The 53,741-nt window shown below is 66.0% G+C and carries 63 protein-coding genes, 1 tRNA gene and 2 pseudogenes (2 of these 66 cut by a window edge); 30 read left to right on the top strand and 36 right to left on the bottom strand.

Features of this window, described 5'->3' with window-relative positions; genetic code table 11:
• Nucleotides 1–454, bottom strand: partial view of an esterase-like activity of phytase family protein gene (locus tag AC5Y4N_RS15345; protein ID WP_499911091.1) — the 5' end (the start) only. It extends 566 nt beyond the left edge of the window; only the first 454 of its 1,020 coding nucleotides appear in the window; the start codon lies at nt 452–454; its stop codon lies off the left edge, out of view.
• Between AC5Y4N_RS15345 and AC5Y4N_RS15340 the strand changes: the two genes are divergently transcribed.
• The 3 genes from AC5Y4N_RS15340 to AC5Y4N_RS15330 are packed head-to-tail and all read left to right on the top strand — an operon-like array spanning nt 453 to nt 3,407.
• Nucleotides 453–1,325, top strand: coding sequence for a carbohydrate ABC transporter permease (locus tag AC5Y4N_RS15340; RefSeq protein WP_499911092.1), 873 nt, complete (start codon nt 453–455; stop codon nt 1,323–1,325). The genes AC5Y4N_RS15345 and AC5Y4N_RS15340 overlap by 2 nt on opposite strands.
• A complete protein-coding gene (locus tag AC5Y4N_RS15335) occupies nt 1,312–2,130 on the top strand; it encodes a carbohydrate ABC transporter permease (RefSeq protein ID WP_499911093.1) in 819 nt (272 codons plus the stop codon). The genes AC5Y4N_RS15340 and AC5Y4N_RS15335 overlap by 14 nt, the downstream gene beginning before the upstream one ends.
• A gap of 50 nt (nt 2,131–2,180) precedes the next feature.
• The gene (locus AC5Y4N_RS15330) at nt 2,181–3,407 is read left to right on the top strand and encodes an ABC transporter substrate-binding protein (RefSeq protein ID WP_499911097.1); all 1,227 of its coding nucleotides are present in this window, start codon (nt 2,181–2,183) and stop codon (nt 3,405–3,407) included.
• Here the strand turns inward: AC5Y4N_RS15330 and vapC are convergent.
• The 4 genes from vapC to AC5Y4N_RS15310 all read right to left on the bottom strand — a co-directional run bounded on the left by vapC (nt 3,404) and on the right by AC5Y4N_RS15310 (nt 6,828).
• Complete coding sequence (gene vapC, locus AC5Y4N_RS15325; RefSeq protein WP_499914490.1) at nt 3,404–3,676, bottom strand: type II toxin-antitoxin system VapC family toxin; 273 nt, start codon at nt 3,674–3,676, stop codon at nt 3,404–3,406. The genes AC5Y4N_RS15330 and vapC overlap by 4 nt on opposite strands.
• Nucleotides 3,677–3,797: 121 nt before the next feature.
• Nucleotides 3,798–4,010, bottom strand: coding sequence for a type II toxin-antitoxin system VapB family antitoxin (locus AC5Y4N_RS15320; protein WP_499911102.1), 213 nt, complete (start codon nt 4,008–4,010; stop codon nt 3,798–3,800).
• Between the two features lie 29 nt (nt 4,011–4,039).
• Nucleotides 4,040–4,867, bottom strand: coding sequence for a CbiQ family ECF transporter T component (locus tag AC5Y4N_RS15315; RefSeq protein WP_499911104.1), 828 nt, complete (start codon nt 4,865–4,867; stop codon nt 4,040–4,042).
• On the bottom strand, nt 4,864–6,828 hold the full coding sequence (locus tag AC5Y4N_RS15310; protein WP_499911106.1) for an ABC transporter ATP-binding protein: 1,965 nt from the start codon (nt 6,826–6,828) through the stop codon (nt 4,864–4,866). Before AC5Y4N_RS15310 ends, AC5Y4N_RS15315 begins: the two co-directional genes overlap by 4 nt.
• Nucleotides 6,829–6,995: 167 nt before the next feature.
• On the opposite strand from AC5Y4N_RS15310, the gene AC5Y4N_RS15305 reads away from it, so the two are divergent.
• Both AC5Y4N_RS15305 and AC5Y4N_RS15300 read left to right on the top strand, forming a co-directional pair.
• The gene (locus AC5Y4N_RS15305; protein WP_499911108.1) at nt 6,996–7,454 is read left to right on the top strand and encodes a MarR family winged helix-turn-helix transcriptional regulator; all 459 of its coding nucleotides are present in this window, start codon (nt 6,996–6,998) and stop codon (nt 7,452–7,454) included.
• A gap of 26 nt (nt 7,455–7,480) precedes the next feature.
• The gene (locus tag AC5Y4N_RS15300) at nt 7,481–8,692 is read left to right on the top strand and encodes an MFS transporter (protein ID WP_499911110.1); all 1,212 of its coding nucleotides are present in this window, start codon (nt 7,481–7,483) and stop codon (nt 8,690–8,692) included.
• Nucleotides 8,693–8,713: 21 nt separating this feature from the next.
• Here AC5Y4N_RS15300 and AC5Y4N_RS15295 read toward each other — a convergent pair whose 3' ends face one another.
• Entirely contained in the window at nt 8,714–9,451 is a 738-nt protein-coding gene (locus tag AC5Y4N_RS15295) for a VIT1/CCC1 transporter family protein (protein ID WP_499911113.1), read from the bottom strand.
• A gap of 99 nt (nt 9,452–9,550) precedes the next feature.
• Between AC5Y4N_RS15295 and AC5Y4N_RS15290 the strand changes: the two genes are divergently transcribed.
• Nucleotides 9,551–11,512 carry an acyl-CoA dehydrogenase family protein gene (locus tag AC5Y4N_RS15290; RefSeq protein WP_499911114.1) on the top strand — a complete coding sequence of 654 codons (1,962 nt, stop codon included), beginning with the start codon at nt 9,551–9,553 and terminating at the stop codon, nt 11,510–11,512.
• 29 nt (nt 11,513–11,541) lie between these two features.
• Here the strand turns inward: AC5Y4N_RS15290 and AC5Y4N_RS15285 are convergent, their stop codons facing one another.
• Complete coding sequence (locus tag AC5Y4N_RS15285; protein WP_499911116.1) at nt 11,542–12,030, bottom strand: LppP/LprE family lipoprotein; 489 nt, start codon at nt 12,028–12,030, stop codon at nt 11,542–11,544.
• Nucleotides 12,031–12,279: 249 nt separating this feature from the next.
• Here AC5Y4N_RS15285 and AC5Y4N_RS15280 point away from each other — a divergent pair, with 249 nt between their 5' ends.
• Nucleotides 12,280–12,555 carry a hypothetical protein gene (locus AC5Y4N_RS15280; protein ID WP_499911117.1) on the top strand — a complete coding sequence of 92 codons (276 nt, stop codon included), beginning with the start codon at nt 12,280–12,282 and terminating at the stop codon, nt 12,553–12,555.
• 23 nt (nt 12,556–12,578) lie between these two features.
• Here the strand turns inward: AC5Y4N_RS15280 and AC5Y4N_RS15275 are convergent, their stop codons facing one another.
• The 3 genes and pseudogenes from AC5Y4N_RS15275 to AC5Y4N_RS15265 all read right to left on the bottom strand — a co-directional run.
• A complete protein-coding gene (locus AC5Y4N_RS15275) occupies nt 12,579–12,743 on the bottom strand; it encodes a hypothetical protein (RefSeq protein ID WP_499911118.1) in 165 nt (54 codons plus the stop codon).
• 31 nt (nt 12,744–12,774) lie between these two features.
• A complete protein-coding gene (locus tag AC5Y4N_RS15270; protein ID WP_499911258.1) occupies nt 12,775–13,101 on the bottom strand; it encodes an excalibur calcium-binding domain-containing protein in 327 nt (108 codons plus the stop codon).
• A pseudogene (locus AC5Y4N_RS15265) lies at nt 13,076–13,135 on the bottom strand (hypothetical protein); the annotation flags it as partial. The gene AC5Y4N_RS15270 and the pseudogene AC5Y4N_RS15265, both read right to left, overlap by 26 nt.
• Nucleotides 13,136–13,285: 150 nt before the next feature.
• Here AC5Y4N_RS15265 and AC5Y4N_RS15260 point away from each other — a divergent pair.
• Nucleotides 13,286–14,509 carry a tyrosine-type recombinase/integrase gene (locus AC5Y4N_RS15260; RefSeq protein ID WP_013470144.1) on the top strand — a complete coding sequence of 408 codons (1,224 nt, stop codon included), beginning with the start codon at nt 13,286–13,288 and terminating at the stop codon, nt 14,507–14,509.
• On the top strand, nt 14,509–16,887 hold the full coding sequence (locus tag AC5Y4N_RS15255) for a tyrosine-type recombinase/integrase (protein ID WP_499911119.1): 2,379 nt from the start codon (nt 14,509–14,511) through the stop codon (nt 16,885–16,887). The genes AC5Y4N_RS15260 and AC5Y4N_RS15255 overlap by 1 nt, the downstream gene beginning before the upstream one ends.
• A 31-nt stretch (nt 16,888–16,918) precedes the next feature.
• On the opposite strand, the gene AC5Y4N_RS15250 is transcribed toward AC5Y4N_RS15255, so the two are convergent.
• Complete coding sequence (locus AC5Y4N_RS15250; protein ID WP_003887760.1) at nt 16,919–17,278, bottom strand: Rv2640c family ArsR-like transcriptional regulator; 360 nt, start codon at nt 17,276–17,278, stop codon at nt 16,919–16,921.
• 101 nt (nt 17,279–17,379) lie between these two features.
• On the opposite strand from AC5Y4N_RS15250, the gene AC5Y4N_RS15245 reads away from it, so the two are divergent.
• The 6 genes and pseudogenes from AC5Y4N_RS15245 (at nt 17,380) to AC5Y4N_RS15220 (ending at nt 21,122) form a co-directional block, all read left to right on the top strand.
• Complete coding sequence (locus tag AC5Y4N_RS15245) at nt 17,380–17,856, top strand: ArsI/CadI family heavy metal resistance metalloenzyme (RefSeq protein WP_013470142.1); 477 nt, start codon at nt 17,380–17,382, stop codon at nt 17,854–17,856.
• A 57-nt stretch (nt 17,857–17,913) separates the two neighbouring features.
• Nucleotides 17,914–18,426, top strand: coding sequence for a DinB family protein (locus tag AC5Y4N_RS15240; protein WP_013470141.1), 513 nt, complete (start codon nt 17,914–17,916; stop codon nt 18,424–18,426).
• 43 nt (nt 18,427–18,469) lie between these two features.
• Nucleotides 18,470–18,844, top strand: coding sequence for an ArsR/SmtB family transcription factor (locus AC5Y4N_RS15235; protein ID WP_003887763.1), 375 nt, complete (start codon nt 18,470–18,472; stop codon nt 18,842–18,844).
• Nucleotides 18,841–19,914 (top strand): annotated as a pseudogene (arsB, locus tag AC5Y4N_RS15230) (ACR3 family arsenite efflux transporter); the annotation flags it as partial. The gene AC5Y4N_RS15235 and the pseudogene arsB, both read left to right, overlap by 4 nt.
• Nucleotides 19,915–19,955: 41 nt before the next feature.
• Nucleotides 19,956–20,624: an arsenate reductase ArsC gene (locus AC5Y4N_RS15225; RefSeq protein WP_013470140.1), complete on the top strand. Its 669-nt coding sequence runs from the start codon at nt 19,956–19,958 to the stop codon at nt 20,622–20,624.
• 30 nt (nt 20,625–20,654) lie between these two features.
• Nucleotides 20,655–21,122 (top strand): arsenate-mycothiol transferase ArsC, encoded by a 468-nt coding sequence (locus AC5Y4N_RS15220; protein WP_318996392.1) that lies wholly within the window; start codon nt 20,655–20,657, stop codon nt 21,120–21,122.
• Nucleotides 21,123–21,428: 306 nt separating this feature from the next.
• On the opposite strand, the gene AC5Y4N_RS15215 is transcribed toward AC5Y4N_RS15220, so the two are convergent.
• The gene (locus tag AC5Y4N_RS15215; protein ID WP_084032479.1) at nt 21,429–23,408 is read right to left on the bottom strand and encodes a heavy metal translocating P-type ATPase; all 1,980 of its coding nucleotides are present in this window, start codon (nt 23,406–23,408) and stop codon (nt 21,429–21,431) included.
• Nucleotides 23,405–23,776: an ArsR/SmtB family transcription factor gene (locus AC5Y4N_RS15210; RefSeq protein ID WP_050982640.1), complete on the bottom strand. Its 372-nt coding sequence runs from the start codon at nt 23,774–23,776 to the stop codon at nt 23,405–23,407. The genes AC5Y4N_RS15215 and AC5Y4N_RS15210 overlap by 4 nt, the downstream gene beginning before the upstream one ends.
• A 116-nt stretch (nt 23,777–23,892) precedes the next feature.
• On the opposite strand from AC5Y4N_RS15210, the gene AC5Y4N_RS15205 reads away from it, so the two are divergent.
• From AC5Y4N_RS15205 to AC5Y4N_RS15180, 6 genes are all read left to right on the top strand, one after another.
• Nucleotides 23,893–24,531, top strand: coding sequence for a methyltransferase family protein (locus AC5Y4N_RS15205; RefSeq protein ID WP_006246589.1), 639 nt, complete (start codon nt 23,893–23,895; stop codon nt 24,529–24,531).
• Complete coding sequence (locus AC5Y4N_RS15200; protein ID WP_003887771.1) at nt 24,509–25,210, top strand: adenylate/guanylate cyclase domain-containing protein; 702 nt, start codon at nt 24,509–24,511, stop codon at nt 25,208–25,210. The genes AC5Y4N_RS15205 and AC5Y4N_RS15200 overlap by 23 nt, the downstream gene beginning before the upstream one ends.
• Entirely contained in the window at nt 25,207–25,851 is a 645-nt protein-coding gene (locus AC5Y4N_RS15195; protein ID WP_006246591.1) for a class I SAM-dependent methyltransferase, read from the top strand. Before AC5Y4N_RS15200 ends, AC5Y4N_RS15195 begins: the two co-directional genes overlap by 4 nt.
• On the top strand, nt 25,852–26,514 hold the full coding sequence (locus AC5Y4N_RS15190; protein WP_006246592.1) for a DsbA family protein: 663 nt from the start codon (nt 25,852–25,854) through the stop codon (nt 26,512–26,514).
• Between the two features lie 79 nt (nt 26,515–26,593).
• Nucleotides 26,594–27,205: a methyltransferase family protein gene (locus AC5Y4N_RS15185; protein ID WP_006246593.1), complete on the top strand. Its 612-nt coding sequence runs from the start codon at nt 26,594–26,596 to the stop codon at nt 27,203–27,205.
• Between the two features lie 26 nt (nt 27,206–27,231).
• A complete protein-coding gene (locus AC5Y4N_RS15180) occupies nt 27,232–27,861 on the top strand; it encodes a class I SAM-dependent methyltransferase (RefSeq protein ID WP_067774115.1) in 630 nt (209 codons plus the stop codon).
• A 114-nt stretch (nt 27,862–27,975) separates the two neighbouring features.
• On the opposite strand, the gene AC5Y4N_RS15175 is transcribed toward AC5Y4N_RS15180, so the two are convergent.
• The 3 genes from AC5Y4N_RS15175 to AC5Y4N_RS15165 form a co-directional block, all read right to left on the bottom strand.
• Nucleotides 27,976–28,326: a thermonuclease family protein gene (locus AC5Y4N_RS15175; RefSeq protein WP_499911120.1), complete on the bottom strand. Its 351-nt coding sequence runs from the start codon at nt 28,324–28,326 to the stop codon at nt 27,976–27,978.
• Nucleotides 28,327–28,329: 3 nt separating this feature from the next.
• The gene (locus AC5Y4N_RS15170) at nt 28,330–28,545 is read right to left on the bottom strand and encodes an excalibur calcium-binding domain-containing protein (protein ID WP_499911121.1); all 216 of its coding nucleotides are present in this window, start codon (nt 28,543–28,545) and stop codon (nt 28,330–28,332) included.
• A gap of 230 nt (nt 28,546–28,775) precedes the next feature.
• Nucleotides 28,776–28,851: transfer RNA gene (locus tag AC5Y4N_RS15165), tRNA-Asn, on the bottom strand.
• A gap of 128 nt (nt 28,852–28,979) precedes the next feature.
• Here AC5Y4N_RS15165 and AC5Y4N_RS15160 point away from each other — a divergent pair.
• Entirely contained in the window at nt 28,980–29,228 is a 249-nt protein-coding gene (locus AC5Y4N_RS15160; RefSeq protein WP_499911261.1) for a hypothetical protein, read from the top strand.
• A gap of 3 nt (nt 29,229–29,231) precedes the next feature.
• Here the strand turns inward: AC5Y4N_RS15160 and dnaG are convergent, their stop codons facing one another.
• Nucleotides 29,232–31,133 (bottom strand): DNA primase, encoded by a 1,902-nt coding sequence (gene dnaG, locus AC5Y4N_RS15155; RefSeq protein WP_499911122.1) that lies wholly within the window; start codon nt 31,131–31,133, stop codon nt 29,232–29,234.
• Between the two features lie 5 nt (nt 31,134–31,138).
• Nucleotides 31,139–32,395: a deoxyguanosinetriphosphate triphosphohydrolase gene (locus tag AC5Y4N_RS15150; RefSeq protein WP_499911123.1), complete on the bottom strand. Its 1,257-nt coding sequence runs from the start codon at nt 32,393–32,395 to the stop codon at nt 31,139–31,141.
• Nucleotides 32,396–32,436: 41 nt separating this feature from the next.
• Here AC5Y4N_RS15150 and AC5Y4N_RS15145 point away from each other — a divergent pair, with 41 nt between their 5' ends.
• Nucleotides 32,437–34,434 carry a TPM domain-containing protein gene (locus AC5Y4N_RS15145; RefSeq protein ID WP_499911124.1) on the top strand — a complete coding sequence of 666 codons (1,998 nt, stop codon included), beginning with the start codon at nt 32,437–32,439 and terminating at the stop codon, nt 34,432–34,434.
• A gap of 88 nt (nt 34,435–34,522) precedes the next feature.
• Here the strand turns inward: AC5Y4N_RS15145 and AC5Y4N_RS15140 are convergent, their stop codons facing one another.
• Nucleotides 34,523–35,953, bottom strand: a complete 1,431-nt coding sequence (locus tag AC5Y4N_RS15140) for a glycine--tRNA ligase (protein ID WP_499911263.1) — start codon at nt 35,951–35,953, stop codon at nt 34,523–34,525.
• A gap of 42 nt (nt 35,954–35,995) precedes the next feature.
• Between AC5Y4N_RS15140 and AC5Y4N_RS15135 the strand changes: the two genes are divergently transcribed.
• On the top strand, nt 35,996–36,355 hold the full coding sequence (locus AC5Y4N_RS15135; protein ID WP_499911125.1) for an ArsR/SmtB family transcription factor: 360 nt from the start codon (nt 35,996–35,998) through the stop codon (nt 36,353–36,355).
• Nucleotides 36,352–36,747 carry a Fur family transcriptional regulator gene (locus AC5Y4N_RS15130; protein ID WP_499911126.1) on the top strand — a complete coding sequence of 132 codons (396 nt, stop codon included), beginning with the start codon at nt 36,352–36,354 and terminating at the stop codon, nt 36,745–36,747. Before AC5Y4N_RS15135 ends, AC5Y4N_RS15130 begins: the two co-directional genes overlap by 4 nt.
• Here AC5Y4N_RS15130 and AC5Y4N_RS15125 read toward each other — a convergent pair.
• Genes AC5Y4N_RS15125 through recO form a run of 3 tightly spaced genes read right to left on the bottom strand, consistent with a single transcriptional unit; the run spans nt 36,744 to nt 38,807 of the window.
• A complete protein-coding gene (locus AC5Y4N_RS15125) occupies nt 36,744–37,127 on the bottom strand; it encodes a hypothetical protein (protein ID WP_499911127.1) in 384 nt (127 codons plus the stop codon). The two genes, AC5Y4N_RS15130 and AC5Y4N_RS15125, sit on opposite strands and share 4 nt — an antisense overlap.
• Nucleotides 37,127–38,017 (bottom strand): decaprenyl diphosphate synthase, encoded by an 891-nt coding sequence (locus AC5Y4N_RS15120; RefSeq protein WP_499911128.1) that lies wholly within the window; start codon nt 38,015–38,017, stop codon nt 37,127–37,129. Before AC5Y4N_RS15120 ends, AC5Y4N_RS15125 begins: the two co-directional genes overlap by 1 nt.
• Entirely contained in the window at nt 38,001–38,807 is an 807-nt protein-coding gene (gene recO / locus AC5Y4N_RS15115; RefSeq protein WP_499911129.1) for a DNA repair protein RecO, read from the bottom strand. Before recO ends, AC5Y4N_RS15120 begins: the two co-directional genes overlap by 17 nt.
• Nucleotides 38,808–39,144: 337 nt before the next feature.
• Here recO and AC5Y4N_RS15110 point away from each other — a divergent pair, with 337 nt between their 5' ends.
• A complete protein-coding gene (locus AC5Y4N_RS15110) occupies nt 39,145–39,555 on the top strand; it encodes a CAP domain-containing protein (protein ID WP_499911265.1) in 411 nt (136 codons plus the stop codon).
• Here AC5Y4N_RS15110 and era read toward each other — a convergent pair.
• The 8 genes from era to hrcA all read right to left on the bottom strand — a co-directional run bounded on the left by era (nt 39,552) and on the right by hrcA (nt 46,765).
• Nucleotides 39,552–40,454 carry a GTPase Era gene (era, locus tag AC5Y4N_RS15105; RefSeq protein ID WP_499911130.1) on the bottom strand — a complete coding sequence of 301 codons (903 nt, stop codon included), beginning with the start codon at nt 40,452–40,454 and terminating at the stop codon, nt 39,552–39,554. The two genes, AC5Y4N_RS15110 and era, sit on opposite strands and share 4 nt — an antisense overlap.
• Nucleotides 40,455–40,526: 72 nt before the next feature.
• Nucleotides 40,527–40,838, bottom strand: a complete 312-nt coding sequence (locus AC5Y4N_RS15100) for a cytidine deaminase-like protein (protein WP_499914487.1) — start codon at nt 40,836–40,838, stop codon at nt 40,527–40,529.
• Nucleotides 40,832–42,121, bottom strand: a complete 1,290-nt coding sequence (locus AC5Y4N_RS15095; RefSeq protein ID WP_499911132.1) for a hemolysin family protein — start codon at nt 42,119–42,121, stop codon at nt 40,832–40,834. Before AC5Y4N_RS15095 ends, AC5Y4N_RS15100 begins: the two co-directional genes overlap by 7 nt.
• Nucleotides 42,118–42,654 carry an rRNA maturation RNase YbeY gene (gene ybeY, locus AC5Y4N_RS15090; protein ID WP_499911133.1) on the bottom strand — a complete coding sequence of 179 codons (537 nt, stop codon included), beginning with the start codon at nt 42,652–42,654 and terminating at the stop codon, nt 42,118–42,120. The genes AC5Y4N_RS15095 and ybeY overlap by 4 nt, the downstream gene beginning before the upstream one ends.
• A 31-nt stretch (nt 42,655–42,685) precedes the next feature.
• The gene (locus AC5Y4N_RS15085) at nt 42,686–43,723 is read right to left on the bottom strand and encodes a PhoH family protein (protein WP_499911134.1); all 1,038 of its coding nucleotides are present in this window, start codon (nt 43,721–43,723) and stop codon (nt 42,686–42,688) included.
• 96 nt (nt 43,724–43,819) lie between these two features.
• Nucleotides 43,820–44,563, bottom strand: coding sequence for a 16S rRNA (uracil(1498)-N(3))-methyltransferase (locus AC5Y4N_RS15080; protein ID WP_499911135.1), 744 nt, complete (start codon nt 44,561–44,563; stop codon nt 43,820–43,822).
• Nucleotides 44,564–45,703, bottom strand: a complete 1,140-nt coding sequence (gene dnaJ, locus AC5Y4N_RS15075; protein WP_499911136.1) for a molecular chaperone DnaJ — start codon at nt 45,701–45,703, stop codon at nt 44,564–44,566.
• Between the two features lie 30 nt (nt 45,704–45,733).
• Entirely contained in the window at nt 45,734–46,765 is a 1,032-nt protein-coding gene (hrcA, locus tag AC5Y4N_RS15070; protein ID WP_499911137.1) for a heat-inducible transcriptional repressor HrcA, read from the bottom strand.
• 122 nt (nt 46,766–46,887) lie between these two features.
• On the opposite strand from hrcA, the gene AC5Y4N_RS15065 reads away from it, so the two are divergent.
• Entirely contained in the window at nt 46,888–47,202 is a 315-nt protein-coding gene (locus AC5Y4N_RS15065; RefSeq protein WP_499911138.1) for a type II toxin-antitoxin system VapB family antitoxin, read from the top strand.
• 130 nt (nt 47,203–47,332) lie between these two features.
• Here the strand turns inward: AC5Y4N_RS15065 and hemW are convergent, their stop codons facing one another.
• Genes hemW through AC5Y4N_RS15035 form a run of 6 tightly spaced genes read right to left on the bottom strand, consistent with a single transcriptional unit; the run spans nt 47,333 to nt 51,291 of the window.
• Nucleotides 47,333–48,457, bottom strand: a complete 1,125-nt coding sequence (gene hemW, locus AC5Y4N_RS15060; RefSeq protein WP_499911139.1) for a radical SAM family heme chaperone HemW — start codon at nt 48,455–48,457, stop codon at nt 47,333–47,335.
• On the bottom strand, nt 48,454–48,792 hold the full coding sequence (locus AC5Y4N_RS15055; RefSeq protein WP_499911140.1) for a hypothetical protein: 339 nt from the start codon (nt 48,790–48,792) through the stop codon (nt 48,454–48,456). The genes hemW and AC5Y4N_RS15055 overlap by 4 nt, the downstream gene beginning before the upstream one ends.
• 1 nt (nt 48,793) lies before the next feature.
• Nucleotides 48,794–49,201: a hypothetical protein gene (locus tag AC5Y4N_RS15050; RefSeq protein ID WP_499911141.1), complete on the bottom strand. Its 408-nt coding sequence runs from the start codon at nt 49,199–49,201 to the stop codon at nt 48,794–48,796.
• The gene (locus AC5Y4N_RS15045; protein ID WP_499911142.1) at nt 49,198–49,629 is read right to left on the bottom strand and encodes a hypothetical protein; all 432 of its coding nucleotides are present in this window, start codon (nt 49,627–49,629) and stop codon (nt 49,198–49,200) included. The genes AC5Y4N_RS15050 and AC5Y4N_RS15045 overlap by 4 nt, the downstream gene beginning before the upstream one ends.
• Nucleotide 49,630: 1 nt before the next feature.
• Entirely contained in the window at nt 49,631–50,038 is a 408-nt protein-coding gene (locus tag AC5Y4N_RS15040; RefSeq protein ID WP_499911143.1) for a hypothetical protein, read from the bottom strand.
• Complete coding sequence (locus AC5Y4N_RS15035; RefSeq protein WP_499911144.1) at nt 50,035–51,291, bottom strand: CHAP domain-containing protein; 1,257 nt, start codon at nt 51,289–51,291, stop codon at nt 50,035–50,037. Before AC5Y4N_RS15035 ends, AC5Y4N_RS15040 begins: the two co-directional genes overlap by 4 nt.
• Nucleotides 51,292–51,439: 148 nt before the next feature.
• Here AC5Y4N_RS15035 and AC5Y4N_RS15030 point away from each other — a divergent pair, with 148 nt between their 5' ends.
• The 3 genes from AC5Y4N_RS15030 to AC5Y4N_RS15020 all read left to right on the top strand — a co-directional run.
• Nucleotides 51,440–51,541, top strand: coding sequence for an Ms4527A family Cys-rich leader peptide (locus AC5Y4N_RS15030; protein WP_499911145.1), 102 nt, complete (start codon nt 51,440–51,442; stop codon nt 51,539–51,541).
• A gap of 122 nt (nt 51,542–51,663) precedes the next feature.
• Nucleotides 51,664–53,367, top strand: a complete 1,704-nt coding sequence (locus tag AC5Y4N_RS15025; RefSeq protein ID WP_499911146.1) for a nitrite/sulfite reductase — start codon at nt 51,664–51,666, stop codon at nt 53,365–53,367.
• 124 nt (nt 53,368–53,491) lie between these two features.
• Nucleotides 53,492–53,741, top strand: partial view of a phosphoadenylyl-sulfate reductase gene (locus tag AC5Y4N_RS15020; RefSeq protein WP_499911147.1) — the 5' end (the start) only. It continues 452 nt past the right edge of the window; 250 of the gene's 702 nt are visible here — the first part of the coding sequence; it begins with the start codon at nt 53,492–53,494; its stop codon lies beyond the right edge, outside the window.

The following is a 53,741-nucleotide window of genomic DNA, read 5'->3' as shown; positions in this document are numbered from 1 at the left end:
CCGCGAACTTCCCGCGGTTGGTTCCGTCGAGCCCGGCGACCCGGATCGACGGCTCGTCCTCGTTTGACCAGAACAGCTGCTGATGCTGGCGGTCGAACGCGATGTCCTCCGCATCGGCTCGCCCCGGCACGCCCTGCAGGCCGACGACATCGACGATCGTCGCGTCAATAGCGTTGCCGCTGAATGTGATTCGCATTGTATAGAACCGGGCGTGGGACTTGTCGTTGCTGATGGCGTAGTACAGCTGGCGGTCAGGGTCGTAGCTGATGCCCGACAGCCCACCCACGGTCGTGTCGTGGAACTGCAAACCCGTCCTGAACGTCGCGCCGCCCACGAACTCGAGCAACGCGGGACGGTCGTGGACTTCTAGTGGCGCCGCCGCACACGCCGTCGCCACGAAAGCGAGGGCGATAATCGTCGGGCGCAGCATCGCTGCCAGGCTAATATCTGCCATGCCTCGTCGGCGCCTTCGCACTACCGCACTGCCGTACGCGCTGCTGGCGCCCAGCCTGTTCGGGGTCGCGGTGTTCTTGCTGCTGCCCATGTTCGTGGTGGCGTGGTTGAGTTTTCAGCGCTGGGATCTGCTCGGACCAATCCGCTTTGTCGGACTGGACAATTGGCGCTCGGTGCTCACCGACGGGACGTTCGGCAACTCGTTAGCGGTGACCGCGGCCTTCGTCGCATTGGTGGTGCCGGTCCAAAGCGTACTCGGACTGTTCGCGGCGTCGCTGCTTGCTCGCGGCCTGCCGGGCACCGCGTTCTTCCGCACGGTGTATGTGGTGCCGTGGATCTGCGCACCGATCGCGATTGCCGTGCTGTGGCGCTGGCTGTTGGCGCCCACCGACGGGGCCGTCAATACCCTGCTGGGCCGGCGGGTGGAGTGGCTCACCGATCCTGGGCTGGCACTTCCGGTGGTGTCGGCGGTGACGGTGTGGACCAACGTCGGCTATCTCACGCTGTTCTTTCTCGCTGGCATCCTGGCCATTCCCGAGCAGATTCACCACGCGGCCCGGCTTGACGGCGCCAACGCATGGCAGCGCTTCTGGAGAATCACCCTTCCTCTGCTGCGGCCGACCCTTTTCTTCGTGGTGGTGACCGGAATCATCAGCGCGGCACAGGTTTTCGACACTGTCTACGCACTCACCGGCGGTGGCCCTCAGAACCGCACCGACCTCGTCGCGCACCGAATCTACGTCGAGGCCTTCGGTGCCGCAGCTGTCGGCAGAGCCGCGGTGATGGCGCTGCTGCTGTTCGTGATTCTGGTCGGTGCGACGGTCGCGCAGCACTTCTATTTCCGACGGCGGATCAGCTATGACCTCGCGTAGCCGCGACGCCGCCGTCTACGTGTTCCTGGCCGTCGGTGCGGTGATCACGTTGGTCCCGTTCGTCTTCGCGCTACTGACCGCCTTCACGCCACCGCATCAGTTTGCAACGGGCACGCCGCTGGGCCTGCCACGACGGCCCACGCTGGCGAACTACACCGCTCTGGGCGACGCCGGATTCGGCCGCGCGACGGTAGTCACGGCGTTGATGACCGCCGTTGTCGCCTTGAGCCAATTGACCTTCTCGGTGCTGGCGGCTTACGCCTTCGCCAGACTCCCGTTTCGCGGTCGTGATGTCCTGTTCTGGATATATTTGGCCACACTGATGGTGCCGCCGACGGTGACAATCGTGCCGCTGTATCTGATGATGGCCCAGGCCGGCTTGCGCAACACATTCTGGGCGTTGGTACTGCCCTTCATGTTTGGTTCGCCGTACGCGATCTTCCTTCTGCGCGAGTACTTCCGGACGATCCCGGCCGATCTGATCAACGCAGCCCGCCTCGATGGTGCCACCACACTCGATGTCCTGGTGCACGTCGTGGTTCCGGCAAGCAAGCCGATCCTCGCCACACTGACACTGATTACGGTTGTCTCGCAATGGAATAGCTTCATGTGGCCGCTAGTGATCACCAGCGGACCGACGTGGCGGGTGCTGACCGTGGCCACCGCCGGATTGCAGACACAGTACAACGCGCAGTGGACCCTGGTAATGGCCGCGACCACCCTGGCGATTGTTCCGCTGATCGTGGCGTTCGTGGCAGTCCAGCGCCACATCGTCCGCTCGATCATCGTCACGGGCCTGAAGTGATTGTGGGCGTTAAGTTTTCGACGGCGGTCGCGCTGACGATGGTGGCCGTGATGGCAGCGCTTCTGGGTGTCGCACTGATCATCGGTCGCAACGACCAGCCGGCCGGACACACCGTGGTCACGGTGCGACTGTGGGATCAGCAGGTGGCGCAAGCGTATCGCCGCTCGTTCGACGAGTTCACCCGCCGCCACCCCGGCATCGAAGTCCGGCTCGACGTCGTGGCGTTTGCCACCTACTTCGACACATTGCGCACTGACATAGCGGGTGGCGGCGCCGACGACATCTTCTGGATCAACAACGCCTACTTCGCGCCGTACGCCGACAGCGGCCGGCTCGTGCCGATCACCGACTCGACCACCAAATGGGAACCATCGGTGGTCGAGCAGTTCACTCGCCGCGGCACGCTATGGGGCGTTCCGCAGCTGACCGACGCCGGAACCGCGTTGTACTACAACGCTGACCTGCTCGCCGCGGCCGGCGTCGACCCCGCCGCGCTGGACACCTTGCGGTGGAGTCCCGACGACACCGACGACACGCTGCGCCCGATGCTGCGGCGGCTTACCGTCGGCGCCCGCCAATGGGCGTACAACGCCGCCAACGACCTTCAGGGCATCTACCTCAACTACATCGGCTCGGCGGGTGGGGTGTTCTCGGTCGAAGACCGATTCGCGTTCGACAACCCCCAGGCCGCTGACGCCTTCCGCTACCTGGTGCGGCTGATCAACGTCGACAAGGTCGCCCCGCCGGCCTCCGACACCAACGACAACGGCGACTTTTCACGCAACATGTTCTTGCAGGGCCGCATGGCACTGTTCCAGTCCGGTACCTACAACCTCGCCCAGATCGCAGCCAATGCGCCGTTCCGTTGGGGAGTCGCAATGATGCCTGCGGGGCCGGTCGGCAGGGTGAGCGTCACCAATGGGATTGCGGCAGCGGGTAATGCGGCATCACCACATTCGGACGCCGTGGGCGCGGTACTGGCGTGGATGGGCAGCGCCGACGGCAACGCCTATCTCGGCGATACCGGTGCTGCGGTCCCGGCGGTGCTGACCGCACAGCACACCTACTTCGAGCACTGGGCCGCCGAAGGTGTCGACGTCGCACCGTTCTTCGACGTGCTGCGCGGACGGCGCATCCTTGCACCCGGCGGCGCGGGCTTTGCGGCCGGATTCGAGGCTCTCAAACCGTATTTCGACGAGATGTTTTTGGGACGGCTCGATGTCGACAGGGCGCTTGCACAGGCTCAAGCAGCAGCCAACGCCGCGGCCGACCGTTAGTAGCGCTTAGCCGAGAGCGGCGTGATCGATGCGATCACGTCAAAGTCTGCGTCACGGTGGACGAGCTGTGCCTCATGCCGGATTGCAACCGCCGCGACCAGACAATCATTGGGGCTGCGAACGGGCCGGCCTGCGTGACGCGCGGCCCGACAGATGGACGCAGCCGCTCGATAATCCACCGAGGGCTCCACCCTCAGCGAGGCTAGGCCATTGACCAGTCGTTCAAGCTGCTCGGCATTCGCGTCGGTGGCTCCGGCCAAGATCTCCATCGCCACCGGCTCGCACATCGCGACATCCCGTGCGCGCCGGGCCAGCAAATTCCGGACGTGAGCGCAGCATCCGAACCAGTCGCGCGAAAATACTCGATCCACGCTGACGTATCGATGAGGATCACGAAAGGTGTGCCGGCGGCTCGCTTCTCATATCAGCGAGGTCGCCTTCCCATCCGACGCCTTCCAAGCCGAGAAGGAACTCCTTCGTCAGCGGAATGCCGACCAGACGGCGCAACGCAAGATCGACGGCTTCCCGCTTGGTCGTCACCCCGAAGCGCCGCATCACTTCTTCAACCAAAGTGTCGTCGAGCTCGATATTTGTCCGCGACATACACCAATATCACACATGCCATACACCAGCTAGAACCTGGTGGAACCCAGGATCACATCGCTTGCGATCGTTGCGGCCGACACCGCCGCGACGGTCAACAGCGCCATTGCATCCGGCCAGCGTGGGCGCGATGGGGCAGCCGAGATCTGACCGGTGCCGCCGCGTGCCGCGATTGCATCGCCCATCTCGTCTGCCCGACGCAGTGCGACCGTGATAGCCGCGGTGATCATGTCGATCACCTCGTCGCGCCACCAGCGTCGTTTCGCCCGGCGGCTCGACAGCGTCGGACGTGGCCGAAGCCTGCGGGCCGCATACAGCGTGCGGAATTCGTCGATCAACATGGGAAAGGCCCGCAACGCCAGGCCGAGCGCGGCGGCCCACTCGTCGACCGGGATACGCAGCCAGCGCAGCGGCCGCCCGAGCGTGGCGACCGCCGGTGCCACGTCGGCGACGTTGGTGGTCCACGACACCATGCCGCCGATACCCAGCAACACAATCGACAACGCCGTGATCCGCAGGAAGTACAGCAGACCGCCGAATCCCACTGCCGCCGAACCGATGTGGATATCCGGCGACCCGCCGCCGAGCGCCGCGGTGACGCCGCCGATAGCGAGCAGGATCCACAGCCATCGCGGAATCGTCGGCAACGCCGTGCGAGGGATCCGGGCGATCCGCGCGGCGGCCAACACCAGCGCTGCCACGAGAAGTATCGGCACCCAGCCCGGATAGAACGTGAGCAGTACCGAAATACCGAATGCGGCAATCAATTTTGTGCCCGCCCACAACTCGTGTATGGCCGATGTGCCCGGAATCGGGCGCAGCAGTACCACGGGTCGGCGTTGCGTCGGCGTACTCATGCGGCGCCTCCGGCCGTCGTCGAGGCGGGATGAATCGAGCCGTCGTGCAGATGAACCGTGCGCGGACACAGGTCTTCCAGCCCGGCGAAGTCGTGCGAAATCACGATCACGGTCAGCCCCGTGCGGCGACGCAAGCCCTCGAGCAGCCGCAGCAGCCCACGCTGGCTTTCTGCATCCACCCCGGCCAGTGGCTCGTCGAGGATCAAGGCGCGCGGTGACCGCGCGAGCAATCCGGCCAACACCACACGACGCATCTGCCCGCCGCTGAGCTGGTCGATGTGTCTGCCTGCCAGCGACGCGTCCAACCCCACGTCCGCCAGCGCGGCCACCACCCGGTCGGTGTCATCGAGTGCGAAACCCGCCGCCGATGCCACCTCGTGGTCGACACGGCCGCGCATCAACTGCAGCCGCGCGGCCTGAAACGACATCGCCACCGCACCCACCTGGTCGCTGACGGGCCTGCCGTCGAGCAGACAGCTCCCCGACGTCGGCATGGTCAGCCCCGCCATGATCCACGCGAGCGTCGACTTGCCCGACCCATTGCCACCGTGGATAAGCAGACCATCGCCCTCGTGGACGTCGAACGTCACATCGCGCAAAGCTGTTGTGGCCCAAGGCGTTCCACTAGCGTATTCGTGACCCACGCCGTCCACTTCGATCACCGCGGCACCCGACCGCGCGTCGGGCGGCGGTGACGCTCCCGGCGCGGCCGCCAGTTCCACCATCTCGGTGTTGTCGCTACTTCCTGCAGCGAGATTGACGACGCGCTCGGCGGAGTCGGCTTCGTTGTTGTAGTGGGTGATGTGCACTAGCGCCATCCGATGACGTTCCCGCAGCCCCGCGAGAAGCCGAAGCAGTGCGTCGCGGCCGGGCTGGTCGACCATGCTGGTCACCTCGTCGGCGATCAGCAGTGACGGCTCCCGTGCGAGCGCGGCCGCCAGCGCCAACCGCTGCAGCTCACCACCTGAGAGCCCGCCGGTGTCGCGCTCGGCCAGCCCGTCCAGCCCTACCTCGGCGAGCAACTTGTCCACGTCGATGTGCTGACCGGGCGGCAAGCCCCACACGACGTCGTCGGCGACGCGGGTGCCGAGCACCTGGCTTTCCGGATGCTGCATCACCACGGCGGTGCCGCCCACCTTGCCAAGCCCGACGGCGCCGGCCCGCTCGACGGTGCCCGATGTCGGCGGCTGGCCGGCCAACACCAGCATCAGTGTGGTCTTGCCCGAACCGTTCACACCGGTGACCGCGATGTGTTCGCCCGGTTCGACGGTCAGCGTCACGGGGCCCAGCGCGTCGTGATCGGTGTCGGGATAGCGGAACGTGACGTCGTGCAGCCGCACCGGCAGGGGCGCGACCGGGCCCGGATCGTCGGGGAGGTCCAGTTTCTGGATTTCGGAGACACCGGCGAGCCGGGTCAGCACGTGCGACAGCGCCCACCAGCCGATCAGCGTGACGACCACGATGGCGAGCACCGAGGAGCCGCCGAACACCCACGGCCAGTACGCCAGCACCGTGGCGAACGCCTGCCGAAGCCAGTTCGCGACAGGATCCATGTACGGCACGTGGGACAGGAACCGGGCCAGCCCGTTGACGTTGGCGGTCATCGACTCGAAGACCAGAGTCCGCAGCCGCGACAGCACCAGCAGCCCACCGACGCTCACCGCGCCAGCCAGCAGGCCGGCGCACAGCGCCACGACGACGACCGTCGGGGTGCCTCTGCCCTTGCGTTTGACCAGCCCTATCAGCGCACCGATGTAGGCGCACTGGACAACCGTCATCATCCCGCCCATTCCGGCGACGAGAAAAGCGATCAGCCCGCCGGCGATGGTGGCCGCGAACAGCACGCGGATGCGATACCGATAGGCGAGCAACCCCATCGGGACGGTGCCCAGCAGCGACAGCCCGGCCGCGAACGGCACGACGACGGCGATGATCGCCGTGGCCGCCGACAAGGCGGCCATGACGGATGCTTGAGCAAGCTCTCCAGGCCGGAGGCGCCCACGCCGCGGCCTGAGTCGCTCCGCCTGCGGCCCGATCCCTCGCACTTCTCGATTCTGCCAGTCGGGTTTGACGCGCTGTGAACAGCGACACCTTGATCCTGCATAGGCAACCTATGTAATTTGGTGGTATGTCTCGTTCGACGTCGACGCGGGAGTCGCTTGGCATCGACCTGCTGGGCGTGGTGGCGCGGCTGAACCGGCTCGCAACCCAGCGCACGCCGCTGCCCATCCCGTGGGCCCAAGCCCGGCTGCTGGGAACGATCGAAGACCAGGGTCCCACCCGCATCTCCGACCTGGCAGCCCTGGACCACTGCTCTCAGCCGACCATGACCATGCAGGTGCGGCGCCTCGAAGACGCCGGCCTGGTCACCCGGACGGCCGATCCGTCCGACGCGAGGGCCGTCCTGATCGAAATCACCCCCAAGGGCAGCGAGACATTACGCCAGGTACGGACTGCCCGTGCCGGCGTCATCGATCCGCACCTCGCCGCACTCGACGACGAGGACCGGCAGACGCTTGCCGACGCGGTCGACGTGCTGAGACGGCTGCTCGACAACGCGTCGTCGTCTGCGCAACCACCCAACTGACAACCACAAAGGAGAAGCCGCACCATATGTGGCGCCAACCCAAACCTGTTTGGGCCGTAGCCTTTGCGTCCGTCGTGGCGTTCATGGGCATCGGCCTGGTGGACCCCATCCTGAAACCGATTGCCGACAACCTCGACGCCACGCCATCGCAAGTGTCGCTGCTGTTCACGAGTTATATGGCGGTGATGGGTGTTTCGATGCTCGTCACCGGTGCATTGGCGAGCAGGATCGGACCCAAGCGCACGCTGCTGCTCGGCCTCGCCGTGATCGTTGCGGGGGCTGGGCTGGCCGGCTGCTCGGACACCGTCATGGGCATCGTCGGCTGGCGTGCGTTATGGGGCTTGGGCAATGCGCTTTTCATCGCCACCGCATTGGCCACCATCGTCAGCTCGGCGCGCGGATCGGTCGCCCAGGCGGTCATCCTCTACGAGGCAGCGTTGGGTCTGGGCATCGCCGTCGGACCACTGGTGGGTGGAGTGCTGGGCTCGGTGTCGTGGCGCGGGCCGTTCTTCGGTGTGTCCGTCTTGATGACGATCGCGCTGGCCGTCACCGCGGTACTGCTGCCCTCGACGCCGCGGCCCGAGCGTGCCACCACCGTCGTCGACCCGTTCCGCGCGCTGCGCCACCGCGGCTTGCTCGGCGTGGCGATCACCGCCCTGCTCTACAATTTCGGCTTCTTCACGTTGCTCGCATTCACCCCGTTCCCGCTCGACATGAGCGCCCATGAAATCGGCCTCATCTTCTTCGGCTGGGGCGTCGCCCTCGCGTTCACCTCGGTGGTGGCCGCCCCGCGACTGCAACACCGATTCGGCAGCGTCACAACGCTTTTGGCGAACCTCGCCTCGATCGCTGCGCTGCTGGTCGTGATGGCGGTGTTCACCGACAGCAAGGCGGCACTGGCAGCCTGCGTAGTCGCGGCCGGCGCGTTCTTCGGCATCAACAACACGTTGATCACCGAGACCGTGATGAAGGCAGCGCCGGTCGAACGCGGAGTCGCTTCGGCCGCATACAGTTTCGTGCGGTTCTCCGGTGGAGCGGTGGCGCCCTGGCTGGCCGGCACGCTCGGCGAGCAAGTCAATGTGCACCTGCCGTTCTGGGTGGCCGCGGCCGCGGTGCTGTCGGCCGTCGTCGTGCTGGCACGCACGCGGCCGCATCTCGCCGGCATCGACGTCGAAGAAAGCGAGCTCGAAGAGGTCACTGACCAGGCCACCGCGATCACCGTGGGAAGCGAGAGCTGAACCCCCCGTTGGGCCGCGGGTCTAGCCGGTCGGACCGATAAGCAGCCCAACGACATACGTAGCCGCGATCGCGACTCCCCCGAACGCGAGCTGGCGCACCGCTGCCCACCAGACCCGTTTTCCGGTGAATCGCGCGGCCACGCCTCCCGCGATCAGCAGCCCGGCTCCGCCGCACACCAATCCTGCGGCCAGCGAGGCGAATCCGAGCAGATACGGGATGAGCGGAATGATCGCGCCGATTGCGAACAGAAGGAACGACGAGGCCGCAGCCAGACGCGGCGACGGTTTCTCCCGCGGGTCGATGCCCAGCTCGGTGATCATGTGCAGGTTGAGCGCCTGGTTTTCGTCTCGATGGATTTCCTCGGCGGCCGCTCGCGCCGTCCGCTCCGTCATGCCCATCTGGATCAGCGTCAACACCAACTCGTCCATCTCGGCCTCAGGATGCGAGCGGAACGCGCGACGCTCCAGACGCACCTCCGAGTCGATCTGCTCGTTGGCTGTGGTCACCGATGTGTACTCGCCCAACGCCATCGAGAACGAGCCGGCGAGCAGACCCGCGATGCCGCTCAAGACCACGGTGTGACTGTCGGCGCTGGCTGCCACGCCCGCGACCAGTGCGGTGTTGCTCACGAGGCCGTCCATCGCGCCGAAGGTCGCCGCGCGCAGCCAGCCGCCCGACACGTCGCTGTGGGTGTGGTCGAACTCGTGCGGCAGCACCGTGCGACCGTCCGGTGGAGGGGCGGGGTCGGGCGATGTCATGGCGCCAATTGAACGCCAGCGCCGTATGTCACAGCGAATCAGGTAAACCTACGGTGCACCGGTCTGTTTACCAGGCGCTGACTCGGGTTACCGTCGGGTATGACGTCGACTGCGGTTCAAATCTCCCCCGACCTCGCGCGGCATCTTCGCAACACTCTGGACGGCCGATGGCACGTGGTGAAAAACCGGTGCCGCGAGCAGATGTCCGGCGAGGTGTTCCGTCCGCACTACACCCCCAACACGGTGATCGCGCGAACGAAGGCGTTGGAGCAGTTGAAGATCATCGCAGCGGCCGGCGGTGCCGAGGACGGGTTCCGCAAGGAGCACGGCGGCACCGGGGACGTGGGAGCGGCGGTCACCACAATCGAAATGCTGGCGATGTCGGACCTGTCGCTGATGGTCAAGGCAGGTGTGCAGTGGGGCCTGTTCGGCGGTGCGATCGAGAACCTGGGCACCGAACGCCACCACGAGGCGTACGTGCGCAAGATCATCGACCTGGAGCTGCTGGGCTGTTTTGCGATGACCGAGACCGGCCACGGCAGCGACGTGCAGTCGCTGGAGACGACGGCCACTTACGACCCCGAGACCGACGAGTTCGTCATCCACTCCCCCACCAAGACTTCGCGCAAGGACTACATCGGCGGCGCGGCCGAAACCGCCACGATGGCCGCCGTTTTCGCGCAGCTGGTCACCGCCGGCCCTGGCGAGGAGCCGGTAAGTCACGGCGTGCACTGCTTTCTGGTGCCGATCCGCGACGAGGAAGGCAACGACCTGCCGGGGGTCACCACCTCCGACTGTGACTACAAGGGCGGCCTGCCGGGTGTCGACAACGGCCGCATCATGTTCGACCACGTCCGCATCCCCCGAGACAACCTGCTCAACAAGTACGGCGACGTTTCCGCCGACGGCACCTACACCTCGCCGATCGACAACCCGAACCGCCGGTTCTTCACCATGCTGGGCACCCTTGTGCGCGGCCGCGTGACCGTCGGGGGAAGTGCCGCCGCGGCCGCACGGGTGGCACTGGACATCGCAACGCGATATGCGTTGCAGCGCAGGCAGTTCAAGTCGCCCGATGACGACAGAGAAGTGCTGCTGATGGACTATCTGGTGCACCAGCGTCGGCTGCTACCGCTGATCGCCGAGTCTTATGCGCTGCAGTTCGCGCAGAACGAGTTGGTGGGCAAGCTCGCCGAGATCCAGAGCACCGAGATTCCCGACCCGGAGGAGCAGCGCGAGCTGGAGTCACGCGCAGCCGGGCTCAAGGCCGCCAACACCTGGCATGCCAGCCGAGCGATCCAGGAGGCCCGCGAAGCATGCGGCGGCGCAGGCTATCTCGCGGAGAACCGGCTGATCGCGTTGCGGGGGGACACGGACGTGTTCACCACGTTCGAAGGTGACAACCATGTGCTTACGCAATTGGTGGCCAAGGAGTTGCTGACCGCCTACGCCGACGACATCAAGAGCATGAGCCCCGTCGAGTGGGTGCGGTTCGCGGCCAACACCGTCAGCGACCGGGTGATCAAACGCACAGCAGCGCAACCGATTATCCAAACGCTCATCGACACGCGGCAGGACAACGAAGAAGAGGGCAGCCTGTTCAACCGCGGCACTCAGTTGCAGATGTTCGAAGATCGCGAGCAGTACACGCTGTCGAGCGTGGCACGGCGGCTACAGCGCCGGTCCCGGGAGATGGACGCGTTCGATGCATTCAACGAGGTGCAGGACCACGTGCTACATGCGGCCCAGGCCCACATCGACCGGGTGATCCTGGAGGCTTTCGTGGCCGGCATAGAGGCGTGCGACGACGAAGAGGCGCGGCGGGTGCTGTCCATGGTGTGCGACCTGTACGCGCTGTCGGTGATCGAAAAAGACAAGGCGTGGTACATCGAGCACCGTTATCTGTCGTCGGAGCGGGCGAAGGCCGTGACCCGCGGCATCAACGAGCGCTGCCGCTCGCTGCGGCCGTACGCCGAGGCGCTGGTCGACGGTTTCGGTATTCCCGAGCAGCTGCGCGATGTTCCGATGCTGCACCCGGAGCGCATCGGCGAAGAAGACTGAGCCACTTCGCTTTTGGCTGCGCTGCTGGCCTACCGGCCGGGCAGCGGGTCTAGCACCTTGAGCTTCCCGTCGTCACCGAGCTGGAATCGCACCTGGGTGATGCCGGTCGGACGGTTCGGCGCGTCTCCGCTCTGCTCGAACTGGTATTGGACGGTCACAGTGTCTTCGCCCGAGCTCAGCACGACGGTGTACGGCTTGGGCTGAGGCGTCGCGGTGCCGATGGGGGTGTTGTGATCGAACAACAGCAGGTGCTGCGGAGCGGTCGCGTCGCTGCCAGCCTTCACCTGGACCCAGTACAGACGGCAGTTGCGGGTGTGGCCGCGCGCGGTTTCCTGCCACTGGCCGCCCGGTGCCGGAGCCAAGCCGTCGATGGCGGCGCTCACGGTGTCGGCGGTGGGCCCGTCGGCCGGGGTGCATCTGTCGGGTGAGGGCGGCGGCGCGCTGGAAGGCTTCCAGCCGCAGCCGGCGGCAACGACCCCAAACATCAGCAAGACGGCCGTCAGGCGGCGAAATCGCATGGCCTCACCCTAGTGGGCCGCCTGGTCGCATCGAGATTGCGAAACCTCCGCCAATCGAGCCGGCGAGACGGACAATCGGGACTAGCAGCAACCTCGGGAGCGACAATGAAGTCCTCTGTTCTATGTGCGGTCGCCTGTGGAACGTTCGCCGCCGCAGCCGGTTTCTGCCCTGTCGCGGCGGCGAGTCCCGCTCACCCGATCTGCGTCGACGTCCGCACGGGCAGAGTTTGTGAAGCGGATCCGCCTGGGATGCAACACGACGCCGAACTGGGGCTGCCATGTCGCGGCATCTATCCCTTCTATTTGTTCGGGCGCGGCAACGCCGGTGAACTGGTGTGCACCCAGCCCGGGGCGCGCTCCGGCGAATTCATCGACGGGACGTGGACGACGAGGCCGCAAACACTATTCGGGGTGCAAATGGCTGGTTTCGGATGCCCGTCCGGATTTCCGGGCGGCGCGATGGCGCAGACGGGCGACGGCCGCGCGCTGATATGCAAGGGCGACAGCTGGGTTTTGGTCGCCTGACGCTCTTTACAGCATGCCGGCGGTTAGATCACGCCGGCGAAGGCGAGGCCCAGATAGACGGCCATGCAGATGGCGAACACGGCCGCGAAGATCACGAACCCTTTCGCGAACTTCATGTTCGGCGGCGCGGGATTGGACTCCCGCCCGCGGGGTGTGGGCGACTCCCAGCCGCGGCCCCTGTCACTCATGGCATCACAGGTTACTCGTGATTGGCCCGCTTCATCGTTCGCAGGCGACACCATCGCCGTCGCCGTCGAGACCCGAGCGGTAGCCGGGCTGGCCGCTGAGCAGGGGCGCTGCGCCGGCCGCACGTGCTTCGGCGCAGCTGCGGTAAGACACATTTCCCGAGGGAGCCGTCGGCACGGATGCGGCTGGCGCCGGCGGTAGGGCCCGACGGAGACTGCGGTGCGGACTGCGCGCCCGTTCCCGTCGCCGCCGTGCTGCCGTAGCAGGGCGGTCCCCAAAGCCCGCGTCGGGCGTTTCGCGCTTCGGCCTCTGCTGCAGCGATGGCGTCGAAGTGGCTGGCCGGGTTGCCGTGGAAGACATACGAGCGTGCCGCGCCGGCGCGCGCCGCTTCCACCGAGTAATCCCAGCCGTCGGACTTCACCAGGTAAGCCAGGGTGCGGTTAACTGCAGTTGGATGATCCACGTGGTGCGGCTGTGCAGGCTCAACTTGTCGGCCGGTGCGTTTAGTCTCCACGCAGATTGAACTTCCGGACCAGGGGCTGTGATGGATGACGGGATCGAACCGAGACTTGTGGAGGTTCTCGATGTCCCGAGGCTTGGTGCGGTCGTTCGCGGCAATGCGGGCTCGTTGCCGTGGCGTTTGGTCGACGAGTCGGGTGCCGGCGTAAACCACGTCAATCTGTGGTTGGCCGACCTGTTCGCGTGCGACAACTCGCCTGCGACGCTGCGCGCCTATGCGTACGACCTACTGAGCTGGAGTCGTTTCCTCGGCGCACTGCAGGTTTCGTGGACTCAGGCAACGCGGGGCGAAGTCCGGGACTGGGTGAGGTGGTACCGGTGTCGCGCGAACCCGCAACGACGCCGCGGATCGAGTGCGGATACTCATCGGCCGACCCCAGGTTCTGTGAACGAGCGGACGGGCAAGGCCTACCTGGAGTCTTCCTACGCGCGGTCGTCGATGAATCGCAGACTGTCGTCGCTCAGTGGCTTCTACGAGTTCGCCCTGGAGTCGGATCTCGGGCCGCTCATCAACCCGGTACCGAAATCGCGCGACGATCTCACTCGACTCGACGTGCACCGCCAGCACTTCGATAACCCGCGCCCCCAAAAGCGCGCGCCTTATCGGCAGAAGCTAGTGGAACGTGCGCCGCGCGCGCTCAGCGACGACCTGTACGAGGAGGTATTTGCATCGCTGAGAACAAACCGCGACCGTGCCATTGTCGCTACGGCGATCTCCTCTGGTTTACGCGCCAGTGAACTGCTCAGCATGCGGCGGGGGATGCTCCATGCCGCCGACCAAACCGCCGATGTAATACCCAAGGGCGGGAATGGAAGTCGTGTCATGGTCCGTATCAGTCCCACTGCGTATCTCTGGATCGCCCGGTACCTTGCTGAGCGCCCCGTGGGTCCGCCTGAAGAGCCAGTCTGGCTGACATTGCGCGGCACACCGCGGCCGCTGAGCTATTGGGCAATGCGACAGATCCTTGAACGCAGCAACGCGCTGCTGGGCTCCAACGTCACGATGCATGACTTCCGGCACACCTTCTGCATGCGTCTCGCCCAGGACGAGAACATGACCATCGCGGAAATGCAGGAGCTGATGCGGCACGCGTCGATCGCCAGCACCACACGCTACCTGCGACCCACCGTAGCCGAACTCGTCGACAAACTTGATCAGCACTGGAATAGACCCCCGTCACCGCAGCCCACGCCGGCGAAAGGCTATGCGGCAGAAGATCTCCAAGTTCTTTTCGGTCGGGCATTCTGATGGCGCGGGTGCTCACGCGTGCCCAGTCGCTGGCGAGTTCGTCTGCGTTTGCCAACCATCCAGTCGAAGTACTGCCTTCGCTGTCCCCGACGCCCGAGGACCATCCGTGGTTCGGAAACACTGTCACCTGCGCCGAACGTGAACGCATCATCACTGCGGGACTTCCGCTCGTGATGGCACGGATGAGTGAGAAGTACCGCAGCGAGGCAGTAGCCCGCAGCGGTGCACGGCTCTGGCTGAGTCGCCTATTGGACTGGCTGGATGGCTTTGTCGGCGACAGTTATCAAGACCGTTGGATCGCCAGCGATTCCGATCGCCAGCCGAAGGCGTGGTGCCCAGCCTTATCAACCGGATCGCATACACGGCTTGGGGCAAGGCTGTCGATCAACGCACTCATAATGCTGGGGGTCATTCGTCCCGGCCATGACTGGTTGATCGAGAACAAGCAGGCGCGGTTCTACCGTGACTGGACGACCACGCACGAACCGAAGGCGTGGGATCGCTACTTCGCCGCCGCGGAGCACGAGGGCGCACCGGAAGTGAAGAAATGGCGAACCGCCACCCACCTGGTACGTATCAGCATCTGCAACGGGCTGCCAATCACCGAGCTGCACAGCCAGCATGTGTTGGCCTACCGAGACTTTCTCGTCTCGACCGGCAGGATGCCGGGGGATCTTCTCGCCATGTGGCACTACGGACGCCGCGGCGGACTGTTCGCCGGTGAAGCCGACGACCTGCGGCACTACCTCATCGCCAAACGTCTCAGTCCCACCGAACTGGTCGACCGCTTCAATGTGCGAGCTCCCAGCGTGCGAGGACTGTTGATCGCCTACCTCGCCGAGATCGCCGTCGGTCAGGACTACGCCAGCCTGGACGGAACCAGCCGAAACCTGGTGAAGCTGTTCTGGAAACCGATCGAAGACGCCAACCCCGGCATCGACACAATCAGTTTGACGAAGGCCCAGGCATCCGCCTGGAAAGAGTGGTTGCGCACCAAACCGGATGGGACTCCGCGCCGGCACGCCGAGAGCATTCTGGGAGCGGTCCGCAGCTTCTACCTCGACGTGGCTGCCTGGTCCCACGAGGATCCCTCGACGTGGGCCCATTGGGCTGTCTCATGCCCGGTCAGCATCCGCGACGTCCGAGGCCAGCAGAAGCGCCGGGCCCAGCGGGCACACCGCATGCATGCCCGCACCCGCACCCTCACCCCGCACGTCGATGCACTCGTCGCTGCAGCCCGGCGGGCGTACGTGCAAGCAGCAGAGCTGCAAGCGGTCGCGACGACAGCGCCGTTCGGTGAACCGTTCGCCGTGCACGGGAGCACCTACATCAAGCACACACCGGGCAAGCGGGCCGACCGAGTGCGCATCCATGTTCTGCAGGATGGATCGGAGAAGTGGGTTGACATCCACTACACCGTGACACGGGCCTTCATGACCTGGACGATCATCGAGGTGTTGCGCCACACCGGTATCCGGATCGAAGAGATGCTGGAGCTGACCCATCTGAGCATCAAGCAGTACCGCAAACCCGATGGCACCGTGATACCGCTCCTGCAGATCGCACCGAGCAAGACCGATCAGGAGCGGATATTTCCCTGCAGCCCGGAGTTGACCACCACCTTGGCGCGACTGGTCGAGTTCGTCAGCATCGATGGCCGCGTTCCGCTGTGCTGCCGAATCGACACACAGGAACGCCAGGTGTCGGCGCCGATGCCGCATCTGATCCAGATCCGAGAGGGTGGACGGTCGCGGGTAATCAACCAGTGCACGGTCCGAAAGTGGTTATCAGAGCTGGCCAACAGCATGGCCTTGAAGGACGCTGACGGTACTTCGCTGCATTTCACGCCACACGACTTTCGCCGGATCTTCATCACCGACATCGTCAACGCCGGGTTCCCGATCCATTTGGCCGCAAAGATGGTGGGCCACAACAATATCGAAGTCACGCGCGGCTACACCGCGGTGTATCAGAAAGATGTCTTCGAGGCATATGACCGGTTCATCGACAACCGTAGACAGGCACGGCCATCGGCCGAATACCGTGAGCCCACCCAAGCCGAATGGGACGAGTTCGTCGAACACTTCGGCCAGCGCCGGATCGCGCTCGGCAATTGCCACCGCCCCTATGGATCTGACTGTTCCCATGAACATGCCTGCATCCGGTGCGATTTCTGCGAGGTTGAACCGGCCCAGGCCGCAAGGCTCGATGAGATCCGTGACAACCTTCGCCTCCAGGTGGTCGAGGCCCAAAAGAACCGGTGGCTGGGCGACGTTAACCAATTACGCCTCACCATTGAGCACGCCGACCGCAAGGCGGCGAGGCTGGCAGCCCTCACCGAGGCGGCCCCGGTACTCCTTGCCGCGCACACGTCCTGACGCGAGCAGTAAGGGACCGTCCTTCTGACAGCTAGGTGCAGCAGTTGGGGTCGAGGACGACGCAGAGTGCCTGCAGGGCTTCGGGTTTGACGCGGTGAAAGACGTTCATGCCGCGCCGGTCGGAGATCACCAGCCCGGCTTTGCGGAGCTGGCCCAGGTGGTGGCTGACGGTGGATTCACTCAGGTCGAGCACCGCGGCCAGATCGCCGCTGGTCTCTTCGCCGGGGCGTGAGCTGAACAGCAGCGACATCATCTTGACCCGCACCGGGTCGGCGAGCGCCTTGAGCCGCATCGCGACCTGCAGGGCATCGGCGTCGCTGATCGGGCCCGCGGCGACCGGGGCGCAGCACACCGGGGCGGACATGTCGATCACGGGCAGCGCTTTGGGCATGACCCCATCCTGCCACCTGTCTTGACATATATCAAAAAGGTGGCATCCTGAGGTCGACGCGCCAGTTCGATATATGTCTCATCCCTAGTGGGAGGTCCATCATGTCCCGTATGCAACTCGCCCTCAACGTCGATGACCTCGACGAGGCGATCACGTTCTACACCAAACTGTTCGGCGTCGACCCCGCCAAGGTCAAGCCCGGCTATGCCAACTTCGCCGTCGCCGAGCCGCCGCTGAAGCTGGTGCTGCTGGAAAATCCCGGTAAGGGCGGCACCATCAACCACCTCGGCGTCGAGGTCCAATCCAGCGACAAGGTGCACGCCGAGATCGCCCGCCTGACCGGCGAGGGGCTGTTCACCGATGAGGAGATCGGCACCACGTGTTGCTTCGCCACCCAGGACAAGGTCTGGGTGACCGGGCCGGCCGGAGAGAAATGGGAGGTCTACACGGTGCTGGCCGACTCCGACACCTTCGGCACCAGCCCACAGCACCTCGACGATTCCGCCGACGGCGAGGGTGGGGTGTGTTGCGGCGGAGCCTCCAAGGAGGCTGACCCCGCCGCAGCGTCCTGTTGCTAGCCGATCGCACCTGCCGCGGCCGTGGTCACATGGCCGCGGCAGGCGCATGATCGGGGCATGGACCGCGATGCCATCGCTGCCGATCTGGAGCGCGCGCGTGTCACGTTCCACCAGCTACTGGCGGCCGCCGGCCCCGACGACTGGGATGCGCCGACGCGCGGAACCCGGTGGACCAACGAACAATTGCTGTTCCACATGGTGTTCGGCTACATGGTCGTGCAGCGGCTGCTGCCCCTGGTGCGGGTGATGGGCCGACTACCTGACCGCGTCAGCGGGGCATACGCCCGGTTGCTCAACGCCGCGACCACGCCGTTTCATCAAATCAACTACTACGGATCATGCGCCGCCGCCATGGTCTACAACCGGCGCAGGATGGGCGCCAAACTCGACCGGGTCATCGACTCACTGCAACACCGGCTCGCCCGCGAGACCGACGACACCCTGCGGCGCGGCATGCATTTCCCGCCGGGATGGGATCCGTTCTTCTCCGACTACATGACGCTGGAAGACGTCTACCGCTACCCCGGGCGCCACTTCGACTTCCACGCCGCCCAACTCACCTTCACCTGACGTTTCATTTGCCAACAACTTCGATATCCGTCAATATTGATGTATGTCGAAGTCGCAGGAGTCGTTGACCGACGGGGACGCGTGCTGCCCACCCGGGGCGCTGCTGCGCGAACCCCTTACCGCCGCGGACGCGGCGGACATGGCGGTCAAACTCAAAGCGCTGGCCGATCCGGTACGCCTGCAGCTGTTCTCCGCGATCGCCAGCCACGCCGGTGGTGAGGCCTGCGTCTGCGACATCTCCGCCGACATCGAGGTGTCACAACCGACCATCAGCCACCACCTCAAAGTGCTGCGCGACGCCGGGCTACTGACCTCACAGCGCCGGGCCTCCTGGGTGTACTACGCCGTGGTGCCCGACGCGCTGGCCAGCCTCGCCGTCCTGTTCGGCATTGACGCAGCCGCCGGGGTGTCGGCATGACCGACACCACCACCCCGGCCCCAGCGGTCGTGGGCAAGCTCTCCACCCTGGATCGGTTCCTGCCGCTGTGGATCGGCGCGGCGATGGTCGCCGGGTTGCTGCTGGGCCGCTGGGTTCCCGGCTTGAACACCGCGCTGGAAAGCGTTCAGCTGGACGGGATTTCACTACCCATCGCTCTTGGCCTGCTCATCATGATGTACCCGGTGCTGGCCAAGGTCCGCTACGACCGCCTCGACACCGTCACCGGCGACCGCAAGCTGCTGCTGTCCTCACTGGTCCTGAACTGGGTGCTCGGCCCCGCGCTGATGTTCGCGCTCGCGTGGCTGCTGCTGCCCGACCTGCCCGAATACCGGACCGGCCTGATCATCGTCGGCCTGGCCCGCTGCATCGCCATGGTCATCATCTGGAACGACCTGGCCTGCGGCGACCGGGAAGCCGCCGCCGTCCTCGTGGCGCTCAACTCGATCTTCCAGGTCATCATGTTCGCCCTGCTGGGCTGGTTCTATCTGTCGGTGCTGCCCGGCTGGCTCGGCCTGGAACAGACCACCATCGACACCTCCCCGTGGCAGATCGCCAAGTCCGTGCTCATATTTCTGGGCATCCCGCTGCTGGCCGGCTACCTGTCGCGCCGGCTCGGCGAGAAAACCAAGGGCCGTGACTGGTACGAGGCCAAGTTCCTGCCCCGGATCGGGCCGTGGGCGCTCTACGGGCTGCTGTTCACTATCGTGATTCTCTTTGCGCTGCAAGGCGACCAGATCACCCACCAACCGTTCGACGTCGCCCGCATCGCCCTGCCGCTACTAGCGTACTTCGCGATCATGTGGGGCGGAGGCTACCTGCTCGGCACCATGCTCGATCTCGGTTATGAGCGCACCACCACCCTGGCGTTCACCGCCGCGGGCAACAACTTCGAACTCGCCATCGCCGTCGCGATCGCCACCTACGGCGCCACCTCCGGCCAAGCCCTGGCCGGCGTCGTCGGCCCGTTGATCGAAGTCCCGGTCCTGGTCGGGTTGGTCTACGTGTCCTTGGCGTTGCGCAACCGGTTCCACCACCACACCTCCCAACACCTTCCTGCCGACGGCTCGACGACGAGAACGGAACCCAATCCATGACTGACAGCCCCGTCACCCACGAGCTTCGCCACGATCTGTCCATCGACCAGCAACTCGCCCTGAAAACCGCGGCGACCCGGCTGGGCGGTGAGTTCGATGGCACCTTCGGTACCGAAACCATCGAACGGTTCTTGCATTCGTCCTACGACCAGTTCGCCGGCCGGGCCACCATTCCGAACTTCCTGCCGCTGTTGGCCGAACGGTTCGCCCGCCAACGCCTGCACGCCCTGGCGAGAGTGGAAGGAAAGATCAGCGACGGCAAACCGACCGTGTTGTTCCTGTGCACCCACAACGCCGGCCGCTCGCAGATGGCGCTGGGCTACTTCACCCACCTGGCCGGTGACCGGGCCGTCGCCTGGTCCGGTGGATCCGAACCCGGCAACGAGATCAACCCCGCCGCGATCGCTGCCATGCACGAAGTCGGTATCGACATCACTGGCGAATACCCCAAACCCTGGACCGACGAAATTGTGCAGGCGGCCGACGTCGTCATCACCATGGGCTGCGGGGACGCCTGCCCGATCTTCCCCGGGAAACGCTACGAGAACTGGGAACTGCCCGACCCCGCCGGCCAGGGCCTCGACGCCGTCCGCCCGATCCGCGACGACATCGAAGAACGCGTCCACCGTTTGTTGGCCGACCTGAACGTGCCCGTCACCCGGTAGCCGCGAAAACCTCAAGGGAACACACCGAATATGGCTGACACATCAGTGTTGTTCGTCTGCGTCAGTAACGCCGGAAAATCGGTCATGGCCGCCGGGCTCATGCGCCAGATCGCCGGACCGACCATCCACGTCAGCTCGGCGGGCACCCGCGCCAAGACCGCCGTCAACGACCTCTCGGTACAAGCCTTGGCAGAAGTCGGCGTCGACATCAGCGACCATCAGCCCGCCCAACTCACCGCGCAGATGCTCGACGACGCCGACCTGGTCGTCATCGTCGGCAGCCAAGCCCACCTCGACGAGTACTGTCCCGGCGTCACCATCCAGCGGTGGGATACCGACGAACCCTCCTTGCGCGGCATCGACGGAATCGACCGCATGCGAATCATCCGCGACGACATCACCACGCGCGTCCAGGCCTTGGCCGCCAACCTTTCCGCCGCGATCACACCACCCACCGGCCAGCCATCCCGATCCAACGCGCGTATTGAGCGAAGCTAGATGTATGCGTGTGGAACTTCTCACGAGCCCGGGATGTCCGAATGCAGCGGCGGCTCGGCGCTTGCTCGCCGAGTGTCTGTCTGAGGTTGATATCGCTGAAGATGTGGTGGTGGAAAGGGTCGGTGGATATCCATCGCCAACAGTGCTCGTTGATGGTATGGATGTCATGAAGCCGGGCACTGAGCTGGCAGCTGATGCGTGCCGATTGGACCTTCCGACCAGGGATCGCGTGCTGGCGGCGCTTCGGAGTGCGACGCCGTTGACGTGATCGATCCGGGGTCTTACCCCGATGTTGCGGCCCCGAGTTCAGCTGGCTGCCGTGGTCTTCTGGTTGCGGGTGTGGGCCAGCCGGTGGGAGTCGGTTCCGGTTTCGATGATGGTGCCCCCGAGGGGCTTGGTGCGTCCGGCGCGCACGCCGTTGGCGATGACGACGATTTCGGCGAGTTCGTGCACCGCGACGACCGCGGCCAGCCCGAGGACACCGGTGAGGGCGAGCGGAATGAGCACCGTAATCAATGCCAGTGAGAGGCCGACGTTTTGCAGCATGATCCGCCTCGCGCGCCGCGCGTGGGCCAGTGCTTGGGTGAGGTGGCGCAGGTCTTCACCCATCAGCGCGACGTCGGCGGTTTCGATGGCCACGTCGGTGCCCATCGCGCCCATGGCGATACCCAAATCGGCAGTGGCCAGGGCCGGGGCGTCGTTGACGCCGTCACCGACCATGGCCGTCGAGGAACGTTGGCGCATTTGACCAATTAGCGCGGCTTTGTCTTCGGGCCGCAGATCGGCATGCACGACCTCGATGCCCACCTGCTTGGCCAATGCGTGGGCGGTCGCTTGGTTGTCACCGGTGAGCATGGCCACCTGATACCCGCCGCGGCGCAGCTGGGCGACGACGTGGGCGGCTTCGGGCCGCAGCTCATCGCGCACCGCGACTGCCCCGATGATCTGGTCGTTGTCTTCGATGAGCACGGCGGTGGCGCCGGCGGCCTGCATGGCCGCGACCTGGCCGGCCAGCGGGCCGGGGTCAAGCCAGCCGGGGCGGCCCAGCCGCAATCGACGGCCATCCCGCGCGCCGGTCAACCCGGCACCGGTGACCGCCTGCACGTCATCAGCCGGTTGCACGGGGCCCTGCGCGGCGGCGAGAATCGCTGCCGCGAGGGGGTGTTCGCTGCGGGCCTCCAACGCCGCCGCCACATCCAGCACGTGCTCGCGGGTGGCGCCGTTGGTGGTGGCGACGTCGATGACGGTGGGTGCGTTGGCGGTCAGGGTGCCTGTCTTGTCCAGCGCGATCGTGCGGACCGCGCCCAGGGCTTCCAGCGCCGCCCCGCCCTTGACCAAGACACCGAGCTTGCTAGCCGCGCCGATCGCGGCGACCACCGTGACCGGCACCGAGATCGCCAGCGCGCAAGGAGAGGCCGCCACCAACACCACCAGGGCACGTTCGATCCACACCAGCGGATCGCCCAACACGCTGCCGATGGCGGCGATGAGGACCGCGGCGATCATGATCGCGGGGACCAGGGGTTTGGCGATGCGGTCGGCCAGGCGCTGGGCTTCGCCCTTGCGGGACTGCTCGGCCTCCACGATCGCCACGATGCGGGCCAACGAGTTGTCAGCAGCAGTGGACGTGACCTCAACCTCCAGCACGCTGGTGCCGTTGATCGACCCGGCGAACACCTCATCACCGGGCCCGGCCTCTACCGGCACGGATTCGCCGGTGATGGCCGAAACATCCAGCGCCGTGCGCCCCGACACGATCGTGCCGTCGGTGGCGACGCGTTCGCCGGGCTTGACCAGCATCCGGTCACCCACCGCCAACTCTGCTGGGGCGATGGTGGTTTCGGTACCGTCGCGGAGCACGGTGGCCTCATCGGGCACCAGCGACAACAACGCCCGCAGACCTCGGCGGGTGCGGGCGAGGGAGTATTCTTCGAGGCCCTCGCTGATGGAGAACAGGAACGCCAGCATGGCGGCCTCGCCGACCTCGCCGAGGATCACCGCGCCGACCGCGGCGATCGTCATCAGCGTGCCGACCCCGATCTTGCCCTGCGCCAGCCGGCGCAGCGTCGAAGGCACGAACGTGTAGGCACCGATCACCAAGGCGAGCGCATACAGGCCGATTTCGACCGCATGGGGGCCGCCGGACCAGCCGACCACATAGCCGGCCAAAAGCACCACGCCCGCCACCGCGGCGGCGCGCAGTTCGGTGATCTCCCAAAGCCGTTCGGGTTCCTGCTCGTCCTCGCCGGGGCGGTCGTCGCTGCCGCAGCCGCACGCCTCACTCATCGCGCAACCTTCTTCCGCTCAGTCGGGTGGCCGTAGTTGGGGCACAACGCCACCGCGTTGCCGGTGGCCTCCAAGACAGCTTCGGCGGCCCGCAACATGTCCAGTAGTTCCGGGCGGGCCAGCCGATACACCGAGGCGCGGCCCTGCGGCCGGAAATCCACCAGCCCGCAGTCGCGCAGGCACGCCAGATGCGCCGACACCGTCGACTGCGCCAACCCCAACTCGCCGGTCAGATCCACCACCCGCGCCTCACCGACCGCCAGCCGGCGCAGGATCGCCAACCGGGTGCCATCCGAGAGGCTGTGAAACAACGCCGTCGCCGCATCCACATTCCCGCACATCGCGGGATCGACCGAACCACTTTTCATCGCCACACGACGATGATAGCGTCCAACACTATTGATCGGTCAACCCCGCCAACATCGATACAACCCGATGGATGAGGACGCAGGGCGGGGACGGGCCGACCGGGAAGGAGCAGGCGATGGCACTGACTGCACTGGGCCTGTTCGCGATGTTGATGCTGGTGATCGGGGCCTGTCGGCGCCGGATCCAGCTGGCCCGCATCGGCGACAGCGGCAACCGGCGGGGTTGGCGGCCCGACGGCACCCTGGAATGGTGGGCGCTCGCGCTCGCCGACGTGGGCTATCTGCTGGTCGGCGTCGGCGCCCCAGCGGCGGCCCTGGCCGGGCTCGCCCCACTGCGTTTCGCCGACCATCTGCTGGTTCATGCGACTGGGATCGCGGTTGCGGTGGTGGGCATCGGGCTGACCTTGCAGGCCCAGCTGGGGTTGGGGGCCTCGTGGCGGATCGGGGTTGATGAGACCGAACGCACCGAGCTGGTCACCGGCGGCCCGTTCGCGATTGTGCGCAACCCGATCTTCACCACACTGCTGCTCACCCTGACCGGCCTGACGCTGATGGTGCCCAACCCGATAGCGATCGCCGGCCTGCTGATCGCGATCGCCGGCATCCAGCTGCAGGTGCGCGAAGTGGAAGAGCCCTACCTGCGCCGCGTCCACGGCCACACCTACCGCGACTACACCACCCGAGTGGGGCGCTTCCTACCGTGGCTCGGCCGCACCAGAGATGAGACCAATGATGCTGCCCGACACTACACCTGACTTCGACACGGTCGAGGCGACGGCGGCGTTTGTCGACCTGGCCGGCTACAGCATCCTCACCGAAATCTGCGGCGACCACGAAGCCGCCCAGCTCGCCGCGCGGCTTGCCGACCTGGCACAGGCTGCACTACAACCGGGCGTGAGGCTGGTGAAGACGATCGGGGACGCGGTCATGTTGACCGCCGACACACCCACCCAGATGCTGGCCACCCTCACCGACCTGGCAGAGCAGGTCGCCGGCGAGGACGGGTTCCTGGCGCTGCGCGCCGGAATCCATCACGGACCCGTCATCGCCCGCGGCGGCGACGTGTTCGGCCACACCGTCAACATCGCCGCCCGCATCACCGCACTCGCCGGGGCCGGCCACGCCGTGATCACCGACCCGATCGCGGCTGCCGCTACCCGACAAGGCCTGTCCACCCCAGCGATCGGTGCTCCGCCGCTGCGCAGCATCACCACCCCGATTCCGCTACACACGCTGGCCCTGACCGAGGCCCGCTACCCCCGCGACCCGGTCTGCGGCATGCGGATCAACCCGGAAACCGCCCGGGCGCGACGCCGCTACCAGGACCGGGATTGGTGGTTCTGCTCGACCGACTGCGCCCACCAATTCACCACCACCCCAAGCACTTACACATCGACACTCCCGGTCACCGCCAGTGAACGGCAGCCGACATGAGCCGCCCCTGGGGCCGCAACCGGCTCAAATTCGCCCTGGCCGGACCGCTGTTCGAAGCCGGCAACCGGTTCATCCCCGGCCGACCCCATGACCGGCTCGCCCAGCTCGTCGCCGACCAGAAACCGAAACGAGTGCTCGAACTGTGCGGCGGCACCGGCTACGCCGCCCGCCTGCTCGCCCGCAAATCCCCGAGCACACGAGTGGATTGCCTCGACATCTCCCCGGAAATGCTGGCCGTCGGCCGCCGCTACCTCACCCGCGCCGGGATCGGTACCGTGGCGCTGCATGAAGGTGACGCCGCCGCACTGCCGTTCGGCAATGACACCTTCGACGTGGTGATGAGCGTGTTCGGCTGGCACGAACTGCCCACCGACATCCGCCACCGCGCCATCGACGAAGCCATCCGCGTTCTACGTCTCGCCGGCCAGGTCATCGCCATCGACCTCGACCCACCACCCACCGCCCGCACCATCTTCGAGACCTACATGCGGCTCGCCGAACGACCCCACGCCCGCGACGTCCTGGGCACCGGCCTGGCCGACGCATTCACCGCACACGGACTGGCCGTCACCACCCATCTGCCCGCGCGCAGCTGGGCCGCCCCGTTCCAGATCGTCCACGCCCACAAAAGAGGTATCTGAATGGCGCGCACCAGCCGCATCCTGCTCACCGCGTTCGTCATCGCCGCCATGGCGATCGGGGCGCTGGTCTACCTGTCAGTGCGCGACCGCGACTCGACCACCACGGCACAGCCCGATACCGGCGAGGCCGGGCAGGTGGTGCGCGAGAACAGCCACCGACTCAACACGGTGCCCGACAGCACGGTGACGTTCGTGGAGTTTCTCGACTTCGAATGCGAGGGCTGCCGCGCGGTCTACCCAGAGATCGAAAAAGCGCGGGCCGAATACGGCGACCGGGTGAATTTCGTGATCCGCTACTTCCCGCTGCAAGCCCACGTCAACGCCGAGCGGGCCGCCCGCGCGGTGGAAGCCGCCGCCCAGCAAGGCCAACTGGAGGCGATGTATCGCAAAATGTATGACACCCAAGCCCAGTGGGGTGAAAAGCAAACCCCAGCCGATGACGTATTCCGCGGATTCGCAACAGAACTCGGCCTGGACATGGCCGAGTTCGACGCGGCCTACGCCAATCCCGCCACCCTCGAACGCATCCAACTCGACATGGCCGACGGCCGCGCCTTGGGCGTGCAGGGCACCCCGACCTTCTTCCTCAACGACACCCGCATCCAGCCACACAGCTATGAAGACCTAGCCCAGGCCTTCGATCAAGCGCTCGCCGAGAACTAGGCGCGGCCTGCCGCATCCATCGGCTTGACCGCCCCTCTCCACATCGACACTCATCTCAGTCCGGCCAGGAGGTTCACCCATGCCCGCCACCGCGCTCGTTCTCTACCTGGTCTTTGCCGTCTTAGGGTTCGGCTGGCGCAGCTGGACCCAGCACCGCCGCACCGGCTCGACCGGGTTTCGCGGCATCCACGGCCGGCCTGGCTCGCTGGAATGGTTCGCCGGCGCCGGATTCATCGCTGCCATCCTCGCCGGGGCGGCCGCACCGCTGCTGCAACTGCTCGGCATCCTCACCCCGATCGCGCTCCTGCAGGCGCCGTGGATTCAGGTGGGCGGGACGGTGCTGGCGGTGGCGGGTATCGCGGCCACCCTCTACGCCCAGCGCGACATGGGCGAGTCCTGGCGGATTGGCGTCGACCCCAGTGAGACCACCACATTGGTGCTCCGTGGTGTGTTCGGGCTGGTGCGCAACCCCATCTTCACCGCGATGCTGATCTTCGCCGCCGGCATCACCCTGATGACCCCCAACCCGCTCGCCCTGGTCGCGTTCGTCGTGCTGCTGGCCACCATCGAGCTGCAGGTCCGCGTCGTCGAAGAGCCCTATCTCAACGCTATCCACGGCCAGGCCTACCGGGACTACTGTGAGACGGTCGGCCGGTTTGTTCCCCACATCGGACGCACCCGAATCGTCTGACTGGCCGACTCGAATCGAGGTGAACCATGGCCACCGGTGATCGCACCGCCCGATGGAACCGATACTGGGACAAGAAATCCCGTACCTACGACCGCGAAATCGGATTCTTTGACCGCCACCTGTTCGGCGACTCCCGCCAATGGGTCTGCAGCCAAGCGGCCGGCACCACCCTGGAAGTCGCCGTCGGCACCGGCCTCAACCTCGAGTTCTACCCCGACACCGTCACGCTGACCGGGATCGACTGGAGCGAACAGATGCTCGACCTGGCTCGTCAACGTGCCGCCGACCTCGGCCACCCCGCCACGCTGCAACAAGCCGACGCCCACCACCTACCGTTCGACGACGCCACCTTCGACACCGTCGTCTGCACCTTCGGGCTCTGCGCCATCCCCGACCACACCAAAGCCCTCAACGAAATGACCCGCGTCCTGCGCCCCGGCGGACAACTCATCCTGGTCGATCACATCCGCAGCAGCGTCGCCCCCGCCCGAGCCGTGCAACGCTTCCTCGAACTGTTCACCGTTCCCCTCGGCGGCGAACACTTCCTGCGCCGCCCCCTCAACCACATCCGCAACGACCCCAACCTCGACATCGAACGCGTCGAACGCTTCAAACTCGGCCTCGTCGAACGCCTCACCGCCCGCAAACCCACGTAACCCGAGGCGAACTCACCGACCATCCAGCTAGAGCTGTCCCACATCAACAGCTCAGCCGCGCCCTCGAAGGCTCCAAAGACTCCGACTGATGACCGGCCCCGGTGAACGGATTGACTAGTGCAGATAAGTCCGGCCGTAGTTGTCGGTGCGGTCTTGAGTGGGATCGGCCACCACGGCAACGCGTTGGCCGAGCAGAGTGGCCTTCGCGAACTCGGTAGCCTCAGGCCCCCAGCACTCGACCGGAGATCCGGGCTTGGTCGTTTCCGGGGTATCGATTCCCAGAAGACGGACCCGCAGCCGCCCGCGGACGTCGTCGCGGACGTCGACGGTGTCACCGTCGACGACTTTCAAGACGACCGCGGTCGGAGTGACGGTGTCGGCCCTCGCGAAGGCCGGCTGCAGCGAAGCCAGCAGGGCGGCCGTTGTCGCCGCGACCGCCCATCCGGCCACTGACAGTCTGGGCATCAGCTAGTTGCGCTTGGGCTCGCAGGCGTAGCCGTCGCCGTCACGGTCGAGCTTCGGGTCGTAAGCGTCATCGCCCTTGGGAATGTTGTACCGGCCGTCGTTGTGGGCCTGCGTGCAGTTTGCGTACGGCCCGTCGGCGACGGCAGGCGACGCTGCGCCGATGCCAATACCAGCAACGGCGGCCGCAGTCGCGGCAGCGATGACTATCTTCCGAATCATGGTGTCTCCCCGTGGTGATGATGACCGACGATGACGCGCTGTTGCGCTATCAGCTAAGGACAATAGCTTGTGCGCATCAGTATATTGACGTTACCGATGATTCGCTGGAGGATCCCCGAGATTGCTCGGCGGTTGACATCGTGGGGGCGTTCAATTCGCGCGCCAAGCACATGTGAAGAGTTTGCGGGATTTCCCAAGCCCAGAACACGGACCGGAAACTCGGGCTGACCTGGCTCCCCCGGCTGGACTCGAACCAGCAACCCTTCGGTTAACAGCCGAATGCTCTGCCAATTGAGCTACAGGGGATCGCTCGCACACACGGACCTACCCGCGCAACGCTGGCTGACTCTAGCGTACGAGGGCAGTCCAGTGCCAAGACGCGCCAGTCCTCAGGCAGGATGGTCTGAACGCACAAGGTGATGGAGGGGACCACTGTGATCCGCTACGCCGTCGTACTGGCCGCGGGCTATGTGCTGGGCACCAAGGCCGGCCGCCGCCGCTACGAGCAGATCGTCGGCACCTATAAGGCCGTGACCGGCAGCCCCGCCGCGAAGACGATGATCGACGCGGGTCGCCGCAAGATCGCCGACCGACTCTCGCCCGACCCGCGCATGGTGACGCTGACGGAGATCGACGAGACCACGATCGTGTTGGAGCCGGAAGCCCAAGAGGCTCGCCGCTGACCTCTAAGCGGTCAGGTCGTTGCCGTCTCCGCTCGCCTGCTCGAGCAGGCTGCGCCGGTAGGCCTCCATCGCGACCAGCTCGCCGAACAACGCGTGGTACTGATCGCCCTGCTCGATCGGCGACATGCGCTGCAGCTTCGACTTCACCTCGGCGATCTGCCGACCGACCCACACCTCCTGCAGGCGCGCCAAAACCCCGCCGATGTAGCGCGGCAGCTTCTCGTCGTCGTGGACCCGAATCGTCTCAACCCCGAGTTCGTTGACCAGCGTGGCCGCGCCGTCGGCGTGCTGACGGACCGCGTCGATCCATGCCGCACCGGTCAGACCGGCCGACGTGCCACCCGCCCCAGAAATCGCCGCGCGCACTGCCGCATAGCCCGGATGCGTGAAGCTCTCGACCGGCAAGGTGTCGAACACCGGCCCGGCAAGGGCCGGATACTGCAGCGCACACTTGAGCGCCTCGCGTTGCGGCCACAGCGTGGGATCCCGCGGATTGGGGCGCTCGGCGGACGTCGACGGCGACGCCTTCGAGGCCGCTGTCCGCCGCGACTCGCGCCGTACCGCTCCGCCCCGCCGCTGCGCCTCTTCCCGCACCCGGCCGATCACCTGCGCCACGTCGTCCCAACCGACCCAGCCCGCGAGCTGGCGCGCGTACTCGTCTCGCAGCGTCGGGTCCTTGATCCGGGCCACCATGGGCACGCACCGGCGCAACGCGGCGACCCGCCCCTCGGCGCTGTCGAGGTCCATTTCGGCCAGCGCGGAGCGAATCGCGAACTCGAACAACGGTGTGCGGCGGGCGACCAGGTCGCGCAGCGCACCGTCACCGGCCTTGAGCCGAAGGTCGCACGGGTCCATGCCGTCGGCCGCGATTGCGACGAACGACTGCCCCGCCAGGTTCTGCTCACCGTCGAATGCCTTGAGCGCGGCCGCCTGACCAGCTTGGTCGCCGTCGAACACGTAGATGAGTTCGCCACGAAAGAAGCTGTCGTCCATCATGAGTCGGCGCAGCATCGCGAGGTGTTCGTCGCCGAAGGCGGTGCCGCACGACGCCACCGCGGTGGTGACGCCGGCCAGGTGCATCGCCATCACGTCGGTGTATCCCTCGACGACTACGGCCTGATGGCCTTTGGCGATATCGCGCTTGGCCAGGTCGATGCCGAACAGCGCCGCCGACTTCTTGTAGAGCACGGTCTCGGGGGTGTTGACGTACTTGGCCTCCATCGGATCGTCGTCGAAAATCCGGCGCGCCCCGAAGCCGATGACTTCGCCGCTGCTGGCGCGGATGGGCCACAGCAGCCTCCGGTGGAACCGGTCCATCGGCCCGCGGCGCCCCTCGCGCGACAATCCGGCCGCCTCGAGCTCCTTGAACTCAAAGCCCTTGCGCAGCAAGTGTTTTGTCAGCGTATCCCAGCCCGACGGGGCGAAGCCGCAGCCGAAGCGCTGGGCCGCGTCGGCGTCGAAATTGCGATCCAACAAATATTGCCGAGCAGGCGCGGCCTCGTCGGACTGCAGCGCCTGGGCGTAGAACTCCTGCGCTGCGGCGTTCGCGGCGATCAGCCGGCTGCGACTGCCCCGGTCCCGCTGCACGGCCGACGGGGCGCCGGTGTAGGTGATCGTGTAGCCGATCCGGTCAGCCAGCCGCTCGACCGCCTCCACGAACGTGACGTGCTCGACCTTCTGCACGAACGCATAGACGTCGCCACCCTCGCCGCAGCCGAAGCAGTGGAAGTGGCCGTGGTTGGGGCGGACATGAAACGACGGCGACTTCTCGTCGTGGAATGGGCACAGCCCCTTCAGCGAGTCTGCGCCGGCCCGGCGCAGCTGCACGTAGTCGGCAACGACCTCGTCGATGCGGTTGCGTTCGCGGATGGCGGCGATGTCGCGATCCGAGATGCGCCCTGCCACGGAGCTCAGTCTAAAGCCGCCTCGAGACGCTCAATGCGGCCTTCGGTGAACGACGCGATCTGGTCGACGACCACCCGCACGCGCCCGCCGTCGTCGGGCGCGGCATTGAACATCGGCGCGAACAGCGGGTCGAGGGTGGCCGGCGCGCCGGCGAGCAACCACTGCGCCACCCGATGGATGCGTTCTCGCTGCCGCTCCTGCAGTGCCAGATGGCGCGGATCCGACATGATGTATTGCAGCGCAAGGGTTTTAAGTACCGCGACCTCGGCCCGGACCAGGGCCGGCACAAGGAGGTCGGCTTCGTGGCGGCCCAGCGGCCCGTCGCCCGCGGACTTCCTGGTCTCGGCGATCGCCGCGGACGCGAACCTGCCCACCAACTCGCTGGTCAGCCGCTTGAGCGACGCTGACGACGCCAGGGTGGCGTCGTACTTGCCGACCGCAGCCACCACCGGCAGCCGCGACAGCCTGTCGGCCGCCGCGACCAGGTCGTCGGCCGACAGGCCCGCGAACTCGCCGGCGCCGAGCCGGCCGAGCGCAGCCGCCGCATCGTCGTCGGCGAGCACCCGCAAGTCGATCCGCCCGGAGATCACCCCGTCCTCGACGTCGTGCACCGAGTACGCGACGTCGTCGGCCCAGTCCATCACCTGCGCCTCCAAACACGGCCGGTCCGGCGGGGCGCCGTCGCGGACCCACGCGAGCACGTCGACGTCCTCGGCGTACGCACCGAACTTGCGTACGTCGGGCCGTCGCAGCCACGGATACTTGGTGACGGCATCCAGCGCGGCGCGCGTCAGATTCAGCCCGGCGCTGTTGCCTTGAGCGTCAAGAGCTTTGGGCTCGAGACACGACAGGATCCGCAAGTTCTGGGCATTGCCCTCGAAGCCGCCGTACTCGGCCGCGAAATCATCGAGCGCCTTCTCGCCGTTGTGGCCGTACGGCGGATGGCCGATGTCGTGGGCCAGGCCGGCCAGGTCGACCAAATCGGGATCGCAGCCCAGGCCAACCGCCATTCCGCGACCGATCTGGGCCACTTCGAGCGAATGCGTGAGGCGAGTGCGCGGTGTGTCACTCTCGCGCGGCCCGACCACCTGGGTCTTGTCGGCCAATCGGCGCAACGCAGCGCTATGCAGGACGCGGGCCCGGTCCCGGGCGAAGTCGGTGCGATGTTCGGCATGGGTGCCGGGCAGCGCAGCTTGTTTGGGCGCCTCGACCACCATCCGCTCGCGGTCGTGCGCGGTGTAGTTGTGCTCGTTCGCGGTCACCGAGCCACAGTCTGCCAGCACCGTTCATTAGATTGGCCACCATGCGCTCTGTCCGCCTCCCCGGCGTCGGTGCCCGTCTGCTCGGCGTCCTTTTCGCCGTTCTGGCCGCGATCGTGCTCGTCGCGCCTCACGCCGTCGCAGAGCCACCGTTCCGCCTGCCGGGCTACGTCACAGACCGCGCGGATGCGCTCACGACTACTCAGCGCGCGCAGGTGCAGGCCGCGATCGACAAGCTCTACAGCGACCGCAAAACTCGCCTGTGGGTGGTCTACGTCGACGACTTCGCCGGTCTTGGCGCCGAGAGCTGGGCCAAAAGCACCTATAGGACAAGCGATCTCGGTGATTTCGACGCGATCCTGGCGATCGCGACCGTCGACCGGGCCTACGCGTTCCTTGTGCCAGACAGCGTCAAGAATGTCAGCGCAAGCCGGGTGGACGACATCCGGCGCAATCAGATCGAACCGGCACTGCGCAACGACGACTGGGCAGGTGCCGCGGTGGCCGCAGCGAACGGCCTCGGCACGACGGGAAAGTCGTCGTTCTCCTGGCGAACGCTGATTGTGGTGGCAGGCCTCATTGTGGTCGCCTTGGCGGTGCTGATGGCATTGATGCGCTGGCGCCGGCGCCGCAGGCGTGCGGCCGAATTCGCCGCTGCGCGCCGAATCGACGCGACGAACCCGCAGCTACTCGGTTCGGTTTCGCTCGACGTGCTCGACGACCTCTCCAAAGAGAAGGTGGTCGACGTCGACAACGCTGTGCGCAGCAGTGAGAATGAGCTGGCTTTAGCGATCGAGGAATTCGGACCCGAGAGGACCGAGCCCTTCACGCGTGCTGTCAACAACGCGAAGTCGGCTCTGGCACAAGCGTTTGCGGTTCGCCAGCAGCTCGACGACGCCATTCCCGAAACGCCGGCGCAGCGCCGCGAACTGCTGACCCGGGTGATCGTCTCCGCCGCTCAAGCCGACCGTGAACTCGACGCACAGAAGGAAGCGTTCGAGCAGCTGCGCGACCTCGTGATCAATGCCCCAGACAAACTCGACACGTTGACCCAGCAGCTCGTCGAGCTCACGGCCAGAATCGCGCCGGCTGATCAGAAGATGGCCGCCCTGCGCACGGAATTCGATAGTGCCGCCTTGGCTTCGGTGTCCGGCAATGTGACCGCGGCTCAGGAGCGTCTGACGTTCGCCGAGCAGAACATCACGCGCGCGCGGGAGTTGGCGGCGCGTCCGGTCGCCGGCCAGCAGGCCGAGCTGGTCGACACGGTGCGTGCAGCCGAGTCGGCGCTGGCACAAGCCCGGTCGCTGCTCGACGCCGTGGACTCAGCAGAAAGTGACATCAAACGCGCCGCGGCGATGCTGCCGTCGGCGATCGCCGACATCCAAAACGGCATCACGCAAGCCGACGCGCAACTTCGCGAAGGCAACGTCCCTCATGCGACTGAACTCGCAGCCGCCCGCAGTGCCGCCGTCACCGCCGTCGAATCCGCACGAGACCGGGGCGCGGCCGACCCGCTTGGTGCGTTCACCCAACTCACCAAGGCCGACGCCGAGCTCGACCGGCTGCTGGCCAGCGTCGCCGAGGAGCGCGTTGCGGCCGAACGGCTCTCCCGCGCTTTCGACCAGGCACTTTTCACCGCGCAGTCGCGGGTGCGGGCGGTGTCGGACTACATCGACACCCGCCGCGGAAGCATCGGGCCGGAGGCCCGAACCCGGCTCTCTGAGGCTCTTCGGCAACTCGAGGCGGCCCAGGCCATTCGGGCGGCCGACCTGAATCAGGCAATGGCGTACGCCAACGGCGCCTCGATGCTGGCGGCGCAGGCGCAGTCGTTGGCCAACGCCGACGTGCAGAACGCCCAGCGGCTCTATTCCGGGCGGTTCGGCCGCGGCGGCTCGGACATGGGGGCGATGATCGGGGGCATCATCATCGGCAACATCCTCAGCGGGGCGCTGCGTGGCGGGTTCGGTGGCTGGAGCTCGACCGGATTCGGCGGGTCGACGAGCAACTCGGGCGATTTCTTCGGCGGCGGCGGCCGCTTCTGACCCCTTGCTGATCGACCGCGAGCGTGCGTGCCGGTACGGTTCTGGCCGGCGTGTCGCCGTGCAGACCCGCACGCTCGCGCCAAAAAAGTCAGCCGCGCAGCCGCTTGGCCAGATAGTCGGCGACCCCGTCGATCGGGATCCGGTCCTGCGTCATGTCGTCACGTTCGCGCACGGTCACGGCGTTGTCGTCGAGCGTGTCGAAATCGATTGTGACGCAATACGGTGTGCCGATCTCGTCCTGCCGGCGGTACCGCCGTCCGATCGCGCCGGCATCGTCGAACTCCACGTTCCAGTTCTTGCGTAGTTCGGCGGCGAGATCGCGCGCTTTCGGCGACAAGTCGGCGTGGCGCGACAGCGGCAGCACCGCCACCTTCACCGGCGCGAGCCGCGGGTCCAGCCGCAACACCGTGCGTTTCTCCATGACGCCCTTGGCATTTGGCGCCTCGTCCTCGGTGTAGGCGTCGATCAGGAATGCCATGAACGACCGCGTTAACCCCGCCGCCGGCTCGATGACGTAGGGGATGTAGCGCGTGTCGGTGGCCTGGTCGTAGTAGGACAGGTCGACGCCCGAGTGCTCGGCGTGCGTCTTCAAGTCGAAGTCGGTGCGATTGGCGATGCCTTCCAGCTCACCCCACGGGTTGCCTTGGAACCCGAACTTGTACTCGATGTCGACAGTGCGGTCCGAGTAATGCGACAGCTTGTCTTTGGGATGCTCGAACAGCCGCAGGTTGTCCCGCTTGATACCGAGGTCGACGTACCACTCCAGCCGGGTGTCGATCCAATACTGGTGCCACTGCGGCGCGGTGTGCGGCTCGACGAAGAATTCCATCTCCATCTGCTCGAACTCGCGGGTGCGGAAGATGAAGTTGCCCGGTGTGATCTCGTTGCGAAAGCTCTTGCCTATCTGACCGATTCCGAACGGTGGCTTCTTGCGCGACGTCGTCATCACATTCGCAAAGTTCACGAAAATGCCTTGGGCGGTCTCTGGCCGCAAATAGTGCAGGCCTTCCTCGGTTTCGATGGGCCCGAGGTAGGTCTTGAGCATCATGTTGAATTCACGCGGCTCGGTCCACTGGCCTTTGGTCCCGCAATCCGGGCACACGATTTCGGCCACCGGCACCGACTCGGGATCCGTCAACCCCTTCTTGGCGGCATACGCCTCCTGCAGATGATCCTGGCGATGCCGCTTGTGGCAGTTCAGGCATTCCACCAGCGGATCGTGGAAGACCTCGACGTGTCCCGAGGCCACCCAGACCGCGCGCGGCAGGATGATCGAGGTGTCGATGCCGACGACGTCGTCGCGGCCGGTGACCACCGCCTGCCACCACTGGCGCTTGATGTTCTCCTTGAGCTCGACACCGAGCGGGCCGTAGTCCCAGGCTGACCGCGTGCCGCCGTAGATTTCGCCGGACGGGTACACCAACCCGCGGCGCTTGGCCAGGTTGACGACGGTATCGATCACGGATGCCACGGGTAGCCAGCGTAATCGGCCGCGCGCTGCGCCAAGCGGGCCGCCCAACCCGCTGTCGCATGCGTGGTCACGCATGTAATCTGGCCACTAATGGAAACGGTTTCCACTTTGGCGCAAGCGCATCAGCAACACCGGCACGGACAAGCGCCGGGTCAGCTGCCCCCGCGCCATGTGCTCGACACCGCCGGCGACATCCTGCGGGCGTTGGCTGCCCCCGTGCGCATTGCGATCGTGTTGCAGCTGCTGGAGTCGCAGCGCTGCGTGCACGAGCTTGTCGACGCGCTCGGGGTACCGCAGCCGCTGGTCAGCCAGCACCTGAAGATCCTCAAGGCCGCGGGCGTGGTGCAAGGTGAACGATCCGGCCGCGAGGTGCTCTACCGGCTGGTCGACCAGCATCTGGCCCACATTGTCACCGCCGCGGTCACCCATGCCGCCGAGGAGACGACGTGACCGGGGCCGGTGTGCGCAGTACTCGACAACGCGCAGCGATCACCGCCCTACTGGACTCCCTCGACGACTTCCGCTCCGCCCAGGAGATTCACGACGAACTCCGCCGCCGTGGCGAAGGCATCGGACTGACCACCGTCTACCGCACACTGCAGTCGCTGTCGGCGGCCGGCGCCGTCGACACGTTGCGCACCGACACCGGCGAGTCCGTCTACCGCCGCTGCTCGACGCACCACCACCACCATCTGGTGTGCCGCGCCTGCGGATTCACGGTCGAGGTTCAAGGCGGCCAGGTCGAGGCGTGGGCAGCCGAAGTGGCTGCCGCACATGGTTTTTCGGAGGCAAGCCACACCATTGAGATCTTCGGGACCTGTGCCTCCTGCGCGCGAGGCTAATCGGTCAGCGCGCGACGCACGTCGGCGCCCGTGGACAGCACCATCAGGATCAACGTGCGCAGTGCCTCGTCGGTGAGACCGGTACCCGGAAAGTTGTAGCGCAGCAACACTTCTCCGATCCGCTTCTTCTCGATCAGCGTGACCGTGCCGAGCATGGTGTCGCGGGCATGTTCGGCGATCTTGGCCCGGACACCGCGGTCCAGCGGGATGTCCCACGCCAGGATCTGCGACAGCGACACCAACTCTAGACCCTCGGCAACGGTGACCACCCGCAGCGACGCCAACGTCCCGTCGTGCTGAACCGTCAACGCGCCGTCGTCTTCATCCCGCACCGACAGCACGCCGGACAGCACGTCACGCAACCGCTGTTGCAGCGTCATTACGCTCGACCGAATCTCCGGTTGCGGCGGACGTACTCCTCGCATGCCTCCCACAGATCCCGCCGGTCGTAGTCCGGCCACAGCTTGTCCTGGAACACGTACTCGGCGTAGGCCGCCTGCCACAACATGAAGTTGCTTGCCCGCTGCTCCCCCGATGTGCGGATGAACAGGTCGACGTCCGGAATGTCGGGCCGGTGAAGGTGTTTGGCCACCGTGGCCTCGGTGATCCGGTTGGGATTGATCCGCCCGGCCGCGGCCAGCCGAGCGATTTCCTTTGTGGCCTCGACGATTTCGGTGCGGCCACCGTAGTTGACGCAGTAATTGATGGTGATGACGTCGTTGTGCAGCGTCATCTGTTCGGCGATCTCGAACTCTTTGATCACGCTGCGCCACATGCGCGGGCGCGAACCGACCCAGCGCATTCGCACCCCCATCGCGTTGAGGTTCTCCCGCCGGCGCCGTACCACTTCGCGGTTGAAGCCCATGAGGAAGCGCACCTCTTCGGTGCTGCGCTTCCAATTCTCGGTGGAGAACGCGTAAACCGTGAGGTGCTTGATGCCGATCTCGATGGCTCCGCACGTTATGTCGATGAGCACCGCCTCACCCATCTTGTGCCCTTCGGTGCGGTGCAGGCCGCGCTGCGTGGCCCAGCGGCCGTTGCCGTCCATGACGACCGCGACGTGACGCGGCAGCTGGTCGGCGGGGATCTGCGGTGCTGCGGCTTTGGACGTGTGCTGTGGCGGACGTCTCGGTCCACCGCCTGGCGCAGGCGGCAGCTCGGGGAACGGCACCGGCCATACCGATTTGTCGGGGAAGGTCGGATAGTCGTCAGGCGCCGGCGGCAGTTGCGGGAATTTGGCCTTGCGCCTGCGCTCAGCTCCCCGAATCACGCGCCATATCCTGCCCGAACAGCGCCACCCCGTGGTCGCCGACTGCGCGATCCACCCGATCGATGCGTTCCACCAGCGGCAACGTCCGTAGCTGGCGTTCCAGATGCCACTGCAAGTGCGCAGCCACCAGCCCGCTGGCGTGGCTGCGATGCGACGGCGGCGCCGCCTGCGCGTAGTCCCAGTCGCCGTCGTGCAATGCCGACATCAGATCCAGCACCCCGACTGGTGGCGTAGACGACCCCGCTGGCCGGCAGTGCACACACACGCTGCCGCCGGCCGCGACATGGAACGCCCGGTGCGGCCCGGGCGCTGCGCAGCGGGCGCACTCGGTGAGCGCCGGCGCCCAGCCCGCGATTCCCATGGCTCGCAGCAAATAGGCGTCCAGCACCAGTTCTCGCGGGCGCGCTCCGTCGGCCACCGCGCGCAGGGCTCCGACGGTGAGCCGGTGCAGCGCAGGGACGGGGACGCGCTCTTCTCCGGCCAGCCGTTCGGCGGTTTCCAGCACCGCACATGCGCAGGTATAGCGGCCATAGTCGCTGACGATGTCCGTGGCGAAGGCGTCGATGGAGACCACCTGCGTGACGATGTCGAGGTTGCGGCCGGGATGCAGCTGGACATCGATGTGGGCGAACGGCTCCAACCGCGCCCCGAACTTGCTGCGGGTGCGCCGCACCCCCTTGGCGACCGCACGCACCAGCCCGTGCTCACGGGTGAGCAGGGTGACGATCCGGTCAGCCTCGCCGAGCTTGTGCTGGCGCAGCACAACCGCCCGGTCCCGGTACAACCGCATTGATTCAGTTTCCCATCACAAGCCGACATACCCGGTATGCACCGCCGATTAATGTCGGGCCGCGTCGAAACCGGCGCTTGCCGACGCCGTAGTCGACAACGCCGAGAGCCGCTGCTGGTCTCCACTGGCCACCGAGCTCGAGGGTATCCACGGCTGGGCCGTTGCGGCGTCGGCGTAGCAGCCGATTTCGGGTATTCCCACTTCACCGGGATCACCCGGTGGTTAGCATCTGGTTTGCTAGAGCAGTGCAGCGAGCCGTTTGCGAGGCAGCGTGACGATCAAGCGCACGGTCGCCAGGGTCAGCTCGGTCTGTGCTGCGCTCGTCGTATTCGGTGGTGTGGCCCAATCACCAGCCGTCGCAGACGATTTCGGCACCGCCGTGTACAACGGCGTCAAGGTGCTGCGGCAGGCATGCCCCACGATGCGCACCGATGCCCGGTTGACCGCCGCCGCGCAGCGTCATGCCGACGACATGCTGCGGACTGGAGTCGACGGCCATGCCGGTTCGGACGGTTCGACACCGCAGAGCAGGATCGCCGATGCCGGCTACACCCAGGCCACGCGCACCGGTGAGATCGTTTATTGGGGCACAGGCGCTTTGGCCACAGTCGCGGCGGCGCTGGACGCATGGATGAACAGCCCGCCGCACCGGGCGATCATCACCGATTGCGCGTACAACGCGGGAGGGTTCGCAACGGCGTCGAACGGCGCCAAGATGGTTGCCGTCGTCGACTTCGCGGGAAGCTAAAAGCCAAGCCTGCCCAGCTGTTTCGGATCCCGCTGCCAGTTCTTGGCGACCTTGACCCGCAGATCCAGATACACCTTGGTCCCGAGCAGCTTCTCGATCTGCATGCGTGCCGCGGTGCCAACCTCACGCAACCGCGTGCCGCCTTTGCCGATGACGATGCCTTTTTGGCTGTCGCGTTCGACGTAGAGGATCGCGTGCACGTCGATCAGATCGTCACGATCGGGTCGTCGATTCACCTCGTCGATCACCACGGCCAGCGAATGCGGCAGCTCGTCGCCGAGGCCCTCGAGCGCGGCCTCCCGGATGAGCTCGGCCATCAACACCTCTTCGGGTTCGTCGGTGAGTTCGCCGTCGGGGTAGTACGGCGGGCCGGGGGGCAGCTTGGCCGCGAGCACATCGATCAACACGTCGATCTGGTCGCCGCGGGTTGCCGACACCGGCACGATATCCGCGGCCGCGTCGCCGACGAACTCCGCGACCGCCGCGAGTTGCTGCGCCACTTCGCCCTTGGTGACTTTGTCGATCTTGGTGACGACGACGATCAGCGTGGTGTGCGGCGCCATCGTCCGGATCTGCTCGAAGATCCACCGGTCCCCCGGCCCGATTGCCTCGTCGGCGGGGATGCACAGGCCGATGACGTCGACCTCGCTGTAGGTGTCACGCACCAGGTCGTTGAGCCGCTTGCCCAACAGAGTGCGGGGGCGGTGCAATCCCGGGGTGTCGACGATGACGATCTGGAAATCGTCGCGGTGCACGATGCCGCGGATCGTGTGGCGGGTGGTCTGCGGCCGTGACGACGTGATCGCCACCTTCGCGCCCACCAGCCGGTTCATCAGCGTCGACTTGCCGGTGTTCGGCCGGCCGACGAAACAGACAAAGCCGGAACGGAATTCAGCCATTACGGCCCCTCACCGAGCGTGAGCACAGCGCGAAAAATGCGCCGGATTTTCGCGTTGGGTTCACGTTCGGCGCTACACCGGGTTTCCGGCGCGGTCGGTGACGATGATCGCCGCGTCGGCCGAGAGTTCCTGCACGGCCTTGACGCCCGGGTCGTCGGTGTCCCCGCCCACCACGACGGCGGCCTCCAGCCCGACGGCTCCGCTGGATACCGCCGCCGCGACGGCCGCCTGAAGCGCGGTGAGGCTCAGCGCAGACAAGTCCACAGGCGCAGCGGCGTAGGTGCGGCCGTCGACGTCCCGCACGGCCGCACCGCTGCTCGCGTCTGCGCGCGCCATCGCACCCCGCGCAAGCACCACCAGCTTCGAGTCCTCATCGGTCACGATTGGTCGTTCTCCTCCCGCTTGTCCGGGCTGACCAGCACAGTACTGATTCGCACGCGGCCGCGATGGTCGTGGCCGCCCTCGGCCCGCAGGCGCAGCCCATGCGACGTCACCTCAGCGCCGGGCAGCGGCACCCTGCCGAGTTCGAGCGCCACCAGGCCGCCGACCGTGTCGACGTCCAGATCCTCTTCGAACTCGATTCCGTAGAGTTCGCCGAGGTCTTCGATCGGCAGGCGGGCGGATACCCGGAAGTTCTTGTCGCCCAGATCTTCGACCGGCGCCACTTCGTCGGTGTCGTATTCGTCGGCGATCTCGCCGACGATCTCCTCCAGCACGTCTTCGATGGTCACCAGTCCGGCGATGGCGCCGTACTCGTCGACCAGCAGCGCCATGTGGTTGCGGGTGCGCTGCATCTCACGCAGCAGCGCATCGAGTGGTTTGGAGTCGGGCATGAACACCGCAGGCCGCATGACCTCGGTGACCTTGGTGTCGCGTCCACCCGTCGTCGAGTAGTACGTCTGCTGCACAAGGTCTTTGAGGTAGACGACACCGACGACGTCGTCGACGTTCTCGCCGATCACCGGGATGCGAGAGTGGCCGCTGCGCACCGCCAGGGATGTGGCTTGGCCTGCGTTCTTGTCGCTTTCGATCCACACCATTTCGGTGCGGGGCACCATCACTTCGCGTGCCGGGGTGTCGCCGAGTTCGAACACCGACTGGATCATCCGCCGCTCGTCGTCGGCCACCACGCCGCGCTGCTGCGCCAGGTCGACGACTTCACGCAACTCGATCTCGGACGCGAACGGGCCGTTGCGAAAACCACGGCCCGGTGTCAGCGCGTTGCCGATCAGCACCAGCAGCCTACTGATCGGGGTCAGCAGCACCGAGATCGCTTGCAGCGGAAGGGCCGACGCCAGCGCGATCGAATACGCGTGCTGGCGACCGAGAGTGCGCGGCGCCACACCGATGGCCACGAAGCTGATCACCACCATCAGCGACGCGGCGACGACCAGGCCCCATTGCAGCCCGAGGTCGTCCCAAAGGAACGCCACCAGCAACACCGTCGCTGCCGCTTCACAGGTGATCCGCAGCAGCACAATGAGATTGATGTAGCGGGGCCGCTCGTTCATCACCCGCGCCAGCCGCACGGCGCCGGGCCGCTCGTCGCGGACGAGTTCCTCCACTCGAGCCATCGACACGGTGCTCAGTGCGGCGTCGATGGCTGCGAACAGCCCGCCGAATGCGATCAGAACGATCGCGCCCAGTAGTGCGCCCAGACCGCTCACGGTTGGTCGAAGTACCGGGACTTGTCCAGCAGCCGACGGTCCCTTTCGGTCTGGCGATCCTTGTGGTAGGCCTGCACCTGCTCGGCCACCCACTCCTCGAGTAGGTCGCGTTGCAGGGCGAACATTTCTTTCTCCTCCTCGGGCTCGGCATGGTCGAAGCCGAGCAGATGCAGCACCCCGTGGATGGTCAGCAACGCAAGCTCGTGCCCCAGCGAATGCCCTGCTGCCGCGGCTTGTTCGGCTGCGAATTGCGGACACAGCACGATGTCGCCCAGCATGGCCGGACCCGGCTCCGGCGCGTCAGGGCGGCCGCCGGGTTCGAGTTCGTCCATCGGAAAGCTCATCACGTCGGTGGGCCCGGGCAGGTCCATCCACCGCATGTGCAGGTCGGCCATCGAGTTCGGATCCAGCAGCACCATCGACAACTCGGCGGCCGGATTGACGTTCATGCGCTCGATGACGAAGCGGGCGACGCTGATCAGTTCTGCCTCGGAGACGTCGAGCCCCGACTCGTTGGCTACTTCGATCGACATCAGTGCCGTCTCTTCTTCGCGCAAGCGCTCATCAGTGCGTCCGGTGGGCACGCGCACCCGCGGCGCGGCGCTGGGCGCGGTTCATCGACAAGGACGAGTTCTCTGCCCGCGCATAGGCGTCGACGATTTCGGTGACCAGCTTGTGGCGCACCACGTCGGCACTCGTCAGTTCCGACACTGCGATGTCGTCGATGCCGTCCAAGATCTCGACCGCCGCTCGCAGACCGGACGTGGCGCCGCCGGGCAGGTCGACCTGCGTAACGTCGCCTGTGACAACGATTTTCGAACCGAAGCCAAGACGAGTCAGAAACATCTTCATCTGCTCTGGAGTAGTGTTCTGCGCCTCGTCGAGAATGATGAACGCCGAGTTGAGCGTCCTTCCCCGCATATACCCGAGCGGCGCCACCTCGATCACCCCGGCGCTCATGAGCTTTCCGATGACTTCGGGATCCATCATGTCGTGCAGCGCGTCGTACAGCGGCCGCAGATAAGGGTCGATCTTCTCGGAGAGCGTGCCGGGCAAAAAGCCAAGGCGCTCACCGGCTTCCACCGCCGGACGGGTCAGGATGATCCGGCTGACCTGCTTCGTCTGTAACGCATTGACCGCCTTGGCCATCGCGAGATAAGTCTTGCCGGTGCCGGCCGGGCCGATACCGAACACGACGGTGTTGCCATCGATCGCGTCGACGTAGCGCTTCTGGTTGAGCGTCTTCGGCCGAATTGTCTTGCCGCCCCTGGACAAGACGTCGAGGCTCAACACTTCGGCGGGCGACTCGTTCGAGTCGCCGGTCAGCATGGTGATGCTTTGGCGCACCACGTCCGGCGTCAGTACCTGACCGCCGGCCACCAGAACGATCAGCTCGGTCACCACGCGTTCAGCCAGTGCGACATCCGCAGGGGATCCCGACAGCGACACCGTATTGCCGCGAGCGTGCAACTCAGCGGACAGCAGCCGTTCCATCGCACGCAGGTTCTCGTCGGCGGAGCCCAGCAGGCCCACGATCAGATCGGGCGGAACATCGATGCTGCTTCGAACGGTCGGGGCAGCGCTTGTCTCGCGGGGCGTCACGTGGTTACCAAAGCCTGCTTTCGGTCATGGACGATGATCCGCCAGTCTACCGCCGAGACAGATGTCCGCCCAGAGATCGACCGCGGGTAGCGCACCTCACCTGCCACTTTGGCCCCAACGCGGCGTCAGGACCCCCAGCGCGCCCAACGCGACCGCAGCGGCGGTCGACGTGCGCAGGATCGTCGGGCCAAGCCGGACCGCAACCCCGCCGGCGGCCGTCAACGCGTCGAGCTCCTCGTCGGTGATCCCGCCTTCCGGACCCACAACGAGGACAACTGAATCAGCTTGCGCGACATGCTTTTCCGACAACGCCTCCGCGGCCGACTCATGCAACACGAGCATGGTCGCGGCGCCGATGCGGTCGACCAGTTCGGCGGTGGACACCGGTCCGTCGACCGGCGGGATGTACGCCCGCCGCGACTGGCGCGCAGCCGCCCGGGCCACTGCCCGCCACCGGCGCAAGCCCTTGTCAGCACGTGCGGATTCCCAGCGCGCCACACACCGGGCGGCCTGCCAGGCGACGAACGCATCAGCGCCCGCCTCGGTGGCCGATTCGATGGCCAGCTCAGAGCGCTCGGACTTCGGCACTGCCTGCACGACAGTCACCGGGGGCGACACCGGCTCGACGCTCCACCGGCTCTGCACCCGGGCATGCAGCGCGCGCCGGTCGACGTCGCAGACCTCGCATCGGGCCAGCTCACCAGCCCCATCGCCCAGCAGGAGCGGTTCGCCGGGCCGGATCCGGCGGACTGTTGCGGCGTGAAATCCTTCGTCGCCCGCCACCGTCGCGACAGCGCCCTCGTCGGGCAGCGCGTCGACGTAGAAGAGCGCGTCCGTCACTCAGCGACCGGTGAACGTCTCGCGAAGACGGCTGAACAGGCCACCACTAGCCGCGGCGCTGGTGGCCTTCACCTCCGCGATGTCGCTGCGGCGGTGCTTCTTGAGCTGGCGCAGCAGCTCCGCGTCGCGGTGGTCGAGCCGGGTAGGCACTGTGACCTCGACATGGACATGCAGGTCACCGCGCGCGCCAGTGCGCAGGTGCGGCATACCGAGGCCGCGCATGGTGACTACCGAACCCGGTTGTGTCCCTGGCGGAATGGTGATCGCCGTGGGCCCGTCGAGGATCGCGTCGATGGTCACGTCGGTGCCGAGCGCGGCGTCGACCATCGGCACCGAAACGGTGCAGTGCAGATCGTCGCCGTCGCGCAGAAAGACCTCGTGCGGCTGTTCGTGGACCTCGACGTAGAGGTCGCCGGCAGGACCCCCGCCCGGGCCCACTTCGCCCTGAGCGGCCAACCGAACGCGCATGCCGTTGCCGACACCGGCGGGAATCTTGACGCTGATGTCGCGACGCGCGCGCACCCGGCCGTCGCCGCCGCAGCGGTAGCACGGGTCGAGGATCACTTCGCCGACCCCGCGGCAAGTGGGGCACGGCCGCGACGTCATCACTTGGCCGAGCAGCGACCGTTGCACGCTCTGCACCTCGCCGCGGCCACCGCAGGTGTCGCAGCGTACCGGCGCGGACCCGTCGTTGGTGCCCTTGCCGTGGCACTTGTCGCACAGCACCGCGGTGTCGACGGTCACCTGCTTGGTCACGCCCGTGGCGCATTCCTCGAGGTCCAGCCGCATGCGCAGCAGAGAATCGGCACCAGGCCGCACCCGACCGATCGGGCCTCGCGAGGTGGTCCCGCCACCGAAGAAGGCCTCGAACACGTCGCCCAGGCCGCCGAAACCTGTGGTAAAGCCGTTGCTGCTGGCGGCGTTTTCCATCGGGTCGCCGCCGAGGTCGACGATGCGGCGCTTCTCCGGGTCGCTGAGCACCTCGTAGGCGACGCTGATCTCCTTGAACCGCGCCTGCGCGTTCTCGTCGGGGTTGACGTCAGGATGAAGTTCGCGGGCCAGCCGCCGGTAGGCGCGTTTGATCTCCGCGTCACTGGCGTTCCTGCTCACCCCGAGCAGCCCGTAATAGTCCCGTGCCACGGTTGTTGTAGCCCTCTCTGCCGCAGGGTCCTACCTGCGACTCAAAACCTCGCCGATATACATCGCAACCGCAGCGACACTAGCGATAGTTCCCGGATAGTCCATTCGCGTGGGCCCTAACACCCCCATGCCGCCATAGATGTTGCCGTCGGCGCCATAGGTGGTGGTGACCACCGAGGTCGACGCCATTTCCTCGACCTCGGTTTCATGGCCGATGCGAACCGTCACCTTGCCTGCTTCCTGCTGCGCCTGAAGCAGCCGTAGAACCACCACCTGCTCCTCGAGAGCCTCGAGGATGGGCCGCAGCGAGCCGCCGAAATCTGCGGTGTTGCGGGTCAGGTTGGCAGTGCCACCAAGCACCAGGCGGTCCTCGGCGTGTTCGACCAGGGACTCCAGTAGCACTGTGGCAGACCGGCCGACGGCGTCACCGAGCGTGCCGCGTCCGCCGAGCTCCGAAGCCAGGTCTGCGACGGCCGCCGAGGCCGCCGATAGCCGCTTGCCGTCCAGCGCCTGGCCCAGTAGCTCGCGCAACTGCGAGAGCTGGTGTTCGTCGATGACGTCGCCGAGCTCGACGATGCGCTGGTCAACACGGCCGGAGTCGGTGATCACCACCAGCAGCAGTCGTGCCGGCGTCAGCGCGACGACCTCGACGTGGCGGACAGTCGATGCGGACAGCGTCGGGTACTGGACGACTGCCACCTGCCGCGTCAGCTGGGCCAGCAGCCTGACCGCGCGGCGCAGCACGTCGTCGAGGTCCACGCCTGACTCGAGAAAGCTCTGAATCGCGCGGCGCTCTGCGGCGGACAGCGGCTTGACGTCATCGAGCCGATCGACGAACTCGCGGTAGCCCTTTTCGGTCGGAATGCGCCCCGAGCTGGTGTGCGGCTGGGTGATGTAGCCCTCGGCCTCCAGCACGGCCATGTCATTGCGGACGGTTGCGCTCGATACGCCGAGATTGTGTCGCTCGACGAGCGTCTTGGAGCCGATCGGCTCCTTGGTGGCGACGAAGTCGGCGACGATGGCGCGCAGAACTTCGAAACGACGATCTTCGGCATTTCCCATCGCTCTACACCTCCCGCGGCATTCAGTTTACGGTGATCAACTGCGCCGATTCGCGCCGAGCGTTGGTCGCGCCTGATGCTCACAGTGCGGGCGACTACCCTTTCCCTTCATGGTGATGGCGGATGATCTTTAAGGGCGTCCGCGACGGCAAGCCCTATCCGGATCACGGTTTGTCCTACCGCGATTGGGCACAGATTCCGCCGCGTCAGATCCGCCTCGACGAGTTGGTCACGACGACGACGGTGCTCGCGTTGGACCGGCTGCTCTCTGAGGACTCGACGTTCTACGGCGACCTCTTCCCGCATGCGGTCAAGTGGAAGGGCGTGGTCTACCTGGAGGACGGGCTGCATCGGGCCGTGCGCGCCGCGCTGCGCAACCGCGTGGTGCTGCATGCGCGGCTGCTGGACATGGATGAGGTGCGGCCTCAGCAGGCGTGAGTCTCGCCTCGTCGCCTGATCGCCGTCGCCGCCTCGTCGTGGTCGCCTCGTCGCCGCCTCGTCGCCGTCGAGAACACACTTGTTTGCGTTGTTTCGCTGCTTTCGCAGGAACAAGTGTGTTCTCGGCGGGCTAACCGAGGAGCGTCCGCACGACACCGTCGGCCAGCAATCGCCCGCGGTCGGTGAGCACCAGCCTGTCAGCTTCTTGGACCAGAAGCCCGTCTGCGATCGCCACTTCCGCGCGCTGCGTTTCCGCACCCAGCATGGCGAGGGGAAGCCCGCTGCGCAGCCGGATGGAGAGCATGACGGCTTCGGTGTGCATTTCGTCGGAGCCCAGCTGCTCGGAACCTGCAATGGGCAAAGCGTTCTCGGCCAAGGCTTGCGCATATGTGTTGGGGTGTTTGATGTTCCACCATCGCGTCGAGCCGAGGAAGCCGTGCGCGCCCGGGCCGGCGCCCCACCATTCGCCGCCGTTCCAATAGCCGAGATTGTGGCGGCACTCGCCGCCGGGGCGCGCCCAGTTCGACACCTCGTACCAGTCGAAGCCGGCGTCGGAAAGCCGCTTGTCGATCAGCTCGTAGCGGTGGGCCAGCACGTCGTCGTCGGGTGCGGGGATCTCGCCGCGACGGACACGGCGGGCCAGCGCGGTGCCGTCTTCGACGACGAGCGCGTAGGCCGAGACATGGTCGACATGCGATTCGACGGCGGCCTCCACCGAGCGCAACAGGTCGTCGTCGCTCTCCCCCGGCGTGCCGTAGATGAGGTCGATGCTGACGTGCTCGAAGCCGGCGGCCCGCGCCTCGCGTGCGGCGGCCACAGCCCGTCCGGGTGAGTGGGTACGGTCCAGCACTGCAAGCACGTGCGGCGCAGTGGACTGCATGCCCAGGGAAATTCTCGTGTAGCCGGCGGCCAGCAGCGCGTCGAACAGCTGGGCGGAGGTCGACTCGGGGTTCGCTTCGGTGGTCACCTCGGCGTCGGTCGAGAGGCGGAAGTTGTCGCGGACCGCCGCCAGGACGGCAGTGAGGCGTTCGGCACCCAGGAGCGACGGGGTGCCGCCGCCGACGAACACCGTGTCGACGCTGCGCGACCCGATTTTTTCCGCAGCGAGTCGCAGTTCGGTGCGCAGCGCGTGCAGCCACGCGTCGGGGTTGGCGCCGCCCAGCTCGGCGGGCGTGTACGTGTTGAAGTCGCAGTAACCGCAGCGCGTGGCGCAGAACGGCACGTGGATGTAGATGCCGAACGGCCGACCCGTCATGCTCCCAGTCTGCCGAGCCCATTCAGGGCAGTGGCGATGCGGCTGATGCCTTCCGCGTTGTCGACCTCGGTGGCTTGGTGGGCCTGGGCGGCGGCGACGATCCTGTTGCCGGTCCCTTCCAGCTCGTCGACGGTCGATGTGAAATGAGCGCGCAAATCGTCGTTGAAGGCGACAAGTTTGGGTCCCGTCGCGAAGCCGCGGTTGCCGGCGGCGGCCGCTTCTGCCGAATCGAATAAGGATGCAATGGCTGTTCTGGCCTCATTCGCTTCGGCGGCGACTGTCGAACCCGCAGACGCGACCTGCTCGGGCGCAATTCGTATTTCGTCGCCGCTCATGTCATCCGCCTTCGCATGGGAAATTCGTGGCGGTGGCTGGAAGCCGAGCACCGGGAGGTTGGCTTGCGTCCATCGCCCCAAAACCTCCAATCAACAACCCCATGACGGTCAGCATGCCGGCGAGCAGAATCGCAGGCACAACCAGCCACCATCGTCTCCTCCACACCGCCAGCGCGAGCGAACACCACACGCACAGGATGAAAAATCCGGACAGTACGACCGTGAACCAGCCCATTACGTGGTTGTCGGGCGGTGGCAGTAGTGGGATGCAATGCCTGGCCCGCATGGCATCTTCCCAGGCCTGATCTCGCTTCCCGGAGACCTCGAGCGACAATAAGGCGCCAGCGCCATTAGCGATGGCAACGCAAGCCGATAGTGCCGCCAGCCGAACACGGGTCAGCTGGCTCACCACGCGCTCCTGCAGGGGACCCCTGACGAGTCAGCTGGAAGATGCGCGTCGCGCGGCTGGGAAGCTTCCAACGCACCGAAGCCCAGGAAGAAAAGACCCACTACCGTCAGAACAGCGGCAAGCACCAGGGCGAGCAAAATGACCCACCACCGCCTCTTCCAGGCCGCCACACCGAGTGCAGCCCAGGCGCAGATGATGAAAATCGCAGATAGCACGACGGCGAACCAGCCGACCGCATGATTGTCAGGCACAGGCGGCCAGGGAGGGTGACATTTTCGCCGGAGCATCTCGGCGTCCCAAGCATCGTTGCTCGCGCCGGATATCCGTAGCGCTCGGTCGGCGCCGATGAGGCAGGCGACGGCCACAACCCCCAGAAGTCCGGCGAGCCGGTTCCTGGTCAGCCAGCGAGCCGCCTCCGTGCCGCTCATCTCATCCGCTTCCGCACGGCAGACCACCGGTGTCCGCTGGAGCCAGGGCGTCGGCCGGATGACTCACGTCGATTTGCCCGAATCTGACGAAGAAGAAGCCAATCAATGTGAGCACACCGCACAACAGCAGGAGTGGAACCACCACCCACCACCGTCGCTTCCACATGGCCATGCCCAGTGCGCCCCACATGCAAACGAGAAATACGCTCGAGGAGACGATGGTGAACCATCCCATCGCCTGGTTGTCCGGAATCGGCAGTAATGGGTAACAGCGCCTGGCGACCATGGAATCAATCCATGCCCGATTTCGCGTTCCTGTCACGTTCAGGGAGTACCAGGCGCAAGCGAAACCGATGAGCGCTCCGAGGCTCAACAGCACAGCGAGGCGATTTCTGGTCAATCTGGTCACCATGTCTGTCGTGGTCGTACGACTGTCACGGTTTGCGCGCCTTCCGCCTGCTCGATCATCGGAAGGCGGTCTTGGGCATCGAGGTTGATAGCCCCGGGCGTGTGCTGGGTGTAGAGCACCTCGCCGTCAGGCAGGACCGCGGTGACGACGGCGACGTGGTGGCTCGACTCGCCGTCCCTGGGAGTTTCGTAGTTGAAGTACACGACGTCGCCTGGCCGAGCGTTGGAGAGTCCGACGTCCACGCCGCCGTTGTTCAGGAAGAACTCCCGCTGAGGGTCCGCGGCAGACCACGAATCCGAGTGCGTAGCCCGATCGGCATCGCGGCCACGAAATGTCAAATCCCGTGGGACATAATCGGATCCCGGCAGTTTGTACCACGACTCCGCCTCACTGATACCGAACTTGTTGTCTAACCCAGCAGCCGCAAGGGTCTCGGACACGAAGTGGGCGCAATTGTTCGGGAACCGGTCTATGCCTTCGTTACTCGCGTTCTGCAGAGCCCACCGCACAGCCTCGACCGCGTTATAGCCCTGACCCGTATTGCTCAGTTCGTCCTTGACCGCCTGCGGAATGCCGGGCAGATCGTGCAATTCGACCGGCACGGCCCGCATCAGTTGCTGCCGCTGCTTTCTCGACAGCTCCGCCCACCATGCAGCGACCTCTTCTGCGGGCAACCCGTCGGGCAGCTGATCGCGCATCTCTTGTAGCGCATCCTTCACCGCCTGGGACTGCGCCGCTTGCGCCTGATCGGTCGATACCGTGTCCGGATCGAGGCTCACCGTGTCGAGCGCATGGACGCACAGTTGGTCGGCCTGCGTGGCCGCCTCGACCGCGTCGTCGATCAGAAGCTGAAGCTTCGCGGCCTTCAGCCCGTCTTCGACGAGGTTCAGCGAGTGCGGATTGAGGTGGATGCGTCCGTCGTCATCCACCGCGAACCCCGCTGCGATCGCGTCGTCGACTGCGGCCAGCAGCTGCCGCTGCGCTATCGCAACGGCGTCCTGCAACGTGTCGACCGCAGAGGCGGCGCCGGAAGAAAGCACGCCGATGTTCGTCATCCGGTTCGCGTGCTTCACCAACTCGCCGCGCGCCAGGCTGCCGGTGTGATCCGGCCAGCTCGATTTCAGCGGCTTGGCTCCATTCGCGTGGATATTGTCCGCAGTCCGATCCGCCTGCGATGCGACTGCCTTCAGATCATCGGCAGCAATCTGCCAAAGGGTGGGCCGAGCATCTCGCAAGTCCGCAAATGAGACCACCTAACGACCGTAACAATGCGTCCGGGCCGGCCCGGACACCAATCCGCAGCGGGAATCGGGCGCGGACTTGGCGCATGTCGTGCCACTTTTTGCTCACCCTGATCGCAAATCTGGCCCGGTTAGGGGTCGCACCGGCGTTCGTGGCAGAATGGCCGACGTGACCGTCGCCAGCCTCCACTTCAACGTTTCGTTGGTAGCGCGGCGGCATGTCGACTTCAAGCGCGTCTGTAGCTGTTGCTGTCTGCCTTGACGTCGTAGACCCGCCAACCTGAACTTCCAGCTGGCTGCCGGATCTGCGCCGCCGGACAGCCCCCGGTGGATTTGCGCATTTCCCAGGCCGGCTCTGACGAGGAGCCACCCAAGATGACATCGATGAGCCGCTTGCGCGAAGAGCAACAGCCGGTGCCAGAGGCCAAATCTCGGCCCGCTCGCAAGCCGCGCGCCGAGGGCCAGTGGGCGCTCGGGTATCGCGAGCCGCTCAATGCCAACGAGCAATTCAAGAAGGACGACGACGCGCTCAACGTGCGTGACCGAATCCTCAACATCTACTCCAAGACCGGCTTCGACAGCATCGACAAGACCGACCTGCGGGGCCGGTTCCGTTGGATGGGTCTGTACACCCAGCGTGAGCAGGGCTACGACGGCACCTGGACCGGCGACGAGAACGCCGACCTGCTCGAAGCCAAGTACTTCATGATGCGGGTGCGCTGCGACGGCGGCGCACTGTCCTCCGCTGCGCTGCGTACCCTCGGCGAGATCTCCACCGAGTTCGCGAGGAATACCGCCGACATCTCCGACCGGGAGAACCTGCAGTACCACTGGATCCGCATCGAAGACGTGCCGGAGATCTGGCGGCGGCTCGACGCGGTCGGCCTGCAAACCACCGAAGCCTGCGGCGACTGCCCTCGCGTGGTGCTGGGTTCACCGCTGGCCGGGGAATCGCTCGACGAGGTGCTCGACGCCAGTTGGGCGGTCGACGAGATCGTGCGGCGCTACATCGGCAACGCCAGCTTTTCGAACCTGCCGCGCAAGTACAAGACCGCGATCTCGGGTCTGCAGGATGTCGCCCACGAGATCAACGACGTCGCGTTCATCGGCGTCAACCATCCCGAGCATGGTCCCGGACTCGACGTGTGGGTGGGCGGCGGCTTGTCGACCAATCCCATGCTGGCCCAGCGGCTCGGCGCGTGGGTGCCGCTGGCGGAGGTGCCCGACGTGTGGGAGGGCATCACCTCGGTGTTCCGTGACTACGGCTACCGCCGGCTGCGGTCCAAGGCGCGGCTGAAGTTCTTGATCAAGGACTGGGGCGTCGAGAAGTTCCGCGAAGTTCTGGAGACCGAGTACCTCAAGCGCAAGCTGATCGACGGACCAGCACCCGAGCCGGTCAAGCACCCGGTCGACCACGTCGGCGTGCAGAAACTGAAGAACGGCCGCAACGCGGTTGGCGTCGCCCCGATCGCGGGCCGGGTGTCCGGCACGATCCTCACCAAGGTTGCCGACATCGCCGAGCAGGCCGGGTCGAACCGCGTGCGGTTCACTCCGTACCAGAAATTGATTCTCCTCGACGTGCCCGACGATCAGGTCGCCACGGTCGTCGAGCAGTTGGAAGCGCTTGGCCTGCCGGCCAACCCAACGCACTGGCGCCGAAACCTGATGGCCTGCACGGGTATTGAGTTCTGCAAGCTGTCATTCGCCGACACCAAGGGCCGCTCGCACGCGCTGGTGCCGGATCTGGAGAAGCGGCTGGAGGACATCAACGCCCAGCTCGACGTGCCGATCACGGTCAACATCAACGGATGCCCGAACTCGTGTGCGCGCATCCAGGTCGCCGACATCGGTTTCAAGGGACAGATGGTCGACGACGGCGACGGACCCGTCGAGGGGTTCCAGGTCCATTTGGGCGGAAGCCTCGGCCTGGACAGCGGTTTCGGCCGCAAGCTGCGCCAGCACAAAGTGCTCAGCGACGAGCTCGGTGACTACATCGAGCGAGTGGTGCGCAACTTCGTGAAACAAAGATCCGACGGCGAGCGTTTCGCGACATGGGCAATGCGAGCGGACGAGGCGGATTTGCGATGAGCGCTTGCGCGAAGAGAGAAGAGCACCGATGAGCGCTTGCGCGAAGAGAGAAGAGCACCGATGAGCGCTTGCGCGAAGAGAGAAGAGCACCGATGAGCGCTTGCGCGAAGAGAGAAGAACACCGATGAGTATCAGCACGGAGACTGACCTACGGGAGTTGGCTGCGCAAGGCGCGAGAGAGCTCGAGGGCGCCGATGCGATCGACCTGCTGCGCTGGACCGACGAAACCTTCGGAACCGAGTATGTGGTCGCCTCCAACATGCAGGACGCGGTCCTCATCGATTTGGCTGCCAAGGTGCGTCCAGGTGTCGACGTGCTGTTCCTGGACACCGGTTACCACTTCGCCGAGACCCTGGGCACCCGCGACGCAGTCA

The sequence above is a fragment of the Mycobacterium sp. NGS19 genome (assembly GCF_059813155.1).
Note: the sequence above shows the minus strand (reverse complement) of the source record. Positions and strands in the feature narration are given on the sequence as shown.

Excerpts from the sequence above, each read along its gene's own strand:
- AC5Y4N_RS15225 (WP_013470140.1), top strand. The coding sequence starts at position 19,956 with ATGACTGACAGCCCCGTCACCCACGAGCTTCGCCACGATCTGTCCATC.
- AC5Y4N_RS15170 (WP_499911121.1), bottom strand. The coding sequence starts at position 28,545 with ATGATTCGGAAGATAGTCATCGCTGCCGCGACTGCGGCCGCCGTTGCT.
- AC5Y4N_RS15185 (WP_006246593.1), top strand. The coding sequence starts at position 26,594 with ATGCCCGCCACCGCGCTCGTTCTCTACCTGGTCTTTGCCGTCTTAGGG.
- AC5Y4N_RS15235 (WP_003887763.1), top strand. The coding sequence starts at position 18,470 with ATGTCGAAGTCGCAGGAGTCGTTGACCGACGGGGACGCGTGCTGCCCA.
- AC5Y4N_RS15045 (WP_499911142.1), bottom strand. The coding sequence starts at position 49,629 with ATGAGCGGCACGGAGGCGGCTCGCTGGCTGACCAGGAACCGGCTCGCC.
- AC5Y4N_RS15030 (WP_499911145.1), top strand. The coding sequence starts at position 51,440 with ATGGCCGACGTGACCGTCGCCAGCCTCCACTTCAACGTTTCGTTGGTA.
- AC5Y4N_RS15305 (WP_499911108.1), top strand. The coding sequence starts at position 6,996 with ATGTCTCGTTCGACGTCGACGCGGGAGTCGCTTGGCATCGACCTGCTG.
- era (WP_499911130.1), bottom strand. The coding sequence starts at position 40,454 with ATGGCTGAATTCCGTTCCGGCTTTGTCTGTTTCGTCGGCCGGCCGAAC.
- AC5Y4N_RS15250 (WP_003887760.1), bottom strand. The coding sequence starts at position 17,278 with ATGCCCAAAGCGCTGCCCGTGATCGACATGTCCGCCCCGGTGTGCTGC.
- hrcA (WP_499911137.1), bottom strand. The coding sequence starts at position 46,765 with ATGGGAAATGCCGAAGATCGTCGTTTCGAAGTTCTGCGCGCCATCGTC.
- AC5Y4N_RS15215 (WP_084032479.1), bottom strand. The coding sequence starts at position 23,408 with ATGAGTGAGGCGTGCGGCTGCGGCAGCGACGACCGCCCCGGCGAGGAC.
- AC5Y4N_RS15270 (WP_499911258.1), bottom strand. The coding sequence starts at position 13,101 with ATGTCTTCCACGGCAACCCGGCCAGCCACTTCGACGCCATCGCTGCAG.
- AC5Y4N_RS15300 (WP_499911110.1), top strand. The coding sequence starts at position 7,481 with ATGTGGCGCCAACCCAAACCTGTTTGGGCCGTAGCCTTTGCGTCCGTC.
- AC5Y4N_RS15285 (WP_499911116.1), bottom strand. The coding sequence starts at position 12,030 with ATGCGATTTCGCCGCCTGACGGCCGTCTTGCTGATGTTTGGGGTCGTT.
- ybeY (WP_499911133.1), bottom strand. The coding sequence starts at position 42,654 with ATGTCGATCGAAGTAGCCAACGAGTCGGGGCTCGACGTCTCCGAGGCA.
- AC5Y4N_RS15135 (WP_499911125.1), top strand. The coding sequence starts at position 35,996 with ATGGAAACGGTTTCCACTTTGGCGCAAGCGCATCAGCAACACCGGCAC.
- AC5Y4N_RS15180 (WP_067774115.1), top strand. The coding sequence starts at position 27,232 with ATGGCCACCGGTGATCGCACCGCCCGATGGAACCGATACTGGGACAAG.
- AC5Y4N_RS15195 (WP_006246591.1), top strand. The coding sequence starts at position 25,207 with ATGAGCCGCCCCTGGGGCCGCAACCGGCTCAAATTCGCCCTGGCCGGA.
- AC5Y4N_RS15335 (WP_499911093.1), top strand. The coding sequence starts at position 1,312 with ATGACCTCGCGTAGCCGCGACGCCGCCGTCTACGTGTTCCTGGCCGTC.
- AC5Y4N_RS15315 (WP_499911104.1), bottom strand. The coding sequence starts at position 4,867 with ATGAGTACGCCGACGCAACGCCGACCCGTGGTACTGCTGCGCCCGATT.
- AC5Y4N_RS15320 (WP_499911102.1), bottom strand. The coding sequence starts at position 4,010 with ATGTCGCGGACAAATATCGAGCTCGACGACACTTTGGTTGAAGAAGTG.
- vapC (WP_499914490.1), bottom strand. The coding sequence starts at position 3,676 with ATGGAGATCTTGGCCGGAGCCACCGACGCGAATGCCGAGCAGCTTGAA.
- AC5Y4N_RS15210 (WP_050982640.1), bottom strand. The coding sequence starts at position 23,776 with ATGAAAAGTGGTTCGGTCGATCCCGCGATGTGCGGGAATGTGGATGCG.
- AC5Y4N_RS15310 (WP_499911106.1), bottom strand. The coding sequence starts at position 6,828 with ATGGCCGCCTTGTCGGCGGCCACGGCGATCATCGCCGTCGTCGTGCCG.
- AC5Y4N_RS15205 (WP_006246589.1), top strand. The coding sequence starts at position 23,893 with ATGGCACTGACTGCACTGGGCCTGTTCGCGATGTTGATGCTGGTGATC.
- AC5Y4N_RS15145 (WP_499911124.1), top strand. The coding sequence starts at position 32,437 with ATGCGCTCTGTCCGCCTCCCCGGCGTCGGTGCCCGTCTGCTCGGCGTC.
- recO (WP_499911129.1), bottom strand. The coding sequence starts at position 38,807 with ATGCGGTTGTACCGGGACCGGGCGGTTGTGCTGCGCCAGCACAAGCTC.
- AC5Y4N_RS15125 (WP_499911127.1), bottom strand. The coding sequence starts at position 37,127 with ATGACGCTGCAACAGCGGTTGCGTGACGTGCTGTCCGGCGTGCTGTCG.
- AC5Y4N_RS15330 (WP_499911097.1), top strand. The coding sequence starts at position 2,181 with ATGGCAGCGCTTCTGGGTGTCGCACTGATCATCGGTCGCAACGACCAG.
- AC5Y4N_RS15190 (WP_006246592.1), top strand. The coding sequence starts at position 25,852 with ATGGCGCGCACCAGCCGCATCCTGCTCACCGCGTTCGTCATCGCCGCC.
- AC5Y4N_RS15340 (WP_499911092.1), top strand. The coding sequence starts at position 453 with ATGCCTCGTCGGCGCCTTCGCACTACCGCACTGCCGTACGCGCTGCTG.
- AC5Y4N_RS15200 (WP_003887771.1), top strand. The coding sequence starts at position 24,509 with ATGCTGCCCGACACTACACCTGACTTCGACACGGTCGAGGCGACGGCG.
- AC5Y4N_RS15290 (WP_499911114.1), top strand. The coding sequence starts at position 9,551 with ATGACGTCGACTGCGGTTCAAATCTCCCCCGACCTCGCGCGGCATCTT.
- AC5Y4N_RS15055 (WP_499911140.1), bottom strand. The coding sequence starts at position 48,792 with ATGAGCGGCGACGAAATACGAATTGCGCCCGAGCAGGTCGCGTCTGCG.
- AC5Y4N_RS15280 (WP_499911117.1), top strand. The coding sequence starts at position 12,280 with ATGCAACACGACGCCGAACTGGGGCTGCCATGTCGCGGCATCTATCCC.
- AC5Y4N_RS15175 (WP_499911120.1), bottom strand. The coding sequence starts at position 28,326 with ATGCCCAGACTGTCAGTGGCCGGATGGGCGGTCGCGGCGACAACGGCC.
- AC5Y4N_RS15065 (WP_499911138.1), top strand. The coding sequence starts at position 46,888 with ATGATCTTTAAGGGCGTCCGCGACGGCAAGCCCTATCCGGATCACGGT.
- AC5Y4N_RS15260 (WP_013470144.1), top strand. The coding sequence starts at position 13,286 with ATGGATGACGGGATCGAACCGAGACTTGTGGAGGTTCTCGATGTCCCG.
- AC5Y4N_RS15245 (WP_013470142.1), top strand. The coding sequence starts at position 17,380 with ATGTCCCGTATGCAACTCGCCCTCAACGTCGATGACCTCGACGAGGCG.
- AC5Y4N_RS15220 (WP_318996392.1), top strand. The coding sequence starts at position 20,655 with ATGGCTGACACATCAGTGTTGTTCGTCTGCGTCAGTAACGCCGGAAAA.
- hemW (WP_499911139.1), bottom strand. The coding sequence starts at position 48,457 with ATGACGGGTCGGCCGTTCGGCATCTACATCCACGTGCCGTTCTGCGCC.
- AC5Y4N_RS15240 (WP_013470141.1), top strand. The coding sequence starts at position 17,914 with ATGGACCGCGATGCCATCGCTGCCGATCTGGAGCGCGCGCGTGTCACG.
- AC5Y4N_RS15275 (WP_499911118.1), bottom strand. The coding sequence starts at position 12,743 with ATGAGTGACAGGGGCCGCGGCTGGGAGTCGCCCACACCCCGCGGGCGG.
- AC5Y4N_RS15295 (WP_499911113.1), bottom strand. The coding sequence starts at position 9,451 with ATGACATCGCCCGACCCCGCCCCTCCACCGGACGGTCGCACGGTGCTG.
- AC5Y4N_RS15255 (WP_499911119.1), top strand. The coding sequence starts at position 14,509 with ATGGCGCGGGTGCTCACGCGTGCCCAGTCGCTGGCGAGTTCGTCTGCG.
- AC5Y4N_RS15025 (WP_499911146.1), top strand. The coding sequence starts at position 51,664 with ATGAGCCGCTTGCGCGAAGAGCAACAGCCGGTGCCAGAGGCCAAATCT.